This is a genomic window from Janthinobacterium sp. GW460-12-1-14-LB5 (assembly GCF_059423585.1).
In genome coordinates this window covers 169605-224886 of the sequence record NZ_JBWKYD010000001.1, presented here as the reverse complement: position 1 = coordinate 224886, position 55282 = coordinate 169605, and the positions used below count along the sequence as shown (strand labels likewise).

The 55282-nt window shown below is 63.0% G+C and carries 57 protein-coding genes (1 of these 57 running past the window's edge); 21 read left to right on the top strand and 36 right to left on the bottom strand.

Annotation, left to right across the window (positions count from 1 at the left end; all coding sequences use genetic code 11):
• The 13 genes from AC07X6_RS01090 to paaA all read right to left on the bottom strand — a co-directional run.
• A protein-coding gene (locus tag AC07X6_RS01090; RefSeq protein WP_494789792.1) for a branched-chain amino acid ABC transporter permease crosses the window boundary here: on the bottom strand, positions 1-456 show its beginning. It extends 528 nt beyond the left edge of the window; 456 of the gene's 984 nt are visible here — the first part of the coding sequence; it begins with the start codon at positions 454-456; its stop codon lies off the left edge, out of view.
• The gene (locus AC07X6_RS01085; RefSeq protein ID WP_494789791.1) at positions 453-1331 is read right to left on the bottom strand and encodes a branched-chain amino acid ABC transporter permease; all 879 of its coding nucleotides are present in this window, start codon (positions 1329-1331) and stop codon (positions 453-455) included. The genes AC07X6_RS01090 and AC07X6_RS01085 overlap by 4 nt, the downstream gene beginning before the upstream one ends.
• A 72-nt stretch (positions 1332-1403) precedes the next feature.
• A complete protein-coding gene (locus AC07X6_RS01080) occupies positions 1404-2555 on the bottom strand; it encodes an ABC transporter substrate-binding protein (protein ID WP_494789790.1) in 1152 nt (383 codons plus the stop codon).
• Positions 2556-2639: 84 nt separating this feature from the next.
• Positions 2640-3845, bottom strand: coding sequence for a 3-oxoadipyl-CoA thiolase (gene pcaF / locus AC07X6_RS01075; RefSeq protein WP_494789789.1), 1206 nt, complete (start codon positions 3843-3845; stop codon positions 2640-2642).
• 22 nt (positions 3846-3867) lie between these two features.
• Entirely contained in the window at positions 3868-5196 is a 1329-nt protein-coding gene (gene paaK, locus AC07X6_RS01070) for a phenylacetate--CoA ligase PaaK (RefSeq protein ID WP_494789886.1), read from the bottom strand.
• 47 nt (positions 5197-5243) lie between these two features.
• Positions 5244-5696 (bottom strand): hydroxyphenylacetyl-CoA thioesterase PaaI, encoded by a 453-nt coding sequence (gene paaI / locus AC07X6_RS01065; RefSeq protein ID WP_494789788.1) that lies wholly within the window; start codon positions 5694-5696, stop codon positions 5244-5246.
• A complete protein-coding gene (gene paaH, locus AC07X6_RS01060; protein ID WP_494789787.1) occupies positions 5689-7254 on the bottom strand; it encodes a 3-hydroxyacyl-CoA dehydrogenase PaaH in 1566 nt (521 codons plus the stop codon). Before paaH ends, paaI begins: the two co-directional genes overlap by 8 nt.
• 1 nt (position 7255) lies before the next feature.
• Entirely contained in the window at positions 7256-8047 is a 792-nt protein-coding gene (gene paaG / locus AC07X6_RS01055; protein ID WP_494789786.1) for a 2-(1,2-epoxy-1,2-dihydrophenyl)acetyl-CoA isomerase PaaG, read from the bottom strand.
• A 51-nt stretch (positions 8048-8098) separates the two neighbouring features.
• Positions 8099-9178: a 1,2-phenylacetyl-CoA epoxidase subunit PaaE gene (gene paaE / locus AC07X6_RS01050; protein ID WP_474292903.1), complete on the bottom strand. Its 1080-nt coding sequence runs from the start codon at positions 9176-9178 to the stop codon at positions 8099-8101.
• Between the two features lie 40 nt (positions 9179-9218).
• The gene (gene paaD / locus AC07X6_RS01045; protein ID WP_494789785.1) at positions 9219-9752 is read right to left on the bottom strand and encodes a 1,2-phenylacetyl-CoA epoxidase subunit PaaD; all 534 of its coding nucleotides are present in this window, start codon (positions 9750-9752) and stop codon (positions 9219-9221) included.
• On the bottom strand, positions 9752-10504 hold the full coding sequence (paaC, locus tag AC07X6_RS01040) for a 1,2-phenylacetyl-CoA epoxidase subunit PaaC (protein WP_494789885.1): 753 nt from the start codon (positions 10502-10504) through the stop codon (positions 9752-9754). Before paaC ends, paaD begins: the two co-directional genes overlap by 1 nt.
• Positions 10505-10518: 14 nt before the next feature.
• Positions 10519-10803 carry a 1,2-phenylacetyl-CoA epoxidase subunit PaaB gene (paaB, locus tag AC07X6_RS01035; RefSeq protein WP_070224239.1) on the bottom strand — a complete coding sequence of 95 codons (285 nt, stop codon included), beginning with the start codon at positions 10801-10803 and terminating at the stop codon, positions 10519-10521.
• Positions 10804-10828: 25 nt separating this feature from the next.
• Positions 10829-11818, bottom strand: a complete 990-nt coding sequence (gene paaA / locus AC07X6_RS01030) for a 1,2-phenylacetyl-CoA epoxidase subunit PaaA (RefSeq protein ID WP_474292907.1) — start codon at positions 11816-11818, stop codon at positions 10829-10831.
• Positions 11819-12085: 267 nt separating this feature from the next.
• Here paaA and paaX point away from each other — a divergent pair, with 267 nt between their 5' ends.
• A complete protein-coding gene (gene paaX, locus AC07X6_RS01025) occupies positions 12086-13015 on the top strand; it encodes a phenylacetic acid degradation operon negative regulatory protein PaaX (protein WP_494789784.1) in 930 nt (309 codons plus the stop codon).
• 235 nt (positions 13016-13250) lie between these two features.
• Here paaX and AC07X6_RS01020 read toward each other — a convergent pair whose 3' ends face one another.
• Entirely contained in the window at positions 13251-13505 is a 255-nt protein-coding gene (locus AC07X6_RS01020; protein ID WP_230538985.1) for a hypothetical protein, read from the bottom strand.
• A gap of 141 nt (positions 13506-13646) precedes the next feature.
• Between AC07X6_RS01020 and AC07X6_RS01015 the strand changes: the two genes are divergently transcribed.
• From AC07X6_RS01015 to AC07X6_RS01005, 3 genes are all read left to right on the top strand, one after another.
• Entirely contained in the window at positions 13647-14771 is a 1125-nt protein-coding gene (locus AC07X6_RS01015; protein WP_494789783.1) for a M14 family metallopeptidase, read from the top strand.
• Between the two features lie 366 nt (positions 14772-15137).
• Positions 15138-16847, top strand: a complete 1710-nt coding sequence (locus AC07X6_RS01010; protein WP_494789782.1) for a methyl-accepting chemotaxis protein — start codon at positions 15138-15140, stop codon at positions 16845-16847.
• A 216-nt stretch (positions 16848-17063) separates the two neighbouring features.
• Positions 17064-18206 carry a cytochrome-c peroxidase gene (locus AC07X6_RS01005; RefSeq protein WP_494789781.1) on the top strand — a complete coding sequence of 381 codons (1143 nt, stop codon included), beginning with the start codon at positions 17064-17066 and terminating at the stop codon, positions 18204-18206.
• Positions 18207-18252: 46 nt separating this feature from the next.
• Here AC07X6_RS01005 and pmbA read toward each other — a convergent pair whose 3' ends face one another.
• Entirely contained in the window at positions 18253-19605 is a 1353-nt protein-coding gene (pmbA, locus tag AC07X6_RS01000; RefSeq protein WP_494789780.1) for a metalloprotease PmbA, read from the bottom strand.
• Between the two features lie 92 nt (positions 19606-19697).
• Between pmbA and yjgA the strand changes: the two genes are divergently transcribed.
• The 3 genes from yjgA to AC07X6_RS00985 all read left to right on the top strand — a co-directional run bounded on the left by yjgA (position 19698) and on the right by AC07X6_RS00985 (position 21680).
• A complete protein-coding gene (gene yjgA, locus AC07X6_RS00995) occupies positions 19698-20297 on the top strand; it encodes a ribosome biogenesis factor YjgA (protein WP_131373528.1) in 600 nt (199 codons plus the stop codon).
• A gap of 88 nt (positions 20298-20385) precedes the next feature.
• On the top strand, positions 20386-21015 hold the full coding sequence (gene mog, locus AC07X6_RS00990) for a molybdopterin adenylyltransferase (protein ID WP_494789779.1): 630 nt from the start codon (positions 20386-20388) through the stop codon (positions 21013-21015).
• Positions 21012-21680, top strand: a complete 669-nt coding sequence (locus AC07X6_RS00985; RefSeq protein ID WP_230538991.1) for an alpha/beta hydrolase — start codon at positions 21012-21014, stop codon at positions 21678-21680. The genes mog and AC07X6_RS00985 overlap by 4 nt, the downstream gene beginning before the upstream one ends.
• A 56-nt stretch (positions 21681-21736) precedes the next feature.
• Here the strand turns inward: AC07X6_RS00985 and AC07X6_RS00980 are convergent, their stop codons facing one another.
• The 5 genes from AC07X6_RS00980 to AC07X6_RS00960 form a co-directional block, all read right to left on the bottom strand.
• The gene (locus AC07X6_RS00980) at positions 21737-23296 is read right to left on the bottom strand and encodes a S1C family serine protease (protein WP_230538992.1); all 1560 of its coding nucleotides are present in this window, start codon (positions 23294-23296) and stop codon (positions 21737-21739) included.
• A gap of 91 nt (positions 23297-23387) precedes the next feature.
• Entirely contained in the window at positions 23388-23954 is a 567-nt protein-coding gene (locus tag AC07X6_RS00975; protein ID WP_494789778.1) for a carboxymuconolactone decarboxylase family protein, read from the bottom strand.
• Entirely contained in the window at positions 23954-24802 is an 849-nt protein-coding gene (locus AC07X6_RS00970) for a fumarylacetoacetate hydrolase family protein (protein WP_494789777.1), read from the bottom strand. Before AC07X6_RS00970 ends, AC07X6_RS00975 begins: the two co-directional genes overlap by 1 nt.
• The gene (locus tag AC07X6_RS00965) at positions 24747-26096 is read right to left on the bottom strand and encodes an MFS transporter (protein WP_494789776.1); all 1350 of its coding nucleotides are present in this window, start codon (positions 26094-26096) and stop codon (positions 24747-24749) included. The genes AC07X6_RS00970 and AC07X6_RS00965 overlap by 56 nt, the downstream gene beginning before the upstream one ends.
• 2 nt (positions 26097-26098) lie before the next feature.
• On the bottom strand, positions 26099-27463 hold the full coding sequence (locus AC07X6_RS00960) for a KamA family radical SAM protein (RefSeq protein WP_494789775.1): 1365 nt from the start codon (positions 27461-27463) through the stop codon (positions 26099-26101).
• 281 nt (positions 27464-27744) lie between these two features.
• Here AC07X6_RS00960 and AC07X6_RS00955 point away from each other — a divergent pair, with 281 nt between their 5' ends.
• Both AC07X6_RS00955 and AC07X6_RS00950 read left to right on the top strand, forming a co-directional pair.
• Positions 27745-28203 carry a cache domain-containing protein gene (locus AC07X6_RS00955; protein ID WP_230538997.1) on the top strand — a complete coding sequence of 153 codons (459 nt, stop codon included), beginning with the start codon at positions 27745-27747 and terminating at the stop codon, positions 28201-28203.
• A gap of 68 nt (positions 28204-28271) precedes the next feature.
• Positions 28272-29969 carry a methyl-accepting chemotaxis protein gene (locus AC07X6_RS00950; RefSeq protein WP_494789774.1) on the top strand — a complete coding sequence of 566 codons (1698 nt, stop codon included), beginning with the start codon at positions 28272-28274 and terminating at the stop codon, positions 29967-29969.
• Here the strand turns inward: AC07X6_RS00950 and AC07X6_RS00945 are convergent.
• The gene (locus AC07X6_RS00945; RefSeq protein WP_494789773.1) at positions 29966-30556 is read right to left on the bottom strand and encodes a DNA-3-methyladenine glycosylase; all 591 of its coding nucleotides are present in this window, start codon (positions 30554-30556) and stop codon (positions 29966-29968) included. The genes AC07X6_RS00950 and AC07X6_RS00945 overlap by 4 nt on opposite strands.
• 275 nt (positions 30557-30831) lie before the next feature.
• Between AC07X6_RS00945 and AC07X6_RS00940 the strand changes: the two genes are divergently transcribed.
• Both AC07X6_RS00940 and AC07X6_RS00935 read left to right on the top strand, forming a co-directional pair.
• Positions 30832-31698 carry an HDOD domain-containing protein gene (locus AC07X6_RS00940; protein WP_230539265.1) on the top strand — a complete coding sequence of 289 codons (867 nt, stop codon included), beginning with the start codon at positions 30832-30834 and terminating at the stop codon, positions 31696-31698.
• Positions 31699-31803: 105 nt separating this feature from the next.
• On the top strand, positions 31804-33012 hold the full coding sequence (locus AC07X6_RS00935) for a hypothetical protein (protein WP_494789772.1): 1209 nt from the start codon (positions 31804-31806) through the stop codon (positions 33010-33012).
• Between the two features lie 14 nt (positions 33013-33026).
• Here the strand turns inward: AC07X6_RS00935 and AC07X6_RS00930 are convergent, their stop codons facing one another.
• Positions 33027-33569, bottom strand: coding sequence for a DNA-deoxyinosine glycosylase (locus AC07X6_RS00930; protein ID WP_474292940.1), 543 nt, complete (start codon positions 33567-33569; stop codon positions 33027-33029).
• Between the two features lie 95 nt (positions 33570-33664).
• On the opposite strand from AC07X6_RS00930, the gene AC07X6_RS00925 reads away from it, so the two are divergent.
• The gene (locus AC07X6_RS00925) at positions 33665-34093 is read left to right on the top strand and encodes an Mpo1 family 2-hydroxy fatty acid dioxygenase (protein WP_046684331.1); all 429 of its coding nucleotides are present in this window, start codon (positions 33665-33667) and stop codon (positions 34091-34093) included.
• Positions 34094-34230: 137 nt separating this feature from the next.
• Entirely contained in the window at positions 34231-34680 is a 450-nt protein-coding gene (locus AC07X6_RS00920) for an outer membrane lipoprotein (protein WP_034780449.1), read from the top strand.
• Positions 34681-34702: 22 nt separating this feature from the next.
• Here AC07X6_RS00920 and AC07X6_RS00915 read toward each other — a convergent pair whose 3' ends face one another.
• Complete coding sequence (locus AC07X6_RS00915) at positions 34703-34834, bottom strand: hypothetical protein (RefSeq protein WP_268993776.1); 132 nt, start codon at positions 34832-34834, stop codon at positions 34703-34705.
• A 181-nt stretch (positions 34835-35015) separates the two neighbouring features.
• Between AC07X6_RS00915 and AC07X6_RS00910 the strand changes: the two genes are divergently transcribed.
• Positions 35016-35960 carry a DMT family transporter gene (locus AC07X6_RS00910; protein ID WP_494789771.1) on the top strand — a complete coding sequence of 315 codons (945 nt, stop codon included), beginning with the start codon at positions 35016-35018 and terminating at the stop codon, positions 35958-35960.
• Entirely contained in the window at positions 35957-36481 is a 525-nt protein-coding gene (locus tag AC07X6_RS00905; RefSeq protein WP_494789770.1) for a GNAT family N-acetyltransferase, read from the top strand. The genes AC07X6_RS00910 and AC07X6_RS00905 overlap by 4 nt, the downstream gene beginning before the upstream one ends.
• Positions 36482-36674: 193 nt before the next feature.
• Here AC07X6_RS00905 and AC07X6_RS00900 read toward each other — a convergent pair whose 3' ends face one another.
• On the bottom strand, positions 36675-36812 hold the full coding sequence (locus tag AC07X6_RS00900; RefSeq protein ID WP_157751284.1) for a hypothetical protein: 138 nt from the start codon (positions 36810-36812) through the stop codon (positions 36675-36677).
• A gap of 215 nt (positions 36813-37027) precedes the next feature.
• On the opposite strand from AC07X6_RS00900, the gene AC07X6_RS00895 reads away from it, so the two are divergent.
• Positions 37028-37207 (top strand): hypothetical protein, encoded by a 180-nt coding sequence (locus AC07X6_RS00895; RefSeq protein ID WP_034746290.1) that lies wholly within the window; start codon positions 37028-37030, stop codon positions 37205-37207.
• A gap of 11 nt (positions 37208-37218) precedes the next feature.
• Here AC07X6_RS00895 and AC07X6_RS00890 read toward each other — a convergent pair whose 3' ends face one another.
• From AC07X6_RS00890 to AC07X6_RS00850, 9 genes are all read right to left on the bottom strand, one after another.
• Positions 37219-38709, bottom strand: a complete 1491-nt coding sequence (locus AC07X6_RS00890; RefSeq protein WP_494789769.1) for a glycine betaine ABC transporter substrate-binding protein — start codon at positions 38707-38709, stop codon at positions 37219-37221.
• Positions 38710-38730: 21 nt separating this feature from the next.
• Complete coding sequence (gene hutI / locus AC07X6_RS00885; RefSeq protein WP_494789768.1) at positions 38731-39957, bottom strand: imidazolonepropionase; 1227 nt, start codon at positions 39955-39957, stop codon at positions 38731-38733.
• A gap of 12 nt (positions 39958-39969) precedes the next feature.
• Complete coding sequence (locus AC07X6_RS00880; protein ID WP_230539005.1) at positions 39970-40545, bottom strand: HutD/Ves family protein; 576 nt, start codon at positions 40543-40545, stop codon at positions 39970-39972.
• Positions 40545-41933 (bottom strand): formimidoylglutamate deiminase, encoded by a 1389-nt coding sequence (locus AC07X6_RS00875; protein ID WP_494789767.1) that lies wholly within the window; start codon positions 41931-41933, stop codon positions 40545-40547. The genes AC07X6_RS00880 and AC07X6_RS00875 overlap by 1 nt, the downstream gene beginning before the upstream one ends.
• On the bottom strand, positions 41918-42721 hold the full coding sequence (gene hutG, locus AC07X6_RS00870; RefSeq protein WP_474292956.1) for an N-formylglutamate deformylase: 804 nt from the start codon (positions 42719-42721) through the stop codon (positions 41918-41920). The genes AC07X6_RS00875 and hutG overlap by 16 nt, the downstream gene beginning before the upstream one ends.
• Before the next feature lie 20 nt (positions 42722-42741).
• On the bottom strand, positions 42742-44301 hold the full coding sequence (gene hutH / locus AC07X6_RS00865) for a histidine ammonia-lyase (protein WP_230539008.1): 1560 nt from the start codon (positions 44299-44301) through the stop codon (positions 42742-42744).
• 19 nt (positions 44302-44320) lie between these two features.
• Positions 44321-46024, bottom strand: a complete 1704-nt coding sequence (hutU, locus tag AC07X6_RS00860; RefSeq protein ID WP_494789766.1) for a urocanate hydratase — start codon at positions 46022-46024, stop codon at positions 44321-44323.
• A 106-nt stretch (positions 46025-46130) separates the two neighbouring features.
• Positions 46131-47804, bottom strand: coding sequence for an amidohydrolase (locus tag AC07X6_RS00855; RefSeq protein WP_494789765.1), 1674 nt, complete (start codon positions 47802-47804; stop codon positions 46131-46133).
• Positions 47805-47870: 66 nt separating this feature from the next.
• On the bottom strand, positions 47871-48485 hold the full coding sequence (locus AC07X6_RS00850; protein WP_494789764.1) for a GNAT family N-acetyltransferase: 615 nt from the start codon (positions 48483-48485) through the stop codon (positions 47871-47873).
• Positions 48486-48612: 127 nt separating this feature from the next.
• On the opposite strand from AC07X6_RS00850, the gene AC07X6_RS00845 reads away from it, so the two are divergent.
• The 5 genes from AC07X6_RS00845 to AC07X6_RS00825 are packed head-to-tail and all read left to right on the top strand — an operon-like array spanning position 48613 to position 51661.
• Entirely contained in the window at positions 48613-49680 is a 1068-nt protein-coding gene (locus AC07X6_RS00845) for a hypothetical protein (RefSeq protein WP_494789763.1), read from the top strand.
• Positions 49562-50134, top strand: coding sequence for a hypothetical protein (locus AC07X6_RS00840; RefSeq protein ID WP_494789762.1), 573 nt, complete (start codon positions 49562-49564; stop codon positions 50132-50134). Before AC07X6_RS00845 ends, AC07X6_RS00840 begins: the two co-directional genes overlap by 119 nt.
• 13 nt (positions 50135-50147) lie before the next feature.
• On the top strand, positions 50148-50645 hold the full coding sequence (locus AC07X6_RS00835; RefSeq protein ID WP_494789761.1) for a hypothetical protein: 498 nt from the start codon (positions 50148-50150) through the stop codon (positions 50643-50645).
• Entirely contained in the window at positions 50620-51144 is a 525-nt protein-coding gene (locus AC07X6_RS00830; RefSeq protein WP_494789760.1) for a hypothetical protein, read from the top strand. Before AC07X6_RS00835 ends, AC07X6_RS00830 begins: the two co-directional genes overlap by 26 nt.
• 13 nt (positions 51145-51157) lie before the next feature.
• Positions 51158-51661 carry a hypothetical protein gene (locus AC07X6_RS00825; protein ID WP_494789759.1) on the top strand — a complete coding sequence of 168 codons (504 nt, stop codon included), beginning with the start codon at positions 51158-51160 and terminating at the stop codon, positions 51659-51661.
• A 40-nt stretch (positions 51662-51701) separates the two neighbouring features.
• Here the strand turns inward: AC07X6_RS00825 and AC07X6_RS00820 are convergent, their stop codons facing one another.
• The 3 genes from AC07X6_RS00820 to ada all read right to left on the bottom strand — a co-directional run bounded on the left by AC07X6_RS00820 (position 51702) and on the right by ada (position 55195).
• Complete coding sequence (locus AC07X6_RS00820; RefSeq protein WP_494789758.1) at positions 51702-53378, bottom strand: mechanosensitive ion channel family protein; 1677 nt, start codon at positions 53376-53378, stop codon at positions 51702-51704.
• A gap of 75 nt (positions 53379-53453) precedes the next feature.
• The gene (locus AC07X6_RS00815; protein ID WP_494789884.1) at positions 53454-54191 is read right to left on the bottom strand and encodes a 2OG-Fe(II) oxygenase; all 738 of its coding nucleotides are present in this window, start codon (positions 54189-54191) and stop codon (positions 53454-53456) included.
• Positions 54140-55195, bottom strand: a complete 1056-nt coding sequence (gene ada, locus AC07X6_RS00810; protein WP_494789757.1) for a bifunctional DNA-binding transcriptional regulator/O6-methylguanine-DNA methyltransferase Ada — start codon at positions 55193-55195, stop codon at positions 54140-54142. The genes AC07X6_RS00815 and ada overlap by 52 nt, the downstream gene beginning before the upstream one ends.
• Between the last annotated feature and the right edge of the window lie 87 nt (positions 55196-55282).

Below are 55282 nucleotides of genomic sequence, written 5' to 3'. Positions count from 1 at the left end.
GCCGGCGACACTGAAGGCGGCGACGCCGATGCCGTCCGGGCCACCGGTCCATTGCGTCTCATTGTTGATGACGATGGAAATGATGATGCCCAGGCCCAGGGTCGCCATGGCCAGGGTATGGCCCTTGAGCTTCAAGACGGGACGCGCCAGCAGCAGCGCCAGCAAGCCCGTGGCGACGGCGCCGGCGGCCAGGGCAGCCAGCGGCGGCCAGCCATAGTGCGTGGTCAGCACGGCCGACGCATACGCGCCCAGGCCATAGAAACCCGCGTGACCGAGGCTGATCTGGCCCGTATAGCCCATCAAGAGGTTCAGGCCGATGACGACGATGGCGTTGAGGGCGATGCGGATCGCCACGTCATAGTAAAACGCGTTGCTGAGGAACAGGGGCAGGATGGCCAGCACCAGGGCCAGCAACAACAGGCCACCGTGACGCGAGCGGGTAAGGAAATTCTTCATACACGCTCCGAATTTTTAGCGCCAAACAAGCCTTGCGGCAGGAAGAACAGGATCAATAAAATCAGCACGAAAGGCACGGCATCCTTGTAGGCCGACGAGATGTAGCCGGCCGTCATGGCTTCGGCGATGCCGAGGATCAGGCCACCGGCAATCGCGCCCGCGCCGCCGCCCAGGCCACCCAATACGGCGGCGACAAAGCCTTTCAGGCCCAGCATGATGCCCGCGTCATGGGACGTGTACGTGATCGGTGCGACGAGGATGCCGCCCGCCGCGCCCAGCAGAGCCGACAGGCCGAACGAGAACAGCAGCACCTTGCGCGTGTTGATGCCCACCAGTTGCGCGGCCAGCTTGTTGTGCGAGGTGGCCAGCATGGCCTTGCCCATCAGCGTGCGGCCGAAGAACCAGCCCAGCACCAGCACGATGACGACCGTCACGCCCAGCACCCACAGGCTTTGCGGCAGCAGGCTGGCGCCCAAAAATTCGATCGGCGCGTCGCCGGAAAAGGCCGGCAGCGAGTGCGTATCCTTGCCCAGCCAGATTTGCACGAGGCCGCGCAGCACCAGCGAGGCGCCGATGGTGATGATCAAGAGGGTGATGACCTGCGCGTTCTGCGCCGGTTCGATCACGGTTTTTTCCATCAGCAGGCCAACGATGCCGGTGGCGACGACGGCCAGGATGATGGCCAGCGGCAGCGGCACGCCGGCGGCCGACATCACGGCGGCCAGCATCCCGCCCAGCATGATGAATTCGCCCTGGGCGAAATTGATCACGCCGCTGGTGTTGTAGATGATGGTAAAGCCCAGCGCCGCCAGCGCGTAGGCGGAACCGACCGTCATCCCGGAATACAGAAATTGTAGAAATTGAGCGACTTCCATGGTGTCTCCATTATGTTCGGCTATGCGCGGGCCGTCTTCAAGGGCGGCCTCGCGCAGGTACTCTGGCTTACATCACTTCGACAATTGCCATTCGCCGTTCTTCACTTGCACCATGCGGAAAGCCGACAGATCCAGGCCCATGTGGTCCTTGGCCGACATGTTGAAGACACCCGTGGTGCCGACAAAACCCTTGGTCTGCTCCAGCGCCGTGCGCACTTTTTCGCGATCCGTGCCGCCGGCGCGCTTGATGGCGTCCACCGACAGGTTCAGGGCGTCGAGCGCATAGCCGCCGAAGGTCGACGGGTCGATCTTGTAGCGCTCTTTATACGTCTTGTCGTAGCCGACGACGACGGCCTTTTGCGCGTCGCTGTCGGGCAGCATGGCGCCGATCAAGAGGGCCGGCGTCGGCAGGCGCACGCCTTCGGCAGCCTTGCCCGACAGCTTCAGGTATTCGTCCGACGCCACGCCATGCGACTGGTACAGCGGCAGCGCGGCCATGCCCAGCTGGCCGTAGTTCTTGGTCACCACGGCCGGGCCCTGGCCCAGGCCGAAGACGAAGACGGCCTGCACGCCAGCCGTATTCTTGATGCGCGTGAGCTGCGCCGTGATATCCGTGTCTTTCGGACCGTAGGTTTCATCGGCCACCAGCGTGATGCCGTATTTCGAGGCGACGATCTGCGATTCCTTGCGGCCCGAGGCGCCGAAGCCGCTCGTTTCCGACAGCAGGCCCACCTTGCTGATGCCGCGCTTCTTCATGTCCTCGAACACCTTCTCGGCCGCCATGCGGTCCGTATGCGGCGTCTTGAAGACCCACTTCTTGACCGGATCGATGATGACCACGGCACCGGCCAGCGAAATGAACGGCATGCTGGCGCGCTCCACCAGCGGCGCCATCGCCATCGTCGCGCCCGTGGTGGTGCCGCCGATCAGCACGTCGACCTTGTCCGACTCGATCAGGCGCTTGGTAAAACCGTTGGCCTTGGCCGCATCGCTGCCATCGTCGTAGTGCACCAGTTCCAGCTTGCGTCCCAGGACGCCGCCGGCCGCATTGATTTTCTCGATGTACAGCTGCAGGGTTTTCAGTTCCGGGTCGCCCAGGAAGGCGGCCGGACCCGTGACGGACAGCACGGAACCGATCTTGATGTTGTCGGCCGCGTACGCACCCGCGGCAGTCATGGCCAGCACGCCGGCGATCAGGGTTTTCTTGAAGATATTGGCAATCATTGTGGTCTCCACCAGGTTGGCACTACGGTCAATTATGGTTGGCGCTTTTTTGCAAGCCAGCGCCTTTTTTGTTGTTTTACTTTTTTATACGCGTTCAATGACGACAGCAATACCCTGTCCCACGCCGATGCACATGGTGCACAGCGCATAGCGCCCGCCCGTGCGTTCCAGCTGGTTCAGCGCGGCCATCACCAGGCGCGCGCCCGATGCGCCCAGCGGATGGCCGATGGCAATCGCGCCGCCATTCGGGTTCACGTGGGCCGCATCGTCGGTCAGGCCCAGGTCGCGCGTGACGGCCAGCGCCTGCGCCGCAAACGCTTCATTGAGTTCGATAACGTCCATCTGCCCGATGGTGAGTCCCGTCTGCGCCAGCACCTTGCGCGACGCCGGAGACGGACCGAAGCCCATGATGCGCGGCGCCAGGCCGGCCGTGGCCATGCCCAGCACCTTTGCGCGGGGCGTCAATTTGTATTTATCGACGGCGGCGGCGGACGCCAGCAGGATGGCGCAGGCGCCGTCGTTCAAGCCCGAGGCATTACCGGCCGTGACGCTGCCGTCCGGCTTGACTACGCCCTTGAGCTTTGCCAGCATCTCGATCGAGGTATCCGGACGCGGATGTTCATCCATCGTCACCATCTTCGGCTCGCCCTTTTTTTGCGGCACGGCGACGGGCACGATTTCGCGATCGAACACGCCAGCCGCGTTGGCGGCGGCCCAGCGCTGCTGGCTGCGCAAGGCCAGCGCGTCCTGGTCGGCGCGGCTGATGCCAAATTCCACGGCCACGTTTTCCGCCGTTTCCGGCATGGTGTCGATGCCGTACTGCGTTTTCATCTTGCCGTTGACGAAACGCCAGCCCAGGGTCGTGTCTTCGATTTTTGCCGCGCGCGAAAACGCGCTGTCGGCCTTGCCCATCACGAACGGTGCGCGCGTCATGCTTTCCACGCCGCCGGCGATGATCAGCTCCGCCTCGCCCGCCTTGATGGAGCGGGCAGCGAGACCCACGGCGTCCAGGCTGGAGCCGCACAGGCGGTTGATGGTGTTGGCCGGCACGGCGGCAGGCAAGCCGGCCAGCAGCGCGGCCATGCGGCCCACGTTGCGGTTGTCCTCGCCCGCCTGGTTGGCGCAACCGTAGAACACGTCGTCGATGGCGGACCAGTCGACGGACGGGTTACGGGCGATCAGCGCGGCAATCGGCAGCGCACCCAGATCGTCGGCGCGCACGCTGGATAGTGCACCGCCGTAGCGGCCGAAAGGTGTGCGCACGGCGTCACAGATAAAGGCTTCGTTCATGTTTGCTTCCTTGTTCGGGCTATCAGGAGAAAATCTTCGGGCGCTGGTCGACCACGCGGCGGGCCTTGCCCGTCAGCGTGCGTTCGATGCCGGCAGCGGCCACCAGGCGCACGCGCGTGCTCACGCCCACGTGCGTCTTGATGCGGTGTTCCAGCTCGCGCGCCAGCGCGTCCGTTTCGCTGGCCGAGATGGTGGCCGTCAGGTCGATGCGCAGCTCGGCGATCACTTCGAGCTTGTCGAGGTGGCCGTCGCGCGTGACCACCAGCTGGTATTGCGGCGCCAGCTTCGGCATTTTGAGGATCAGCTCTTCGATCTGGGTGGGGAAGACGTTTACGCCGCGGATGATCAGCATGTCGTCCGAGCGGCCCGTGATCTTGCCGATGCGGCGCATGGAGCGCGAGGTGGGCGGCAGCAAGCGGGTCAGGTCGCGCGTGCGGTAGCGGATGACAGGCAGCGCTTCCTTCGACAGCGAGGTGAAGACCAGTTCGCCCTCCTCGCCATCCGGCAGCACTTCGCCCGTTTCGGGATCGATGATCTCGGGATAAAAATGGTCTTCCCAGATGACGGGACCATCCTTGCTTTCGATGCATTCTGACGCCACGCCAGGCCCCATCACTTCGGACAGGCCATAGATGTCGACGGCGTCGATGCCGGCGCGCGCCTCGATTTCCGAACGCATGGCGTCCGTCCACGGTTCCGCGCCGAAGATGCCCACCTTCAGCGACGATTCGGCCGGGTCCAGGCCCTGGCGCGTGAACTCCTCGATGATGTTGAGCATGTAGGACGGCGTGACCATGATGATCGATGGCTTGAAATCCTGGATCAACTGCACTTGCTTTTCCGTCTGCCCGCCGGACATCGGGATAACCGTGCAGCCCAGGCGCTCGGCGCCGTAGTGCGCGCCCAGGCCGCCCGTGAACAGGCCGTAGCCGTAGGAGATATGCACCATGTCGCCCGCGCGGCCGCCGCCGGCGCGGATCGAGCGCGCCACCACGTTGGCCCAGGTATCGATGTCGTTCTGCGTGTAGCCAACCACCGTGGCCTTGCCCGTGGTGCCGCTGGACGCGTGGATGCGCACCACTTGCTCGCGCGGCACGGCGAACAGGCCAAACGGGTAATTGTCGCGCAAGACTTTTTTATCGGTGAACGGGAATTTCGACAGGTCGGCCAGGGACTTCAGGTCGTCCGGATGCACACCCGCTTCGTCAAAAGCGGCGCGGTAATGGGGCACGTTGTCATACGCGTGCTTGAGCGTCCATTTCATGCGTTCGAGCTGCAGCGCCTGCAGTTCATCCTTGCTGGCGCGTTCGATCGGCTCGAGGTCATTCGGGGCGGGAATTCGTTGGACCATCATTGTCTCCTGTTTAATTCTTTAACTGTTCAATCGGTACTGGCAGTTCAAGCCTGCTCTTGTATGACTTCGCCCGCCACGCGGATCGACTTGCCGCGGAAGAGCGCGATGGCGCGGCCTTCCTGGTTGCTGACCTTGACGTCATAGACGCCGCTCTTGCCGGCCAGCGCCTGCTCGACGGCGTGCGCCGTCAGCACGTCGCCTTCACGGCCCGGTGCCAGGTAGTCGATGGTGCAGCCGGCGCCCACGGTGTTCATGTTGTAGCTGTTGCAGGCGAAGGCGAAGGCGCTGTCGGCCAGGGCGAAGATAAAGCCGCCATGGCAGGTCTGGTGGCCATTGAGCATGTCTGCGCGCACCGTCATCGTCATGCGCGCATGGCCGGGGCCCACGTCGGCCAGGGCGATGCCCATGGCAGCGGTGGCGTTATCGCGCGACAGCATGGAGGCGGCGGCCGTTTCGGCCAAGGCCTGGGCAGCGTGGATAGGGTGTTCCTTATGCATGAAACTGGGCTCCATTGGCGAGTTTGCGGCGCAGCAGCGGCGAGACCCGGTAGCGGTCTTCGCCATAGCCTTGCGCCAGGTGGTGCAGCACGGTCACGATCTGTTGAACGCCGACCGCATCGGCCCAGGCCAGCGGTCCACGCGGGTAATTGACGCCCTTCTGCATGGCGATATCGACGGCATCCGCCGTGCACACGCCCTGGTTGACGGCGTCGGCCGCCTCGTTGGCCAGCATGGCGACCGTGCGCATGACGGCCAGGCCAGGCACGTCGTCCAGGCGCGTGACGGTGAAACCGGCCGCCTGGAACAGGCCGACGACGGCCGCATAGGCCTCGTCGCTGCACTGGTCGGCACGGGCCACGGCGATGCGCTTTGCACCGGCGTAATCGAGCGCCAGGTCGAACAGCACCGTGTCCGGATGCTGGTTGTCGTGCGCGCGCTGGGTGGCGCTGCGGCCATCGGTCAGATAAATCGCGGCGCCATGGCAATGCAGGGCCGGCGCTTCGTCGTGTGTCTGGCCTTCCTGCGTCACGCGGCGGCTGACCGTGATGCCAGCCTGCTCCAGCCGCTGCACCAGGCTGCGAATGACGCCGCTGTGGCCACGTCCATCGCCGCCGACGGCCGCCGACAGGGCGACGAATTCCGGCTTCGGCTGCGGGGCTTCCGCCTGCGCGACAGGGGCAGCCGCGCCTTCGCCATACTGATAAAAACCACGGCCCGATTTGCGACCCAGGAAACCGGCGTTGACCATTTCCTGCTGCAGCACGGATGGCGTGAAGCGCGGGTCGTTGAAGTAGGCGCCGAACACGGATTGCGTGACGGAGAAATTCACGTCATGGCCGATCAGGTCCATCAATTCGAAGGGGCCCATGCGGAAACCGCCCGCTTCGCGCAGCACGGCATCGATAGTGGCGGGGTCGCCTGCCTGTTCATTGAGCAAACGCCAGCCTTCCGCATAAAACGGACGGGCGACACGGTTGACGATGAAGCCGGGCGTCGATTTCGCATGCACGGGATTTTTTCCCCAGGCGATAGACGTGTCGTAGACGGTGGCGGCAACCTGCTCGCTGGTGGCCAGGCCACTGATCACTTCCACCAGCGCCATCAGGGGCACGGGATTAAAGAAATGCATGCCGACCAGGCGTTCCGGGCGGCGCAGCTTGGCGGCGATGGCCGTGACGGAAATCGACGAGGTATTCGTCGCCAGGATGCAGTCGTCGCTGACCAGCGCTTCCAGTTCCGCGAACAGGCCGCGCTTGACGTCGAGATTTTCCACGATGGCCTCCACCACCAGGGATGCATCGCTCACATCGGCCAGGCTGCCGGCCGCCTGCAGGCGCGCCGTGGCGGCTGCCGCATCGTCAGCCGTCATGCGGCCCTTTTCGGCCAGCTTCGCATACATCTTGCCAATATCGAGCAAGGCCTTGCTGACGGCTTCTGCGCGCGTGTCGTACAGTTTGACGCGGTAACCGGCGGCGGCGGCCACCTGCGCGATGCCGGCGCCCATGGCGCCGCTGCCGATGACGGCGACGATACTGTTGTTGTCCAAAGCTGCCATATCAATGTCCCTTGAATTGCGGTGCGCGCTTTTCCATGAAGGCGGCCACGCCTTCGCGGTAATCGTCGCTGTTACCGAGATCGCTCATCATGCGCGCTTCCAGCGCCAGCTGCTGCGGCAGGGTATTGGAGCCACTGAGAGCCAGTGCCTGCTTGGTGAACGCCAGGCCCTTGGTCGGCGCCGTGGAAAAGTGCACGGCCAGCTTGCGCGTTTCTTCCGCCAGTTGGGCATCCTCGACGCATTTCCAGATCAAGCCCCAGTCCTCGGCCTTTTCCGCCGTCAGTTTTTCACCGAGCATGGCCAAGCCCATGGCGCGCGCCGAACCGATCAGCCGTGGCAGGAAGAAGGTGCCGCCCGTGTCCGGGATCAGACCCAGCTTGCAGAACACTTCCACGAAACTGGCCGACTTGCCGGCGATGACGATGTCGCAGGCCAGCGCCAGGTTGGCGCCCGCACCCGCGGCCACGCCGTTGACGGCGCAGATCACTGGCATAGGCAAGGCTTTCAAGGCCAGCACCAGCGGCGCGTAGTTCTTTTCCACCGACTCGCCCAGGTCCACGCCCTTCGAACCGGGTTCCACGGCGCGGTCGGACAAATCCTGGCCCGCGCAAAAGCCGCGGCCCGCGCCCGTCAGCACGAAGACGCGCACGGTGCTGTCGGCGTTCACTTGCGCAATCGCGTCGCGCACTTCCTCGTGCATGGCTTGCGTAAAGCTATTGAGCTTGTCGGGACGGTTCAGGGTCAGAGTGGCGATACCCTGCTCGATGGTGAAGAGGATGTTTTGGTAGGTCATGGCGTCTCGCTTTTGTAATGGATACGGCAGGGCGTCAGCCCTGCGCCGGCTTTATTCAGCCTGGTCGAAGTCCACCACGACCTTGTCGGTCAATGGAAAACTCTGGCAACTGAGGACGAAGCCGCGCGCCACTTCGTAGTCTTCCAGCGCGTAGTTGACGTCCATCTCGACCTTGCCGTCGAGGATCTTGCAGCGGCAGGTCGAGCACACGCCGCCCTTGCACGAGTAGCGCATGTCCAGCCCATGGCGCAGGCCCGCGTCGAGGATGGATTCCTTGTCCTTGTCCATCGTGAAGGTGGTGTGGTTGCCATCCATGATGACGGTCACTTCCGTTTCCTGCACCGCATCCGCAGCCAGCTGGGCGCGTGGCTTGTGGGCGTTTTTCGGGATGCTGGCGGCGAACAGTTCAATCTTGATGTTCTGCTTGGGCATGCCGGCCGCCTGCAGGGCAGCGGAGACACCGAGCATCATGTCTTCCGGGCCGCAAATAAACGCGTTGTCGTAGTCTTCGACTTTGATCCAGTGCTGCAGGAACTGTTCGCATTTTTCCTGCGTGATGCGGCCATTGAACAATTCGATGTCCTGCTGCTCGCGGCTCATCACGTAGACGAGGTTCAAACGCTCCAGGTACACATCCTTCAAATCCGTCAATTCTTCCTTGAAGATGACGGACGACGAGGCGCGGTTGCCGTAGAACAGGGTGAAACGGCTCAGGGGTTCCGTCAGCAGAGTCGTCTTGATGATGGAGAGGATGGGCGTGATGCCGCTGCCGGCCGCAAACGCCAGGTAGTGCTTGCGGTTGACGCAATCGAGCGGCACGTTGAAGTGGCCCATGGGCGGCATCACCTCGATAGTGGCGCCGGCTTTCAGGGTATCGTTCGCCCAGGTGGAAAAGGCGCCGCCCGGCGTGCGCTTGATGGCCACGCGCAGGGTGCCGTCCTGCACCGCCGAACAGATGGAATACGAACGGCGCACGTCTTCCGCATTGATATTGGCGCGCAGGGTCAGGTGCTGGCCCTGCTGGAAGCGGAACTGCTGCTGCAGTTCCGCTGGCACGTCGAACGTGACGGCGATGGTGTCGCGCGTTTCATTGCGCACGTTGGCCACGGACAGCGGATAAAATTTACTCATGCTTCATCTCCAGTTTCTTCGGAACGTGTGCCTGATTTTTTTAGTGGCACTTGAAGTAGTCAAACGGTTCGCGGCAAGCCAGGCATTTGTACAGTGCCTTGCACGGCGTGGAGCCGAACTGGCTGGTCAGCTGCGTATGCGTCGAGCCGCAGTTCGGGCAGATCACGTCCAGCTTGGGCATGGCCTGGCGCTTGACTCCACCACGCAAACCGCTGATGTCGATCACCTGCTGCTGCGGCGGGGCGATGCCATAGCCTTTCAGCTTGGCCTTGCCCGCCTCGCTCATCCAGTCCGTCGTCCAGGCGGGCGCCAGCTGGTTTACCAGCGTCACCTTGACCACGCCATGGCTGCGCAAGGCATCGGTGACGGCGTCGGCGATCACCTGCATCGCCGGGCAGCCCGAATACGTGGGCGTGATCGTCACGACGCACTCTTCGCTGCTGACGACATCAACGGCGCGCACGATACCCAGGTCCACCACCGAGATGACGGGGATTTCCGGGTCGGGCACCTCGCCCAGCCAGGTCCAGACCTGTGCCGCGTCCAGCGCCGCGGCGCCACCGGCCGTGTTCATTACCACTCCGCCCCGGGATAGGCGCGCTGCAGGAACTGCATCTCGGCCAGGATAAAACCCAGGTGCTCCGTGTGCGTGCCCTGCTTGCCGCCCTTTTGCATCCAGGCGTCGGGCGCCGGCATGACCAGCGTCGCTTCGGCGAATATCTCGGCCACGTGTTCGAGGAAGGCCCGGCGCAGCACGTCCGATGGCGGCGCGATGCCGGCGGCGACCATGGCCTGGTCGACGGCGTCGTACGTGAACATCTCGCCCGTGTACATCCACAGCTTGTCGGCCGCGGCCTGCGTTTTCGCATGGCTGTCCGCCGTGCCGTCGCCGAGACGCACGATCAGGTCGCCGCTGCGGCGCAAGTGATAGGTCACTTCCTTGATCGACTTTTGCGCCACGTCGACGATGCGGGCATCCGCCGATTTTGTCAGTTCCAGCAGCTGGAAGTAGTGCCAGCTGTCGAAGAAGAACTGGCGCATCATGGTGTCGGCGTAATTGCCGTTCGGCTGTTCGACCAGCAGGCAGTTCTTGAAATCGTGGGCATCGCGCAAGAAGGCGATGTCGTCCTCGTCGCGGCCGGCGTTTTCCAGTTCGGCCGCATAGCTGAACCACAAGCGCGTCTGGCCCAGCAAGTCGAGCGCCACGTTGGTCAGCGCCATGTCTTCTTCCAGCGCCGGGCCCTTGCCGCACAGCTGCGACAGCTGCTGGCTGAGGATCAGGGCATTGTCGCCCAAACGCAGGAGGTAGTTGACCTTGTCATCCATTGCAGGCGCTCCCATCACAGATTCTTGACTTCTTCCGGCATCGGGAAGAAGGTGGGATGGCGGTACACCTTGCTGTTCGACGGTTCGAACAGGGCGCCCTTGTCACCGGGGCTGCTGGCGACGATATCGGCCGCGCGCACCACCCAGATGCTCACGCCTTCATTGCGGCGCGTGTAAACGTCGCGCGCATGGTTGACCGCCATGGCGGCGTCGGAAGCGTGCAGGCTGCCCACATGCTTGTGCGCCAGGCCGTGCTGGCTGCGGATGAACACTTCCCACAATGGCCATTCTTTGCTCATGTTGCTATCCCCTTTTATAGATATTTCAGGCTGCCGCTTTGCTAGCGGCTTGCTTGTCTGCATACGCGACCAAGGCATCGCGGAACCATGCACCGTCTTCATACGCTTTCACGCGCGTTTGCAAACGCTCGCGGTTGCACGGGCCGTTGCCCTTCAGGACATTGTTGAACTCGGACCAGTCGATCTCGCCGAATTCATAGTGGCCCGTTTCCGCATTGAACTTCAGGTCGGGATCGGGCACGGTCAAGCCCAGGTATTCGATTTGCGGCACGGTCTGGTCGACCATGCGCTGGCGCAATTCATCGTTCGAAAACAGCTTGATGCGCCATTGCGCCGATTGGGCGCTGTTGACGGAGGCGGCGTCGGACGGGCCGAACATCATCAACGATGGCCACCACCAGCGGTTCAAGGCATCCTGCGCCATGGCTTTCTGCTCGGGAGTGCCCTTGCACAGCGACATCATGATGTCGTAGCCCTGGCGCGCATGGAACGATTCTTCCTTGCAGACGCGGATCATGGCGCGCGCATACGGACCGTAGGAGCAGCGGCACAGGGGAATCTGGTTGATGATGGCGGAGCCGTCGACCAGCCAGCCGATGGCGCCCATGTCGGCCCACGACAGGGTGGGATAGTTAAAGATGCTGGAATACTTGGCTTTGCCCGAGTGCAAGGCGGCCAGCAAGTCGTCGCGCGAAACGCCCAGGGTTTCCGCGGCGCTGTACAGGTACAGGCCGTGGCCCGCTTCGTCCTGGATCTTCGCCAGCAGGATCGACTTGCGTTTCAGGGTCGGCGCGCGCGTGACCCAGTTACCTTCAGGCAATTGGCCGACGATTTCCGAGTGCGCGTGCTGCGAAATCTGGCGGATCAGGGTCTTGCGGTAGGCGTCCGGCATCCAGTCCTTGGCCTCGATCTTGATGCCTTCGTCGATGCGCGCCTGGAAAGCGCGCTCTTCCTGGCCCATGTCGTCGATGGAGCGGACGTTCTTGAGGCCGGTTTCAACCATTTGTGCGTACATGATCTGTCTCCCATGTCTTTGATTTTGCGCAGTAACGCGGTGCGATGAACAGATAATACGATACAAAAAACGATTTGCATACACTTGATGTGAGTCATTTTAAAAAATCGTATCTTGTGCAGCTTTTTTGTGCGTATGATATTGCTTATCAGAAAACACTACGGAGCGCCCCCAGCGCTTCCGGCAAATTATTGCCGCGCTACCCGCGCAGCCAAGTAAACTGCTGCTTTTATTGAACCGACCGCAACACGGCCAGACCGGAACCACATGAAGAACACCCGCTGCACGGCATGGATAGCCGATTTCCTGGAAAGCGACCCACCGCGCTCGAAGTCCCTGGTGATGACCATCTTTGGCGACGCCATCGTGCCGCGCGGCGGCGCCATCTGGCTGGGCAGCCTGATCGAACTGCTGGCGCCATTTGGCGTCAATGACCGGCTATTGCGTACCAGCGTGTTCCGCCTGGCACAGGAAGGCTGGCTCAGCTCACAGCGCGACGGCCGCCGCAGCGCCTATACGATACGCCCGGAGGCGCTGGCCCGCTTCGAACGCGCCTACCGCCGCATCTATGCGCCGCTGGTCGTGCACTGGGATGGCAGCTGGACCCTGGTGATCGGCCCGGCCGGCAGCATCGGCGCGGCCGAACGGGGGGCGCTGCGCAAGGAATTGTTATGGGCCGGCTATGGCTTGATCTCCCCGGGCATCTTTGGCCACCCGGCCAGCAATACGGAAGCGCTGGAAGATATCCTCGTGCGCAACGAGGTGCAAGGCAAGCTGTATGTCTGCCACACAACAGAGTTGCCGGGTGTCAGCACACGCCCCCTGCGCGACATGGTGGGCGAATGCTGGGACTTGTCGGAAGTGATGGCCGGCTACGAAAAATTCATCGCCAGCTTCCAACCCCTGCTGACCCTGCTACAGGAAGCGCCCGTCTTCGATGCGGAGCAAGCCTTCGTCATCCGCTCGCTGCTGACGCACGCCTACCGTCGCGTGCAATTGCACGACCCGCAACTGCCCGTCGAACTGCTGCCCGAGCCGTGGCCCGGCACGCAAGCCTATGCGCTGGCGCGCGACCTGTACCGCATCACCCATGCGGCCGCCGAGGAACATATCCTGGCCACCCTGCGGCGCGAGGATGAGCATGCGCCGTCTGTCGAGCCGTGGTTTTTTGAACGTTTCGGCGGACTGAACACCTGATAAAACGTCCATGGCGGCGTTGCAGGGCCTGGGCGTACGTTCGTACTGCCTGCGGCCCTGCGCCTTGCCCTGGCCATTTTTCAGGCGTTCAGGAATAAGAACACCTATCAAAACCTACTGCGCGTCGGTATTTGCGGCCTGCGATGCTCACTGTACCTTCGTACAGTTGCGCTTCTCAACCACAACTCCCTTCCGCTCGCTACGGTTTTACTAGGTGTTGTAAGTCACCGCCTGCTCACTGTTTTGCCACCACCTGCTTGGCCCCTGCCAGCAAATCCTGCCCTAGCTTTTCCAACGCATTGGCCTGCACCAGCATGGTGTCAAGGATGGCGGCGTTGAAGGTGAACTCGGCAGGCGTGGTATAGCCGGGGAAACGTATGATGCGCAGCAATTCCTGCAAGGTCGTGCCCTTGCCCAGGTGCGCCAGGGCGTCGCTGAGGGCGCTGATTTTCTTTTCCAGTTCGCGTATGTGGTTGCTATGGTCGTCCATAATGATCTCCCCATGTCGGAGCTTCCACGTTAGCAAAGGACGTCCGTCGTCGTTTGCGCCAGCACAAAGGCGTGGCTAAAACGGGTATCATCGCGCCATTGCACACGATGCAAAACCCATATGTTTTTATCAGGAACACTCATGACCATTAAAATCAGCCAGCAATTCGACGCCGGCGCGATCGAGGTGCTGCGCGCCGACGATGCCCAATCCATCGAGCTGAACATCCGCAAGGATTCCCACGCCGACATCACGCAGTGGTTTTATTTCCGCCTGCAAGGCGCGCAAGGCGAGGCGTGCACGATCCGCTTCATGAATGCCGGCAAGTCCGCCTACCCGGACGGCTGGAAAGATTATCAGGCCGTGGCCAGCTACGACCGCGAAACCTGGTTCCGCGTGCCGACCAGCTTTGACGGCACAGTGATGACCATCGAACACACCCCCGAGGAAGAAAGCGTCTACTACGCCTATTTCGAACCGTACCCATGGGACCGCCACCTGGCCCTGATCGACAGCGCGCAAGCGTCGCCGCTGGTGCGCCTGATCGACCTGGGCAGCACGGTGGAAGGCCGCGACATGAATCTGCTGGTCGTCGGCGACGCCGATGCCGAGAAAAAAGTCTGGGTCATCGCGCGCCAGCATCCGGGCGAGACAATGGCCGAATGGTTTGTCGAAGGCATGCTCGAAGCCTTGCTGGACCAGGCCAATCCGTTTGCCCGCCAATGCCTGCAAGACGCCGTCTTCTACGTGGTGCCGAACATGAACCCGGACGGTTCCGTGCACGGTAACCTGCGCACCAACGCGGCCGGCGCCAACCTGAACCGCGAATGGATGACGCCGACCATGGAGCGCAGCCCGGAAGTGTTCCTGGTGAAACAGAAAATGCATGAAATCGGTTGCGACCTGTTCCTCGACGTGCATGGCGACGAAGGCTTGCCCTACGTCTTCGTGGCCGGCAGCGATGCGCTGGAAAATTTCACGCCAGCACAAAAAGCCGAGCAAGACCGCTTCATTGCCGACTTCAAGGTGGCCAGCCCCGACTTCCAGGATGAGCACGGCTACGAAGACGGCCCGTTCACGCCGGAAGTGCTGACCATGGGCTCGCCCCACATCACCCATGCCTTCGGTTGCCTGTCGCTGACCCTGGAACTGCCGTTCAAGGACAACGCCAACGATCCCGATGCCCAAACGGGCTGGAGCGGTGCCCGCAGCGCCGCCCTGGGCGCGGCCGTGCTGCAGCCTATCCTGTCCACCTTGCGCGCCTGAGCGCCAGGGCCGATACGGCCCGCTTGATCCCATGCCCCGCTCGCCGGGGCTTTTTTTTGACCGCACGACAAGCGTTGCTGGCCGAGCAGATTTTTTTCTTAACATCTTGCTTGCCAGAAATTATCGTCCTACACTAAGCAACAGAATCGGGCCGTGCCACGCTGCGCGGCCCCGCAAGAATATCTCGCCGGGCGGGTCGCCATGACTTCCCGGCCACCGGCAATACGCATCCACGGCCTTGTCCCTGCCGAATTAGCTTTCTGTAACGCAAACTGACCGCATCAGCATCGTCTTGAATGGACACCGCCTGTCCGCGGGACGATTCCCTGCGCACGCTTTCCGCTTTTCGCCGAGGATGAATGACCTATGTCTAAGCTTAAAATCAGCACCCGCCTGGCCTGCAGTTTCGGCCTGATCATTGTCCTGCTTGCCATGGTGGCATTTGTTTCCGTCAGCCGCATTCGCAACATCAACACCTCGACGGAAAAAATTCTCAACGACCGCTACGTCAAGGTCATGCTGTCGAATACGATACAGTCCGAGGTCAATATCCAGGCCCGACTGCTGAGCATCGCCATCATCGGCGCCAACGATGCTGACGAAGTCAGCAGTTCCGTGACCAAGATTCAGGCCTCGGTCAAAAAGAACCTGGAACTGCTGGCGCGCCTGAAAACCATGGTCAATACGCCCAAGGGCCAGGAACTGTTACAGGCCGTGATGACCAGCCGCGAAAGCTATGCCAGAACGCGCGATGCGAATATCAAGCTGTTACAAGAAGGCAAGTCGGAAACGGCGGGCATCTTCCTGTTGACTCAGCTGCGCTATCCGCAAGAAAAATTCTTGACTGCTCTGGCGGCCATGGCCAGCTTCCAGGAATCGCTGATGGAAAGCGAAGGCAAGCAAGCCGCCGCCGATGGGCGCATGGCCATCATCCTGACCTTGTCCCTGTCCATCGCGGCGACGGCCATTGCCATCGCGCTGGCCGTCCTGATCAGCCGCTCCATCAGCCGGCCCATCGCCGAAGCCGTCAAGGTGGCGCAACGGGTGGCGGCCGGTGACTTGTCGGTCAGCATCGACGCGCGCGGCAACGATGAGACGGGCCTGCTGCTGCGCGCCCTGAAAGACATGAACGACAATCTCCAAGGCATCGTGGCCCGCGTGCGCCATGGCACGGATGCCATCGCCCATGGCTCGCGTGAAATCGCCTCCGGCAATATGGACCTGTCCTCGCGCACGGAACAGCAAGCCAGCTCGCTGGAAGAAACGGCCTCGTCGATGGAAGAACTGACGTCGACCGTCAAACAGAATGGCGAAAACGCGCGCCAGGCCAACCAGATGGCGCAATCGGCCTCCAGCGTGGCCAGCAAGGGCGGCCAGGTGGTGGCGGAAGTGATCACGACCATGGACTCCATCAATGCCTCGTCGAAGAAAATCGTCGACATCATCAGCGTCATCGACGGCATTGCCTTCCAGACCAATATCCTGGCCCTGAATGCGGCCGTGGAAGCGGCCAGGGCGGGCGAACAGGGACGGGGCTTTGCCGTGGTAGCCACGGAAGTGCGCAACCTGGCCCACCGCTCCGCCTCCGCCGCCAAGGAAATCAAGATCCTCATCGATGATTCCGTGCACCAGGTCAGTCTCGGCAGCACCCTCGTGAACCAGGCGGGCAGCACCATGGAAGAGATCGTCAATAGCGTGCGGCGCGTCACGGACATCATGGCCGAGATCACGTCCGCCAGCAACGAGCAGGAAGCGGGGATTGAACAGATCAACCAGGCCATCACGGAAATGGATGCCGTGACCCAGCAAAATGCCGCCCTCGTGGAAGAAGCGGCTGCCGCCTCCGAAGCGCTGCAGGATCAGGCAGGCATCCTGGCCGAAGCCGTCAGCGTGTTCAAGCTCGACGGCACGCAGGCGCTGCCAGCCACCGCGCCAGCACCGCGGCCAGCGCCACAGCCGGCGCCACAGCCCGCAGCCACCAAGGCGGTCCAGCCCCGTCTCGTCGCTCAGGCGCCCGCCAGCCGCAAGAGCGCCGCACCCGCCATGGCGGAGGAAGGCGAGTGGGAACAATACTGACCGAGCCGCAGCCAGCCGCCCGTGCCGCCCTCTGGCACGACGGGCGGCACCGCCATGGCGCAGCGCAGCATCGCAAATCGTTGCCACACCGGCCATTGCTGCCTATACTGGGCGCAGCATTGCCTGTCCCTCCCCTTGCCGATAGCGACCCCACCTATGACCAGCAAAGACCAGCCACGCGCTGAGGCGCGATTTTCACCGACCCGAATTGCACACGTGTGCATATTCTTGTTTCTTGGCGTGTACGGCATGCGGGGCACGGCGGCCGAACTCAGCCCTGCCGCACAGCTGGGGCGGCGCATCTTCCACGATGCCGGCCTGTCCGCCTCGGGCAAGCAGTCGTGCGCCAGCTGCCATGACCCGGCCCACGCTTACGCGCCAGCCAACAAGCTGGCCGTGCAACTGGGAGGGGCCGATGGCCAGACGCACGGCTACCGCGCCACGCCATCGCTGCGCTACCTGGAGCACAATCCGCCCTTCCGTTTTGACGAGGAGGGCGCGCCCAACGGCGGCATCAACCGCGACGGCCGCGCCGCCAGCCTGGCGGAACAGGCGGAACGGCCTTTCCTGGCAGCGCACGAAATGGCCAATGCCAGCACGGATGAAGTGGTGCAACGGCTGCGCAATGGCAGTTACGCGGAAGCATTCCGGCGCGTCTTTGGCGACGCCATCTTTGCGCAACCGCAACAGGCATTCAAGCGCATCACCTATGCCTTGCAACAATTCCAGCAGGAAGAGCCGGACTTCCACCGCTACGATTCCAAATATGACCTCTACCTGGCCAACAAGGTTCCGCTGGAGCTCGCGGAATTGCGGGGCCTGGCCCTGTTCAACGATGAACGCAAGGGCAATTGCGCCGCTTGCCACCCCAGCGTGCGGGGCGAACATGGCGCACCGCCCTTGTTTACGGACTTCAGTTTCGACAATCTGGGCGTGCCGCGCAATACGCGCATTCCCGCCACCGCCGATTCCGCCTACTTCGACCTGGGCTTGTGCGGCCCCGACCGCACGGACCTGGCAACAAAAACAGCGTTATGCGGCGCCTTCAAGGTGCCCAGCCTGCGCAATGTGGCCACGCGCCAGGTGTTTTTTCATAATGGCGTGTTTGACAACCTGACGGATGCCCTGCGTTTTTACGTGCGGCGCGATACGCATCCACAAGAATGGTATCCGCGCGACAAGCGGGGAAAAGTGCGGAAATTCAATGACCTACCCGCCAGATACCGCGCCAACGTGAACGTCAGCGAAGCGCCGTTCGACCGCAAGCGCGGCATGGCGCCCGCGCTGACGGCGGGCGAGATCGAGGATATGGTGAAGTTCCTGGCCACGCTGACGGATGGCTATCAAGTCCAGCAGTAAAGCGTGGGGCGCCTGCCCGGCGTTGCCGCGGCGGGCAGGCAAGCGCTCAGCCGCCGGCCACCACCATGCTCTCGATGAGGATGGAACCCGTCTCTTTGGTGCCGCGGCGCAAGACGTCGGCGCCCACGGCAACGATGTTGCGCAGCATGTCCTTCATGTTGCCGGCGATGGTGATTTCTTCCACAGGGTATTGAATCACGCCATTTTCCACCCAAAAACCGGAGGCGCCGCGCGAATAGTCGCCCGTCACGTAATTGGTTCCCTGCCCCATCAATTCCGTCACCAGCAAGCCCGTGCCCAGCTTTTTCAGCATGGCACTGAAATCGTCGCTGGCAGCCGTCTGGGAAGACGTCAGGTACAGATTGTGCGAGCCGCCCGCATTGCCCGTCGTCTGCATGCCCAGCTTGCGGGCCGTATAGGTCGACAGAAAATAGCCTTGCACCACGCCATCCTTGACGACGTCGCGGCTGACGGTTTTCACGCCTTCCTCGTCGAACGGCGCGGAACCGACGCCGCCGATCACATGCGGGTCTTCGAAGATCTGCACGTGCGACGGCAGCACTTGCGTGCCCAGGGAATCGATCAGGAACGTGGATTTGCGGTACAGGGCGCCGCCCGAGGTCGCTTGCACATAGGTACCCAGCAAACCAGCCGCCAGCGGCGCCTCGAACAGCACGGGGCAAGTGCGCGTGCCCAGCTTGCGCGCATTCAGGCGCGACAGGGCGCGCTCGGCGGCGTAGCGGCCGATGGCTTCCGGGCTCGACATTTTGGCGGGGTCGCGCACGGACGAATACCAGTCATCGCGCTGCATCTTCGCCCCCTTGCCGGCGATGGGTGCCACGGACAGCGTATGGCGCGAAAACGGGTAGCCGCCGATGAAGCCGCGCGAATTGGCGGATACAAAGTGCGATTGCTGTACGTGCACGCTGGCGCCCTCGCTGTTCGTGATGCGCGGGTCGACGGCAAAGGCGGCCGCTTCGGCCCGCTGGGCCAGGGCGACGGCTTCCTCGGTCGAAATGAGCCAGGGATAGAACAGTTGCAAATCGCGGGGAGACATTTCCAGCATGTCCGCGTCCGCCAGCCCCGCGCAATCGTCCTCGGCCGTGAAGCGGGCGATATTGTAGGCGGCGTCCACCGTGGCACGCAGGGCGGACGGCGAAAAGTCGGAGGTGCTGGCATTGCCGCGTTTCTTGCCGACAAACACGGTCACGCCCATGCCCTTGTCCTTGTTTTGCTCGATCGTTTCGATCTTGCCTTTTCGTACAGAAACGGACAGGCCGCCGCCTTCGCTGACTTCGACGGCAGCGTCGGTGCCGCCCGCTTCCCGCGCAAAAGACAACACATCACGGGCCAGTTGCTGCAATTGCTCTTGACTATGGGTAAATACGGAGTCGTTCATGCGCTGTTTTCTTCGGAAAGCCGCTAAAAAGGTTATCATAGCAGTCGTTTACAGTTTACAGGTGCGGCCTACGCGGCCAATCCCGCCTTATCATGCCAAATCCAAACCGGGGAGCTTGCGGCTTCCAATCCACCGAATTCGAACAGGAATATGAACGTCCGTCGAAGTCGGAACTCAAGCGCCAGATGACCGTCCTGCAAAAGCTGGGCGAAGAACTCGTCAATGAGGCACGTGACCGCGTCAAGCGCGTCCCGATGCCGGAAGACGTGCGCGACGCCATTCTCGAATGCCAGCAAATCAAGGATCACGAAGGCCGCCGCCGCCAGCTGCAATACGTGGGCAAGAAAATGCGCACCCTGGATGAAGAAGAAGTTGCCGCCATCCAACGCACCATCGATAGCTGGAAAGGCTTGTCGAAAGCCGACACGGCCAATATGCACGCGATGGAGCGCCGCCGCGACAAACTCTTGACGGATGACAAGGCCCTGACCGTCTTGCTGTCGGAAAACCCGGAACTGGACGTGCAGCATCTGCGCACCCTGATCCGCAATGCCCGCAAGGAGCAAGCCGAGAACAAGCCGCCGAAAGCCTACCGCGAAATCTTCCAGATCTTGAAAGAGATCGCCAAGAAGAACAACAGCGGCAAGAAAGATGCCGATGAAGATGGCGTCGAGCCGGAAGAAGACGAATAAGCAACTGGGTCAGACCCGCGGGTCAGACCCCGAAAGTAGCTAAAAACCGGGATCAGCCCGGTTTTTTTACGACATAGACAGGTGCCCCATGACCACGATAGAAGACGAATTGATTATCGGCCTCGTGTCGATCTCCGACCGCGCCAGCGGCGGCGTGTATGAAGACCAAGGCATCCCGGCCCTGGAAAGCTGGCTGTCCGCCGCCATCCGCACGCCTTTCCGCCTGGAAAAACGCCTGATTCCGGACGAGCGCTCGCAGATTGAAAACACCCTGATCGACATGGTCGACCTGAATCACTGCCATCTGATCCTGACGACGGGCGGCACGGGCCCGGCGCGGCGCGACGTGACCCCGGATGCGACCTTGACCGTCGGAACCAAGGAAATGCCCGGTTTCGGCGAACAGATGCGCCAGATCAGCCTGCAATTCGTGCCGACGGCGATCCTGTCGCGCCAGGTGGCCGTGATCCGCGAGACGCCCGAGCGCGCTTGCCTGATCATGAACTTGCCGGGCCAGCCGAAAGCCATCAAGGAAACCCTGGAAGGCTTGAAGGATGTTGATGGAAATCAATTGGTGAACGGCATCTTTGCCGCCGTGCCGTATTGCATCGACCTCATCGGAGGTCCCTACATGGAAACCGACCCGGCCATCTGCAAGGCCTTCCGTCCCAAATCGGCGCTGCGTCCGGCGCAACCATTACCTGAGGAAAATACATGAGCACCTTGCTGGAAACCATAGAACTCGACAGCGCACCGAATCCCACCGTTTCCATCATCTGGATGCATGGCCTGGGCGCCGACGGCAACGATTTCGTGCCCTTGGTAAAAGAACTCGATTTGCGCGGCTGCCCCGCCATCCGCTTCATTTTCCCCAGCGCCGGCACCATGCCCGTCACCATCAACAATGGCTACGTGATGCGCGCCTGGTACGACATCCTCGTGAACGACCTCGTGCGCCGCGAAGACGAGGCTGGCCTGCGCGCCTCGCAGGGACAAATCGAAGCGCTGATCGCGCGCGAAAAGGCGCGCGGCATTCCCGCCAGCCGCATCATCCTGGCCGGCTTCTCGCAAGGCTGCGCCATGACCCTGCAAACGGGCTTGCGCCACGCGGAACCGCTGGCCGGCCTGATGTGCCTGTCCGGCTACCTGCCGCTGGCCGACAAGACGGCTCTTGAGCGCACGCCAGCCAGCCTGCAGACGCCCATCTTCATGGCGCATGGCACGGCCGACCCCGTGGTGCCGATTACCCGCGCGCAGCAATCGCGCGACTTGCTCACCGGCATGGGTTACAAGGTGGAATGGCACGAATACATGATGCAGCACTCGCTGTGCCAGGAAGAAATCGACGCCATCGGCGCCTGGCTGAAAAAAGTATTGGTTTAAAGTAAAACAGGCGCGGTGTGCGCCGCGTCTGTTGTCATTCGGAACGCCGGGAACGATCAGTTCGCCGGCGTTTTTTCATTCCAGACTTTCAACATGTCGGGCGACGCTTCCGAACGGATACCGTTGTCCGTCAACACCGATTCCGTCGCTGCCAGCATGTCCTTGCGGGGCACGACGAGCATTTCCGCATCGCGCTGCTGGAAGCGGAACGTCAGCAATTCGTCCGTCTGGTCGCGCAGCAAGGCCACCAGGTGCGCCAGGCTGCGCACGCGCACGCCATTGACGGAATCGACGACCGAGAAGAAACGGGTGCTGTAGCCGTTCATCAGCTTGTGCGGGAAGAACGGCGCGGCGATCACCACCAGCTCTTCGCGCTCGCTGTCGGGCGCATCGCCGCGCCGCGTGGCCAGTGGATTGCCGGCAAACGCCATGCCGCCCAACATTGCCGGGTTGCCATTCGGCGCGGCCATGAATTCCGTGGTGGCGCGCGAAAACACCATCGGGCCGAAGATGAAATAGGACGGATAGTTGCCCTGCAGACCGCTAATGAGCATCGGGTGCGCCGCCGAGACGGGCACCTTGATTTTCAGGGGCGCGCCCTGGCGCACCACCGTCAACGGCAATTGCCCGTCTTTCGCCAGCTGCTGCACGCGGTACTGGAAGCGCACGCGGCTGTTGGCATTCAGCTTGACCATGCCCTGGTTGTCGATAGGAAATTCACCGATATGCGTGATGACATCCCACTCCTTGAGCGGATAGGCGGCATCCTTGCTGGCCGGCGTCATCACGACGGCGCCCTCGACACCCTTGGCCAGCTTCAGATACGTGCGCAGCGCGGGATTTTCCAGCGTTTGCGTCACGTCGCGCATGGCCGGCTTGCCCTTGGGCGCGCCACTTTCCTGGTCGCGCAGGAACAGCTCGATTTCCTCGTTGGGAATAATGTAGCCGATGTTTTGCGCATTGAGCATGCCCGCAAAGGCCAGGCCGATCATCTTGTCGCCCGCAATCACGGGGCCGCCGCTGTTGCCGGGGTTGATGGCCGCATCGATCTGGATGCGCAAGCCGGAGACGGGAAAGTTGTAGCGCACGAATTCGATGCGCGACACGATGCCCTTGGTGATCGACAGCGAGGTGCCGCCCGTCGGATAGCCATACGCCAGCACGGCATCGCGCACGTCGGGCAAGACGTTGGCGCGCGGCACGGCTTTATGGCTGGCGAAAAAACTGTCATCGTCGATTTTCAGCAAGGCCAGGTCCATGCCGCGCGAAATGGCCAGCACGGTCGCCGGTATCTTGTCGCCCGCGCCATTCGCCTGGATCTGCACCTGGCTGGCATAGCCGACCACGTGCGCATTGGTGAGGATGCGGCGGCCCTCGATGACGACGCCGGAGCCCGTCACCTCTTGCGGCGCGGCCTTGCTCCAGGGTTTATAGGGGTCCGGCCCGCGCAGGGTGGAAAACACCTTGACGACGGAATTTTCCAGCGCCGAAGCGCTGGGGTTAGCCGTAGCGGCGGGCTCGGCGGCCAGCGCCCGCACCGTCATCAAGGGGCAAAAAGAAAGGGCCAGCGCCAGGAAGGCGCGGCCCATCAGGGTGATGCACGGACGAGTTTTCATTGAGCTAGTGGGCAATAGAAGGGAAGTAAAATTATATATTGAATAATTTCAACTTCATTACACTTTGTCCATCTTTGCCCGAAGAACTCTTCTAATCGGGCAAAGGCGTGACGCCCAAGGCGGGCACCGCCGTCTGCGCCCCATTCATCACCATGGCCAGGAAAGTATAGTAGCCATTGATGCCCATCAAGTCGACCACGCCATGCTCGCCGAACAGGGCCAGCGCCCGTGCATACGTGACGTCGCTGACGCGCTTGTTTTGCTGCAACTCGATACAAAAGTCATGCACGGCTTGCTCATCTTCCTTCAGGGCAAGCGGCACACGCCGCGCCGCGATGGCGTCCACGGCCGCTTGCGCGATGCCGTTCTGCACTGCCAGCGGCGCGTGGATGGCCCACTCGACTTGCTGATCCCACTGGCGCGCCGTCACCAGGATCGCCAATTCCGACAGGCGCGTGCCGATGGCGCTGCGGTAGCGCAAATATTCGCCCATGCGCTGCGCCGTTTCCATCAGCTCGGGGCTGCGGATCAGCGGCACGAAGGGGCCATACAGCGCCCCGCGCGGACCGTCGATGATGGCTTGCGCGGCCGCGCGCTGCTGCGGGTCCAGCTGCGCCAAAGGCAACGCGGGCAAACGGTCGATAGCGCTACCGGCCATCAGGCAGTCCAGGCAACGACGTCCTGCTGCTGTTCGCCCAGGCCGGCGATACCCAGGCGCATGCTATCGCCTTTTTTGAGGAAACGCTGCGGCTTGCGGCCCTGGCCCACGCCCGGCGGCGTGCCCGTGGCGATGACGTCGCCCGGTTCCAGGGTCATGAATTGCGACAGGTAGCTGACGATCTGCGCGACAGTAAAAATCATGGTTTGCGTATTGCCCGTCTGCATGCGCTTGCCGTTGACTTCCAGGTACAGGTCCAGGTCCTGCTCGTCGATGACTTCATCGCGCGTCACCAGCCACGGGCCGACGGGGCCGAAGGTGTCGCAGCCTTTACCCTTATCCCACTGGCCGCCCCGCTCCAGCTGGAACGAGCGCTCGGAAATGTCGTTGACGACGCAATAGCCGGCCACGTGCTTCAAGGCGTCTGCTTCGCTCACGTACTGTGCGCGCGTGCCAATGACGACGCCCAGCTCGACTTCCCAGTCCGTCTTTTTCGAACCTTTCGGCAGCACGACATTGTCGTCCGGGCCGTTCAGGCAAGTGATTGCTTTCATGAAGACGATGGGTTCGGCCGGGATTGGCATGCCGGACTCGGCCGCGTGATCCGCGTAGTTCAGGCCGATGCCGATGAACTTGCCGACTTTCGCCAGCGGCACGCCGAAGCGCGGATTGCCGCGCACCAGGGGCAGCGTCTTTTCGTCGATCTTGGCCAGCTTGCGCAGGGCCTTGTCGGACAGTTGCGCGCCGTCAATATCCTGGATCACGCCGGACAGGTCGCGCAGTTTGCCTTCTTCATCGATCAGGCCCGGTTTTTCCTTGCCTGGACGTCCATAACGAACGAGTTTCATAGTCTTCCTTGGAGTTGATCATTGCCGCTGTGCAGGCTGCCATTTTACCGGATGGCCCGGCACGCCTGTAGCGGTTGATGAAAAACATCGCAAGTCCCGGCAGTTGCAAGGCAGCCAGCACGCCAAACGCCACCTGGTACGCCTGCGGCGGATACTGCTGCAGGCTGTTCAGGGGCCAGCAGCCGAGGATCAGGCCAAAGCCCGCCTGCACCAGGAAGGCGCCCGTAAAAATGAGCAAATTCAAACAGGTGGCCGCCCTGCCCGTCAAGCTGGCCGGCATGCTTTGCGCGACGATCGCGTATTCGAGGCCCGTTACCGTGCCCAGCAAGGTAAACAGCACGGACAGCAAAGGCAGGCCGGGCACTACATTGCACGCCATCGCCACTTGCACGGCGACAAACAGGACGATGCCGGCGGCCGCAACTTGCATGGGTGCAATGCCACGCCGGCCCGCCCATTCCGTCAGCATGCCCATGCCGATGGCGCCGAAGATGACGGCCGCCATGCCCAGGTACAACAAATACGCCACGCTGTCATCGGACAAGCCGCCCACGTCGGCCAGCCAGCGCCCCACCCACAAGCCCTGCACGCCAAAAAACACCGTGTGCGGCAGCAGGATCAGCGCGATGGTACGGCGAAAGCCGGGATCGCGGTACACGCTCCAGACGCTGACCTTGCTCGCCTGGTTCATGCCTGCGGCAGCGGCGGGCATTGCCGGCGACAGCAGGCGGATCAGCAGGCCGATGGCCAGCGCCGCCAGCGCCAGCCCCAGGAACACGCCGCGCCAGTCCGTGTAATGCAGGGCCAGCTTGACGGGCATGGTGGCCGTGGCCGCGCCCAGGCCGCCCACGGCGATCAGATAGCCATGCACGGAAGGCAGGCGCGCCGGCGCGATGGCGCACGAAATCGCTTTCACGGCGGCCATGAAACAGCCGCCCAGCCCGGCGCCCATGATGGCGCGAGCCCACATCAGCTCGGCAAAGCTGTGGCCCCGGCTGAACAGCCACACGCCCAGGGCCGCCAGCGCCAGCAGCCACAGTTGCACCGTGCGGGGGCCGTAACGGTCGAGGGCCATGCCAACCGGCAATTGCACCAGCGCAAAGGCGAGAAAAAAGGCGCTGGTCAGCAGGCCCAGCTGCGCTGGCGTCAGGGCGATGGCGCCCAGCAACTCCGCCGTCAGCACGGCATTCACGCCGCGCAGCAGGCACGACAGGTAATGCCCGAGCGCAAACGGCAGAAATACCAGGCAGAACACGGCCACGCCGGAGCGGGCAGGCGCACCGGCGGCAGGCATGCTCAGGCAGCCTGCGCCAGGCGGATGATTTTGTGCGGCATGTGCGGTAGAGGTTCATCCGTTTCAAAGAAAAACTTCTCGTGGCCAAAGGCCGGCTTCAAATCGTCCATCCACGTCGCTTCCGCGTCGAACTTCGCATAAAACGGCCGGCGTACCCAGTCCGGGTTGCGCGCCTGCAAAAATTGCAGGGCAAACAGTTTCTCGCCATTGATGCTGACGATGCCATCGATGACAATCTTGCCGGGAAACGCGCTCATGGATGGCCCACGCACCGTGCGCGACAGGCCGGACACCATCTGGTAGGCGGCCTGGAAGACTTCGTACGCCTTCGCCAGCGGCAACTCGAAATAGCCGCGCGGCCCCGTGTCGCGTTCGACAAACATGTAATACGGAATGGCTCCCAGGCGCGTGCCCGTCTGCCACAGCTCGGCCCAGCATGCCGGATCTTCATTGATGTGGCGAATCAGCGGCCCCTGCGTGCGCAGGGTGGCGCCCGTGGAAACGATACGTTTCACGGCTTGCTGTGCGATGTCCTGGCGCAACTCGACGGCGTGGCTGTAATGGCCCATCACGGCCAGGTTCTTGCCCGCCTTGACGATGCGCTCGAACAGGCGCATCAAGTCATCCGCATCGCGGTCCGAGACGAAGCGCTGCGGCCAATACGCCACCGCCTTGGTGCCGATGCGAATGTTCTGGATATGTTCCAGGCCCGGCGCCAGCAGCGGTTCCAGGTAGGCCGCCAGTTGCCGCGTGTTCATGATCATCGGGTCGCCGCCCGTGATCAGCACGTCCGTCACTTCCGGATGCAGTTTCAGGTAGGCGGCCAGCTCATGCGATTCGCGCGCATCGAATTTCATGTCATCCATGCCGACGAACTGGGGCCAGCGGAAGCAAAAGGTGCAATACGCGTGGCAAGTCTGGCCCGCGCTGGGGAAAAACAGCACCGTTTGCGCATATTTATGCTGCAAGCCGCGCACGGGCGCATCATTGACCCTGGGCACGTTATGCGTCATCTGCCCGGCCGGATGGGGATTCATGCCCAGGCGAATACCGTGTACATAGGCGTCAATGGCAGCCTTGTCCCGCTGCACCAGCACCAGGTCGCGCAAATGCGCATATTGCTCCGGCGGCAGCATGTCGCGGTGGGGAAAGACGAGACGGTAGATAGGATCGTCAGGGATGTTGTTCCAGTCGATCAGCTGATCGAGCACATATTCATTGGTGCGAAATGGCAAGACGTGCGAAACCACTTGCACGGCTTCACGCTGCTCTTCCGGCAGCCATTCCCACTGCCGCGCCTGTTGAATGGTTTGCCGCGTGTACGGCTTGAACTTGGGTGAAAACGGCTCGGTAGTGAATGCGGACACGGTCGGCTCCTTGCCATAAATAGCGACAACTTCCATGAAATCAGCCGTATATCAGCCAATTTCACCCTTTATACCCCCATGCCAACCCAGCGCGGCATGCTGTGAAAGTCATCATAATTCTTGCTGCATGGAACCTAATTGCTACATATCAACAAGCCCGTCGATCCGTTGCACGCTGCCTACAAGCAACACCTTAGTTTGTTCCACCGCAATTTGATGCCGCCGACGGCGACGTAAATTACGACTTGGCAACACATCCCTCGATACCACAAGGAGCTTTCATGAAACGCTTATTCACGGGTAGCCTGCTGTGCCTGGCATTTGCCGGCGGCAGCGTCAGTGCCGCGGTCGAACCAACGGAAAAAGACGCCATCGCCATGGCCGAACGGGGCGCCGCCTTCATGAAGGCGCATGGCAAGGAAGAAATGATGAAGAAAATCACGGCGAAAGACCCGGACTTCGTCCAAGGCTCGCTGTATGTGGACATGCGCGACATCAAGACGGGCATCGTGCTGGCCCACCCCATCAATCCTTCCATCGTGGGCAAGGATTTGACGGATGTGCCCGATGCGAATGGCAAGAAATATCGCCGTGAAATCATTGAGCTGGCGCAAAAACAGGGCAAGGGCTGGGTCGATTATCAGTACAAGAATCCCACCACCGGCAAGATCGAGCCGAAGACCACGTACATCCTGCGCGTCAACGATGTGGTGCTGGAAGCGGGTATCTACAAAAAATAAGGCAACGGCGGCGTACACGAACGCTGTGCGCCGCCAGTGCCTGAAACAGCCATAGCCAGGAGTCAAGCATGCTCAATCAATTACGCATCGGACCAAAATTATTGCTGGCGCCCGCCCTGGTCTTGCTGCTGCTGATACTCAGCTCGAGCGGCGCCTGGTATGGCATGGTGCGGCAAAATGCCTCGCTGGAAAACATGGTGCGGGTGCGCATCGCGCATTTGAAAGCTGCCGCCGACGTACTAGGGGAGGCCAAGCATGTGCATGGCAATATGTACCAGTTGCTGTCGTGGACGAATGGCAGCTTCGCCAAGGCCCGCCTCGATACGCTGGAGCAGCAGATCAAGGCGCGTCACGCGGCCATCGGCACCCAGCTGGCCACCTTGCGCGCCACGGCCACGGGCGCCGAGCGCAGCCTGGTCGATGCGGCCATCGCGGCCCTGGCCGGCTACCGCAAGGCCGTGCTGGAAACCATGGAAATGGCGCAGATGGACCAGTCGATCGCCACCAATTCCATGCTCAAGGCGGAAACGCAATTCGGCCAGTTCAATACGCAGCTGGCGCAGCTGTCGGCGCTGGAAACGACGCTCAGCAGCCAGGCCCATGCGACGGCCAGCGCCGAGTTTCGCCGCCTGGGCTGGAGCTTGCTGCTGACGGTGCTGCTGTCCATTCTCGTCTCCATCGTGGTGACCATGCTGGTGCGGCGCGCCATGCTGGTGGAAATCCGCGGCATTGCCGACGCCGTGCAAGACCTGGCGGCAGGCAAGCTGATGGCCGGCGCCCCCAAGCAGGGCAATGACGAAATCGCCGCCACCTCGCGCGTGCTGGACCAGACCATCGCTCACCTGAACCAGACCTTGCGCACCATCATGGGCGCCGTGCAATCGATCGACACGGCCTCGCGCGAAATTGCCACCGGTAATCTGGACTTGTCGGCGCGCACGGAAATGCAAGCCAGTTCGCTGGAAGAAACGTCGAGCGCCATGGAAACGCTGACGCAAGCCGTCAATGACAACGCCGACAACGCCCAGCTGGCCTGCGAGCTGGCGGGGCAAGCGTCCACCCTGGCCGTGCAAGGGGGAGAGTCGATGCAGCAAGCCGTGACGACGATGGCGACAATTCGCGCCAATTCGCGCCAGATCGTGGATATTATCGGCGTGATCGACGGAATTTCCTTCCAGACCAATATCCTCGCGCTGAATGCGGCGGTGGAAGCGGCGCGCGCGGGCGAGCAGGGCCGCGGCTTTGCCGTGGTGGCGTCGGAAGTGCGCACCCTGGCGCAGCGCTCGGCGCAGGCGGCCAAAGAGATCAAGACACTGATCGCCACGTCCGTCACCACCATCGACGGCGGCAGCGTGGCCGTGCAGCTGGCGGGCGACAGCATGGGCGCCATCGTCGCCTCGGTGCAGCAGGTCAACGAGATCATCCAGCGCGTGAAAGAGGCCAGCGCCGAGCAGGCGTCCGGCATCACGGAAGTGAACCAGGCGGTGGCGCAAATGGATGACGTCACGCAGCAAAACGCGGCCCTGGTGGAGCAGGCGGCAGCGGCGGCGGCCAGCTTGCAGAGCCAGGCCGTCAAACTGTCGGCGGCGGTCAGCGTCTTTACCCTGGATCCAGCCACACCGGCGGCGCCCGCCAGCGCGGACGGCGACGCCTTTCAAGACCCCGCCAGGACGCCCGGCCAGGAACGACGCGCGCTGCACAGCCCGCTACGCGGCATGTCCGGCAAGCGTGGCGCAAAGGATGCGCCGCAGCGCCGGCGCGGCTAGCGAGGTGACTCAATGACAGGCGTGCGCATCGGTTTGCTCAGATAGCGCGAACCGGCCAGCACGAAACGCCACGGCGTGTCCATCGCCCTGGAAATCCCGATGCGCGGCCCCGCCTGCACCGTCACCTCATCTTCACGGGCCAGCAGCATGAAGGGCGGCGCATCGAGCGCCAGGCGGTTGTGGCGATGCGTGACACCGAGCGCCTGGCACACCTTGCCCGGCCCCGAGCACAGCAGTCGGGCATCCTCGACGCCGCGCCGCTGGCGCATGGCATCGAGTCCCGCCACGGGTTCGATGGCGCGTATCAGCACGCCCGCCCCATGCCCCGCTTCGCGGCAGACAAAGTTCAAACACCAGTGGATGCCGTACGAGCGGTACACATAGGCGTGCGCGGGCGGGCCGAACATGGCCGCATTGCGCGGCGTCAAGCCCCCATACGTGTGCGAAGCGGGGTCCAGCCGGTCATACGCTTCCGTTTCCACGATGCGCCCGCCCACGCCATCGACCAGCACGGTCACGCCGATCAACTGGCGCGCCACGCTGCTGGAATCGTCCGAAAAATCGATACCGGCGAGGATTTTTTTCATCCGGCAATTGTACTGCCGCACTGTCCGCCGCACGCCTGGCCCCACCTTGAAAACAAATAAAACTTGATTTTTTCATCATGAGTGCCGGGATAGGGAGCGTCGTAAAATGACGAAAACAGGGGATGGAGCAGGCCAAAACGGGGATTTTTTCCAGAATAATTTGCAGAGACGAACTATTGCTATGCATAAACAGCGATAATCGTCGGGCACTGCGCCAGACGCCCACGAGGCCGGCAGCGGCAGTGCGCAACAGAATAACCACAGGCAAGGCAATGATGATGAGAGCGGCAGCGCAAAAGCAGGTAGTGCAGGAAGATCCGGTTGACGCCCTGATGCGTTCCATCCGTATCCCGCCGCGTCCCAGCCTGCTGGTCGACTTGCAGCGCGAATTGGCAGAAGAAGACCCGTCGCCGCGGAAAATTGCACGCATTATCGCCGACGATGTCGGCATGTCCGGCGCCCTGCTGAAGCTCGCCAATTCGCCATTCTATGGCGCCGCGCGCAAGGCCAAATCCGTCGAGCAAGGCATCAATTTTCTCGGCATCAACCAGTGCAGCGCCATGATGACGGGGCTGCTGGCGCGCCAGGCGCTGGAAGCGGAAGGCGTGGAACTGACCAATTTCTGGGATGTGTCGGCCAAGCGCGCGCGCGCCCTGGTATTTACCTCGCGCAAGCTGCGCATCGCCCCGCCCGACATCGCGCATACCTTCGGCCTGTTCTGCGATATCGGCGTGCCCCTGCTGATGAACCGCTTCCCCGACTACGTCAAGACGTACGCGGCGGCCGCCAACGATGCGCACAACTGCTTTACCAGCCTGGAAGACGCGCGCCACCAGACCAACCATGCGGCCATCGGCTGCTTGCTGGCGCGCAACTGGGGCCTGTCCTCCGACGTCTCCTGGGCGATTTTGCACCACCACGACTACACGGTGCTGGCCGACCCGTCCACGGACGACGCCATCCGCTCGCTCGTCGCCCTGTCGCTGCTGGCCGAAAAGGGCATTCAGCGCTACCATGGCAACAGTACCTCGCTCGAATGGGACAAGGGCGGCGAACTTGCTTGCCAGCATCTTGGCCTGTCGCAGGAAGAAGCCGCCGACCTGCTCGACGAGCTGCACGAGATGTTCGATACCGACCATTGAGGTATCAGGCGGCCGCGTCCGCCTGTATGATCCGTCCCGGCGCCTGGCAGAGTCCTGGCGCCCGTTTCCGTTTGCCTGACCGTATTTCTTAACCTGTTGATCGCCATGCCCAAAAATAAGCGCCCTGTCCCCCGTAAATCCGCCAACACGCCAGAAGACAAGGATGAGTCCGTCACGCGCATGCTGTGCACGATGGCCCTGAACCTGGCGGAGCAGGAAGACAGCGAATCGCAGGGTACGGTGCTGGCCGAGCAAGCCGTCGAGTTCGGCCGCCTGATCCGCAAGGCCTTGAATCAAAAGAAGGATGAAATCCTGTACGACGCCATCGAGCGTTCCAAGTACGAAGACGTGGGCGCCTACCAATACCTGCGCAGCCATATCGAGGAAGCGGCCTCCATTTCCGTGATCCGCCGCGAAAACGCCCCGGCCATGGAAATCAACGCCTTCGTCGTGCCCCTGCTGGTGCAAAGCACGGGCGGCCTGAAGGAAGCGGACAGTTTCCAGGACCAGGATGCGTTCGAAGCGCTGGTAAAAAGTTTCCAGCAAGCAGAATTGGAAAGCGCCAAGGCCAAGGTGGTCCTGATGAGCCATGCCTACGACCTCGATGAAATCGACCGCATCACCTACAGCCACCTGCATGACATGGTGCGCGATGCGTATTCGTCGATGACGGACAAGAAAATCGTCGCCACGCCGGGCCTGGAAAGCAGCATCGTCGGCTGGAGCGAAACGGCCTTCGGCCCGCAGGACACGGCCGTCGAACTGCGCTTCCTGCTGGGCTTTGCCCTGAAGCGCGTGGACGACCCGTTCTATGCGGAACCGAAGGATGAAGCGGCGCTCGACGCCTGGTTCGACGCGCGCATGGCCCGCTACCAGCAGTGGACGACGGAAGTGGGCGACCTGGTGAAACGCTGCCTGGCGCCGGCCGGCAGCGCCCTGGAAGTCAGCTTCCTCTACCAGGACCTGTTCCACGGCGGCAAGGAACAAGGCATGAGCGAGTATGCGATGCTGCAAATGATGTCCGGCATCAACCATGCATTGGCGGAAAACAACGTCGATGCGGGCGACGTCGCGGTGGTCGTCGGCCCGGCCGATGAACACGGCGAAATGTTGTTGCGCGTCAACGTCAGCACGGCGGGCGGCGCATTGCTGCACAGCGCCGACAAGCCGCTGGACCTGGCCGCCGACCTGCAGGACGAAGTCGACGACATCTGCGATGCGCTGGCCACCATCGGCGTGACGCAACTGTCCGTGGCGCTGAGATTCGATGCCAAGGGACAGCCGCTGGAAGTGCAAGCCTACGCGCCAGCGTAAAGCCGGCAACACGATCAACGCGCGGCCGGCTCCCGTTGGCCGCGCAGCGACAGCCACGCCTGCAATTTCTGTGCATACGCCAAGGTATAAGCCGGGCTGCTCGACGGCAAGCTGACGATGCGGTAGCGCTGCGCGTGCTCGCCCAGCACCTTCACGCCCAGCTTCGCGGCCGTGCCGCCGTTGAAGGCGATCGTGTGCAATTGCGGCAAGCTGGCGGCCAATGCCACCAGGTCATTGTCGTCGCGGGCGCGGATATTGCTGTCCAGGCTGCCCGTGCGCTGCGCCTGCGCCACCACGTCCCACAGGCCCACGCCGTGCGCCAGCAAGCTTGCCAGACGCGCCTCATAGGGCAAGCTCTTCAAATCCACGTCCAGCACTTCGCCCAGCAGCATCCAGAACTTGTTTTGCGGATGCGCATAGTACTGGCTGTGCGCCAGCGATTTTTCGCCGGGCAGGCTGCCCAATATCAATAAGCGCGTGCCGGCATCGACGACGGGATCGAAACAGCGTTTAAGCGGGTCGGCGCTTTCGTCTGGCAAGAAGGCTGGGCTATTCAAATCAGATATCCGGAAGGAAAGACGAAGGACCATTTTACCCGGCCACGCGACGGTGTAGAATTCCCGCACACCCCTCCCTCTACAAGAGACCGCCCATGCGCACCATCGACACCCTGCTGGCCCAGTATGGCGAAAGCCACCGCAACCACGTCAATGAATGGGTGCACATCGTGTGCGTGCCGCTGATTGTTTTCAGCCTGCTGGGGCTGCTGTGGAGCGTGCATCCCAGCGTGGCGCTGCTCGGCAGTATTCTTGCCTTATACTATTATTACAAGCTGTCGCGCCCGTTTGCGGCGGGTATGCTGGCGATGCTGGCCGCCATGCTGGGCCTGCTGCTGCTCATGCCGGCGCTGACCATTCTGCCCGTGTCGCTGGCGCTGTTCGTGCTGGCCTGGATAGGCCAGTTCATCGGCCACCAGATCGAAGGCAAGAAACCGTCGTTCCTCGACGACTTGCGCTTTTTACTCGTGGGCCCGCTGTTCGTGCTGGGATTTTTGTACCGGCGCCTGCGGCTGGCGTACTGAGCGGCAAGACGTCACGCGTAACCGGTAACAGATTTTTACTATTCGCAACTAGTTATATGAGGCAAGTGTCCTTATGATAAGTCATCATCTGCCGGTCAATGTAATCGGCAACTAACTTTTGTCCAAGGGAGTTCCACATGAAAGCACCAATTATTGCAGTGGCATTGCTGGCCACCCTGGCCGGCTGCGCCGTACAACCGAACTCGGCGAATGTGTACAACGCGCGCCAGGCGCAGAATGAACAATCGGTTCGCATGGGCACGGTTGAATCCGTGCGCCAGGTCACCATCGACAAGGGCGAAACGGGCACGGGCGTGCTGGCTGGCGCGGCGCTGGGCGGCGTGGCCGGCTCGACCGTCGGCGGCGGCAAGGGCGCCATCGCGGCCAGCATCCTCGGCGCGGTTGCCGGCGGCATGGCCGGCAAGAGCATCGAAGCGAATGCCTCGAACAAGCCTGGCCTGGAAATCACCGTACGCCTGGACAATGGCGACATGCGCGCCATCGTGCAAGACGCGGACGAACTGTTCCGCCCGGGCGAACGCGTGCGCCTGCTGTCGGATGGCCGCAAGACCCGCGTCACGCATTGATCTGCATGCCGGCGCATGGGCTTTAACCGAAGGCGCCGGCAGCCATCAGCAAGGCCGAGGGCGACATGCCCTCGTGCAGCCAGATGGCCATCAAGGTTGCCACGACAACATACACAAGCACGCTCCATACTTTGATCTGCAGTGAGGCTGGCATGGCGGTCTCCGTTCAAAGATGCAATTCAGAAAATATTTACTTGATATTAATGTAAATATTTTCATAAATTCAACATTCTCCAGAAGCACTGCGCTGGCTCAATACCGGAGTGTCTCCTGACGGCCCCGAGCAAGCTCGGCCAAGACTCGCCATCCCCGCGCGATGCCCGTATACTTGCGCGATGTCCTCTCCTCTCCTGTTCATCATTGCCTGCCTGATCTGGGGCTCCACCTTCTGGGCCATCACCTTGCAGCTGGGCGACGTCGCCCCCGCCGTGTCCGTCGTCTACCGCTTCGGCCTGGCGTCCGCCACCCTGTTCGCCTGGTGCGCGCTGCGCGGCGACCGCCTGCGCCTGCCCTGGCGCGCGCAAAAATGGATGCTGCTGCAGGGATTGGCCTCGTTTGCCCTCAGCTATGTGTGCACCTACAGCTCGGAGCAATACCTGGTCTCGGCCCTCGTCAGCGTGCTGTTCGCGCTGATGGTGTTCTGGACGCCCTTGCTCAACCGCATCGCCTTCGGCACGCCGATCACCTGGAGCACCTGTTGCGCGGCGTTCGTCGCCATCTGCGGCATCGTGCTGCTGTTTTACCAGTCCATCGGCGCGGCGCTGCACGATATCCTCGGCGGCGGCAACGGGCATTTCCTGCTCGGTTTCATGCTGGCCCTGGTGGCCACCGTCTCCAGCACGGCAGGCAACGCCCTCGTCATGAAAGTGCGCGAACATTCCGGCAACGTGATGCTGACCATGGCCTGGACCATGCTGTGGGGCACCCTCATGGTGGCTGCCTGGGCCATCGCCACGGGCCAGTCCTGGCAGCTGCCCGCGCGCGCCAGTTACTGGATGGGATTGCTGTATCTGGCCCTCTTCGGCTCGGTGATCGCCTTCAGCGCGTATTTCACGTTAATCGCGCGCATCGGCACGCAAAAAACCGTGTATATCGGCGTCGTCACGCCCGTCATTTCCGTGCTGCTGTCGGTACAGTTCGAACACTACCGGCCCGCCCCCATCGAATGGGTGGGCATGGTGCTATGCCTGTCCAGCGTGGCATGGGCACTGACGTCGGGCGCGCGCAAGACGGCTGTCGCATCCTCTCTTTCCACCACTCCATCCGCAAAGGCAACATGAGCACCTCTTCCTCCCTCGCCATCCGTCCCGCGACCGCATCCGACGTAGCCGCCATCTTCGGCATGATCCATGAACTGGCCGTGTTTGAAAAACTCGAACACATGATGATCGCCAAGGAATCCATGCTGCACGACAGCCTGTTCGGCCCGCACCCCGCGTGCGAAGCGCTGGTCGGCGAGGAAAACGGCGAGGTGGTGACGTTCGCCTTGTTCTTCCACAACTTTTCCACCTTCCTGTGCCGCAAGGGTCTGTACCTGGAAGACCTGTATGTAAAGCAATCGGTGCGCGGCAAGGGCTATGGCAAGCAGATGCTGGTGGCGCTGGCGCAACTGGCCGTCGAACGCGATTGCGGCCGTTTCGAATGGTCGGTGCTGGACTGGAATGAAAACGCGATCAACTTCTACAAGGGCATGGGCGCGGACGTGATGCCGGACTGGCGCATCTGCCGGGTCGCGGGTGATGCCTTGACGCAATTGTCGGCAGGCACGCCAAAAACCATCGCATTGGAACCGTCAGAGTAAGTTCCCCAAAAAAAATCCCCGCGGGCTAGCGGCACCGCGGGGTGAACCCATTGTCAAGTGGGAGGGGGAGAATGCAATCAACGGTTATCAATATAAACGCTACGACTGGTCACCGCGCCGACCTTTACATTTGCTTACCGGGCCTTACATTTTCCTTAAAGCTGACACGTAACTGTCCACCATTTGCGACAGTTTATTTCCGTGGTTCAATCAATGTGCCATGCAAGCCGATATGTTGTTGCGCAACCCCACTGCCACCCTGCGCATTTTTATAGATTTGGTACACTGTCAGGCAGGCAATGCAGCCAGCAACCACGGCAAAAATGACCATGCAACGCTCCTTGAGTATGCTTGATGGGATCAGGGCTCGCGGCTGATGACGTCCAGGCGAGCAGGGAAGATTCAGTGTGGCATCTTCGACGTTGGGGGCATTGCGCAATGTCAAACGCGCCAATGTGACGGGGTCAAGGCGTTTGATATGACGCAACGTGGCGGCATTCCGCTCACACAAAATGAACGCATCATTCCGCACCTGGGAGCCACATCATGAATGTCTCTGCCAAACCGCTCGTCATGAAAATCTACCGCGCCTATCTGCGTTCCCGCCTGGAACGCTACACGCGCGACTTGCAAGCCATCGCGGAACAGCGCGAAAACGACTTCCAGGCCGAACGCATCCTGCACCAGGCCGTCGTCTCGGTGCGTTCCAAACTGCACTCGCTGTAACCGTGATGCCGTCAGTGCTGCCGGCCGGCCACGGCCCAGCGCTCCACCAGCTCGAACAGGCCCTGCGTCAGCAGGGCCAGCACGGCTGCGGGGATCGCGCCGGCCAGCAGCATGTCGTTGTCGTTCAGGGCCAGGCCGATGGTGATGCGTTCGCCATAGCCGCCCGCGCCGATGAAGGCGGCGATGGTGGCAGTGCCCACGCTCATCACGGCCGCCGTTTTCACGCCCGCCAGCATGACGGGCAAGGCCAGCGGCAAGTCCACGTGCAGCAGCCGGTCGCGCCGGCTCAGGCCCAGCGCCAGCGCCGCCATGCGCAAGCCTTGCGGCACCTGCAGGATGCCCGTGCACGTGTTGCGCACGATGGGCAGCAAGGCGTACACGAATAGGGCCGCCAGCGCCGGCACGGTGCCGATCATGCCCAGCACGGGAATCAATATCGCCAGCAGAGCCAGCGACGGCACCGTCTGCAGCACGCCGACCAGCGCCAGCACCGTTTGCCGCAGCGGCGCCGAAAACGCCGCCAGCACGCCCAGCGGAACGCCGACCAGGCAAGCCAGCGCCACCGACAGCAGCACCAGCGTCACATGCTGGCGCGTCAGGGTCCACAGATCGTCGCCGAGGATTTTATCGAGCAGGCCGCTGCGCGCGACCGCCGGCTTATTCGCCCGCGTGCCGGACGCCAGCCACTGCCGCGCCACGCCGGCAAAGCTCTTGCCGTCGATTTCCACGGCCGCATTCATGGCGATCATGTCGCCCTCGCTGATGCGCCCCTGCAGCGCCTGCAAGGCTTGCCAGGCGGCGGGAAAGCGCCGCGGCACGTCGAGCCGGTACAGCAGCATGGCGTCATAGCGGGGAAAGTACTGCTGCGTGTCGGCCAGCACGCGCAAGCCATACTGGCGGATCTTCGCATCCGTCGAATAGATGTCGATCACGTCCACCTGGCGCTGCGCCAGCGCTTCATACGCGATGCCGTGATCGAGCCCGCGCGGGCGCTGCGGCAAGCCATAACGCGCGGCCAGGCCCGGCCAGCCATCGATCCTGCCGATGAATTCATGCGACAGGCCGAATTTCAGGGATGGGTGCCGGGCCAGCTGCGCCAGGTTCGTGATGGATTTTTCATCGCCGCGCACGGCCAGCGCATAGGTATTATTAAAACCCAGCGGCACGGCCACGCCCAGGCCCAGCGGCGCCAGCTCGCGCCGCATCTGATCCAGATCAATGGCTTTGTCGTGCTTGAGGATTTCGCTGGCGATGGTGCCCATGTATTCGGCATACACATCGATGCTGCCCGCCTGCAGCGCGGCCAGCACGATGGCCGTATTGCCCAGGCCCTGGCGGTGCTGCGCCGCCACGTGCGGCGCGGCGCTCTGCTTGACGATTTCGCCGAGGATGTACGATTCCGTAAAGCGCTTCGAGCCCACCTTCAGGGTGCCGCCTTCGACGGCATGCGCGGGCGCGGCGACGCTGAAAACAAGCAGCAACAACAGGTAAACGCAACGCACGCGGCGCTCCAGGACGGATGATCAATCCGGCAAGCTTACCACCGGCGCGCGCCAGACACCGCCGTACACCACGCCCGCGCACGGGTTCAAGCCCAGCGCATATGCCAGGTCGGCCGGGCGCGCGATGCGCCACAGGGCGAAATCGGCGCGCTTGCCCACTGCCAGGCTGCCCGTGTCGTGCTGCTGGCCCAGCGCGCGCGCCGCATGGATCGTGCATCCAGCCAGCGCTTCCTGCGGCGTCAGCCGCCACAGCGTGCACGCCATGTTCATCGCCAGCAGCAAGGACGTCATGGGCGAGGTGCCCGGATTACAATCGGTGGACACGGCCATCGGCACGCCGGCCGCGCGCAGCGCCGCCACGGGCGGCGGCTGCGTCTCGCGCAAGAAGTAATATGCGCCCGGCAGCAGCACGGCCACCGTGCCGTGTTCCGCCATGGCGGCGATGCCCCCGTCCGACAAAAATTCCAGGTGGTCGGCCGACAGGCCGCCGTAGCGGGCCACCAGCGCCGCGCCGCCCAGGTCCGACAGCTGCTCCGCATGCAGCTTGACGGGCAAACCCAAACCTTGCGCCGCGTCAAACATGCGCTGCGTTTGCGCCGGCGTAAAGCCGATGCGCTCGCAAAACGCGTCGACGGCGTCGACCAGGCCATCGCCGGCCAGCTTGGGCAGCATCTGCGCGCACAGCAGGTCGATATAAGAGTCGGCCTGGCCCGCGTATTCGGGCGGCAGCGCATGCGCGCCGAGAAAGGTCGTGCGCACGGATACAGGTAGCTGTTCGCCTATCCTGCGCGCCACGCGCAGCATCTTCGCCTCGCTGTCCACAGCCAGACCGTAGCCGGACTTGATTTCCAGCGTCGTCACGCCTTCGGCCAGCAGCGCCAGCACGCGGGGCAGGCTTTGCCGCAGCAATTCGTCGTCGCTGGCCGCGCGCGTGGCGCGCACGGTGGACATGATGCCGCCGCCGGCACGGCTGATGTCTTCATAGCTGGCGCCATTCAGGCGCGCCTCGAATTCGTCGCTGCGGTTGCCCGCGTGGACGATGTGCGTATGGCAGTCGATCAGGCCCGGCGTCAGCCAGCAGCCCTGCCCGTCCTGCAGCACCGCGGCGCTGGCCGGCAGCTCGTCGCCGGGGCCGATCCAGGCGATGCGGCCATCCTTGACGGCGATGGCCGCGTCGAGCAGCTCGCCATAGCCGTGCTCCATGGTGGCCAGGTGGACGTTGTGGATGACCAGATCCCAGTCTTGCATCGTTTTTACTCCCTAAGTAAACAGGTCGACGCACAACACGGCCGAACGCTGCAAGGCATCGAGCCGCCATTCCTGCGCATCGTCGGCGTCCAGCAGCAGCGCATCATGGCGGGCCAGCGCGAACTGCTGGTCGCTTGAGCGCGCCAGCACGGCACCATCGCCGGCGACAAACAGCAAGGTCATCTCGCTGCGCCGCACCAGCCGGCCCGGGGCCGTGATTTTTTCCAGCTGGTGGCGGCAGCGGTCGCGCCGCGTCATCACGTTGAAATCCGTCGTCGTCCCCTTGACTTGCGCCTCCACGGCGGCCTCGCCGGGAAACCACAGCATCGGTTGCGCCGCGCTCAAGGTCACCTTGCGCGTGCCGTCGAGCGTCAGCTGCACGCTGTCGCCATCGACCAGCATCAGGCTGCGGTCGATGCCGGGAAAGCTGGAAAACGGCCCGCTGGCCGTGATCGTCGCCAGGCTGATACGCCAGTCAAAATCGTCGAAACCGGCGTCCGGCGGAGAAATGGCGATTTCCGTCGTGCTGCCGCCGCCGTTTTTCCACGGCGCGGCGCGCAGGTATTCCTGTGGGATGAAGGTCGCCATCAGAGCGCCCTCAGTTGCGCCAGCGTACGCCGGTAGGCGGTGGCGATGGCGTCCTGCGCCACGTGGCGCCCGCCGCGCACCTGCCACTGGCCGCCGCACAGCACGTCGCGCACCAGGTTGTCGTTGCCGCAGAAGAGTACGCTGCCCAGCACATCGGCGATGGCCACGCCGCACAGGTTCACGTGCGCGTCGTCGAGCACCAGCAAGTCGGCGCGGCAGCCCGGCGCCAGCGCGCCCAGCTTGCGCCCGGCCGCCTGCGCCCCGCCCCGCAAGGCCGCTTGCCACAGGTAGTCGCCCACATGGCGTTCATCCGGCGTGGCGGCGACATTGCGCTGCTGGCGCTGCAAGCGCTGGCCGTATTCGAGCCAGCGCAATTCTTCCACCGGCGACTGCGATACGTGGCTGTCGCTGCCGACGCCGAAACGCCCGCCGGCGGCGATGAATTCGGCCAGCGGGAACAGGCCGTCACCCAGGTTCGCCTCCGTCGTCGGGCACAAGCCCGCCACGGCGCCGCTGGCCGCCATCCGCGCCACCTCGTCGGGCTGCACGTGCGTGGCGTGCACCAGGCACCAGCGCGCATCGACGTCGAGCTGATCGTACAAATACTGCACCGGGCGCCGGCCGCTGTAGTCCAGGCATTGGCGCACCTCGCCCTGCTGCTCTGCGATGTGGATGTGGATCGGGCGATCCACGGGCAGCGCTGACGCCACTTCACGGATCTGCGCCACACCGGCCGCGCGCAGCGAATGGGGCGCAAAGCCCACTTCCACCTGCCCGCCGCGCTGCGGCGCCAGCGCCTCGATGATGCGCAAGACATCGTCCGCCCCCGTGCGGAAGCGCGCCTGCTCGGGTTTGAGGGGCTGTGCGCCGAAGCCCGCATGGCTGTACAGCACGGGCAGCATGGTCATGCCGATGCCGCTGAGGCGCGCCGCGCCCAGCACCCGTTCGGCCGTTTCGGCGGGACGCGCATACAGGGCGCCTGCCGTATCGCGCTGCAGGTAGTGAAATTCGCAGACGGACGTGTAGCCATGGCGCAGGCATTCGGCAAACAGCTGCGCGGCGATGGCCTCCATCTGCTCCGGCGTGATGTGGCGCGCGAAGCGGTACATCAAGTCGCGCCAGGTCCAGAAGCTGTCCACTACATGATTAACCTCGTCGCCTGCAACCTCCGTCATGCCGCCCAGCGCCCGCTGGAAGGCATGCGAATGCAGGTTGACCATGCCAGGCAAGACATATTCGGCCACTTCCGCACCGGCGGGCGGCATGGCGCCCTCCTTGACGTGGGTCAAGTCGCCGGCCGCATCCCATTCCAGCAGCACGTCGCGGCGCCAGCCCTGCGGCAGCAGCGCGTGGCGCGCGAACAGACAGGTACTCAATGCGCCACCCATGCCACGGCCGCTTCCATCATCTGGCGCAGCAGCGGCTGCACCCGGGCCGCCAGGTCGGGCCGGTAGCCGAATGGCGCCGCTTCGTCCATGCCAGGTTCATTCATGTACAGGCACTGGCACATCTCGAGCTGGATCGCATGCACGCGCTTGTCCGGCTGGCCGTAATGGCGCGTGATGTGGCCGCCCTTGAAGCGGCCGTTGAGCGCCACGGTAAATTGTTCCTGCGCGCGCGCGATGCCGACCACGACGGACGTCAGGCCCGCATCGCAGCTGGCGCCATCGGCCGTGCCGAAGTTCAGGTCGGGCAGCTTGCCGTCAAAGAAGCGCGGCACGCGCGAGGCGATGGAATGGGCATCCCACAGCACCACGGCGCCATGCACGCGCAACAGCCGGTCCAGTTCCGCGCGCAGCTGCGCATGATACGGCGCCCAGTAGCGCTGCAATCGGCGCTGCACGTCGGCCGCATCAGGCTCCTTGCCGGCCAGGTATAGCGGCTCGCGGTGGAAGGTATCGTTGGGCAGCAAGCCCGTCGTATCCTGGCCCGGATACAGATTCGTGTCTTCCCGCGGGCGGTTCAGGTCGATGGTGTAGCGCGACCAGCGCGCCGACAGCACGGACGCATCCATCTCCTGCAAAAAACCATACAGCTCGCGCAAATGCCAGTCCGTGTCGGCCTTGATCAAGGCTTGCGGCGTCATGCGCGCGGCGATATCGTCCGGTATGTCGGTGCCCACGTGGGGCATCGATACGAGCAGTGGGATGCTGCCCTCATTAAAGCGGAAATCCATGCTTGTCTCCTTGCGCCCGCTCAAGCGTACAGCGGGGCGAACAAATTCTTGCAGGTGCTGCTCAACTCACCCTGCAGCACCATCTGCTTGGCCGCTTCGATATCGGGCGCAAAAAAACGGTCGGCGTCGAAGAACGGCACCTTCTGGCGCAGCTGGTGGTGCACGTGCTCCAGGTGCGGCGAGGTTTTCAGGGGACGGTGGAAATCGATGCCCTGCGCGGCGGCCAACAGCTCGATGCCGACGATGACGGCCGTGTTGTGCGCCATGTCGTCCAGGCGGCGCCCGGCGAACGTGGCCATGCTCACGTGGTCTTCCTGGTTGGCGGACGTGGGCAGGCTGTCGACGCTGGCCGGATGGGCCAGCGACTTGTTTTCCGACGCCAGCGCGGCCGCCGTCACGTGGGCGATCATGAAGCCGGAATTGACGCCCGGGTCGCGCACCAGGAACGGTGGCAGGCCCGAGAGCGTGGCGTCGATCAGCAGCGCGATGCGGCGCTCGGCCAGGGCGCCGATTTCGGCGATCGCCAGCGCCAGCGTGTCGGCGGCAAACGCCACCGGCTCGGCATGGAAGTTACCGCCCGAGACGATTTCCGCCTGCCCGTTGGGGCCATCCTGGAAGATCAGCGGGTTGTCCGTGACGGCATTGGCTTCGATCAGCAGGGTACGGCCCACGTTGCCGATCAAATCCAGGCAGGCGCCCATGACTTGCGGCTGGCAGCGCAGGCTGTACGGGTCTTGCACGCGCTCGTCGCCCTCCAGGTGCGAAGCGCGAATGGCGCTGTTGGCCACCAACTGGCGGTACATCTGCGCGGCCAGGATTTGCCCCGGCTGCCCCCGCACGGCGTGCACGCGCGCGTCGAACGGCGAGTCGCTGCCCTTGGCCGCGTCCAGCGACAGCGCGCCCGTGACCATGGCCGCTTCCAGCAGGCGCTCGGCCATGAACAGGCCATGCAGCGCCAGCGCGTTCGACACCTGCGTGCCGTTGATCAGCGCCAGCCCCTCTTTTGCCGCCAGCACGACGGGCGCGATGCCCGCCTGCGCCAGCGCTTCGGGCGCCGCCATCAATTCACCGTTGACGCGCACCTCGCCCACGCCCAGCATGGCCAGGGTCATGTGCGACAGGGGCGCCAGGTCGCCCGAGGCGCCGACGGAGCCCTTGGCGGGAATGGCCGGCATGATGCCCGCGTTGTACAGGGCGATCAGGGTGTCGACGATCAGCGGGCGCACGCCGGAAAAGCCGCGCGCCAGGCTGCCGATCTTCATCAGCATGATCAGGCGCACGACGGCGTCCGACAGCAGCTCTCCCGTGCCGACGGAATGCGACAGGATCAGGTTGCGCTGCAATTGCTCGAGCTTTTCATCGGGGATGCGCGTCTTGGCGAGCAGGCCGAAGCCAGTGTTGATGCCGTAGGCCGCATCGCCCTTGGCGACGATGGCTTGCACGGCGGCGGCCGACGCCTCGATGACGGGATAGGCCTCGGCGGCGAGGATCAGTTTCGCGGGTGCGGCCCAGACGGCGCGCAGGTCGCCCAGAGTCATCGCGCCCGGTTTCAGGGTCCAACTTTTGGCATGCTGTGTCATAGTCATTCGAATCTAGGTCTCAAGGAAGCATTGGAAGAATCAAGCCATTGCGCTTGGCGCAAGCGGCCGCTGTTTCGTAGCCGGCATCGGCATGGCGCATGACGCCCGAGCCGCTGTCGTTGACCAGCACGCGCGCCAGGCGTTTCGCCGCCGCTTCGCTGCCGTCGGCCACGATGACCATGCCCGCATGCTGAGAATACCCCATTCCCACGCCGCCGCCATGGTGCAGCGAGACCCAGGTGGCGCCGCCGGCCGTGTTCAGCATGGCGTTCAGCAGCGGCCAGTCGGAGACGGCGTCCGTGCCGTCCTTCATGCTTTCCGTCTCGCGGTTCGGGCTGGCGACGGAACCCGTGTCCAGGTGGTCGCGGCCGATGACGATGGGCGCCTTCAGCTCGCCCGTGCGCACCATCTCGTTGAAGGCCAGGCCGGCGATGTGGCGCTCGCCCAGTCCCAGCCAGCAGATGCGCGCCGGCAGGCCCTGGAAGGCGATGCGCTCGCGCGCCATGTCCAGCCAGTGGTGCACCTGCTTGTGGTGCGGGAACAGCTGCTTGATCTTCGCATCCGTTTTATAGATGTCTTCCGGGTCGCCGGACAAGGCCACCCAGCGGAACGGCCCCCGCCCCTCGCAGAACTGCGGGCGGATGTAGGCTGGCACGAAGCCGGGGAAGTCGAAGGCATTCTGCACGCCCTGGTCGAACGCCACCTGGCGGATGTTGTTGCCGTAATCGACGGTGTGCACGCCCATGGCGTGGAAATCGAGCATGGCTTGCACGTGGGCGGCGCAGGAATCGGCGGCAGCCACCGTCAGGCGCGCGTGGCGCTGCGGGTCTTGCTGCGCGGCCTTCCAGTCCGACACGCTCCAGCCGCGCGGCAGGTAGCCGTTGACCAGGTCGTGCGCGGACGTCTGGTCCGTCACCAGGTCCGGCACCAGGCCGCCCGCCTTGGCCCGGCGCACCAGTTCCGGCAGCACTTCGGCCGCGTTGCCCAAGAGGCCAATGGAAATGGCTTCCTTGCGCTCGGTATGGTATTTCACCAGTTCCAGGGCTTCATCCAGGCTGGCCGCCTGCTTGTCCAGGTAGCGCGTGCGCAGGCGGAAATCGATGCTGCTTTGCTGGCATTCGATATTGAGCGAAACGGCACCGGCCATGGTGGCGGCCAGCGGCTGCGCGCCGCCCATGCCGCCCAGGCCCGCCGTCAGGATCCAGCGCCCGCCCCAGTCGCCGCCGAAATGCTGGCGGCCCGCCTCGGCGAAGGTTTCATACGTGCCCTGCACGATGCCCTGCGTGCCGATGTAGATCCAGCTGCCGGCCGTCATCTGGCCGTACATGAACAGGCCCTGGCGATCGAGTTCGTTGAAGTGTTCCCAGTTCGCCCATTTCGGCACCAGGTTGGAGTTCGCGATCAGCACGCGCGGCGCGTCCGGATGCGTCTGGAACACGCCCACCGGCTTGCCGGACTGGATCAGCAAGGTCTGGTCGTCTTCCAGTTCGCGCAGCGAGGCGAGGATCTGGTCGAAGCAGGCCCAGTTGCGGGCGGCGCGGCCGATGCCGCCGTAGACGACCAGGTGCTGCGGATTTTCCGCCACTTCCGGGTCCAGGTTGTTTTGCAACATGCGGTAGGCCGCCTCGGCCTGCCAACTCTTGCAAGCCATGACCGTGCCGCGCGGGGCGCGGATGGTACGGCTGGCATCAAAGCGTGGATCGGTGTCCATTGTGCTGTTCATGCTGTCTCCTCGTAGGGTGCGAGCGGGCGTATTTAGCCCGCTCTTGTGCTCCCAGCATAGGTTGTCTATACAACCAAGTCAACAGGTTTTTGCAGCCGTCCAGCGCCTATTTTTTCTGGAACACGCGCTTGCCCGCCACCCACGTCTGCAGCACCTGCGTCTTGCCGATGGCCCTGGGGTCGACCTTGAACAGATCCTGGTCGATGACGACGAAATCCGCCCATTTTCCCGCTTCCAGGGTGCCGATGACCTTTTCCTGGTGCGCCGCCCAGGCCGCGTCCAGCGTGAAGCAGCGCAGCGCTTGCGTCACCGTCATCGCCTGCTGCGGATACCAGCCGCCGGCCGGGAACCCCTCGCTATTTTGCCGCGTGACGGCCGCGTGGATGCCCTCGAACGGGTTCGGCGACTCGATGGGGAAGTCGGAGCCGCAGGCGATGCGCGAACCTTGCTTGAGGAAGGTGCGCCACGCATACGCGCCCTTGATGCGCTCATGGCCCACGCGCTGCTCCGCCATGTTCTGGTCGGACGTGGCGTGCGTGGGCTGCATCGACGGCACGATGCCCAGCGCCTTGAAACGGGGGATGTCGGATAATTGCACCACTTGCGCATGCTCCATGCGGTGGCGCAGGCCCACGCTATGGTATTGCGCGGTCAAGGCCTGGTAGCCGTCGAGGATTTGATGGTTGCCCGCGTCGCCGATGGCGTGCACGTTCACCTGGTAGCCGGCGCGCATGGCTTTTTCCATCTTCGCGCGCATGGCGTCATCTTTGAAGAACAGCAGGCCGCTGGTGGTCGGATCGTCGCTGTACGGCGCCAGCAGCGCTGCGCCGCGGCTGCCCAGGGCGCCGTCGGACAGCAGTTTGACGGCGCGCAAGGCGTACATGTCGCGTGCGTAGCTGGTCAAAGGGCCGTTTTTCGACAGCGCGTCGAAGTCTTCCGTCGTGTCCGCAATCATGCCGTAGACGCGCACCGTCAGCTTGCCGTGGTCCGCGTAGTCGCGGAACAGCCGGTCCTGCATCTGGCCGATGCCCGCATCGTGCACGCTGGTCAGGCCCGCCTGCGACAGCTGCGCCAGCGCGCCATCGAGGGCGGCGCGGTTTTCCACGTCGCCCGGCTTGGGCAGCACGGCATCCACCAAGTCCATGGCATTGTCGACCAGCACACCGGTGGCGTTGCCGTCCGCGTCGCGTTCTATCTTGCCGCCGGCCGGATCCGGCGTGGCGCGCGTGATGCCGGCCAGCGCCAGCGCGCGGCTGTTGGCCCAGCCCGCGTGGCCGTCGACCCGGCGCAGCCACACGGGCCGCGCGCTTTCCGCCGCATCGAGCTCAAGCGCCGTGGGAAAGCGCCCCAGCCTCCAGATTTCCTGGTTCCAGCCATTGCCGACGACCCAGCTGCGGTCGGGATGCGCGCGGGCGAATTCGCCCACGGCTTGCACGGCGGCCTGCAGCGACGACGAACCGTACAGCATCACGCCGCTGGCGATCGTCCCCAGGCCGAACACGTGGCCGTGCGCGTCGATCAGCCCTGGCAGCACGGTCTTGCCCTGCATATTGACGTGGGTGGCGCCCTTGGCCGCCTTGCGTTTCACCTGCGCGGCGCTGCCGACGGCGAGCAGCTTGCCCGCGTCGTCAAATGCCAGCGCCGTAAAACGGACTACCTTGCCATTCGCGTCGAGCGTGTAGCCGTTGGCGTTGTCGATGATGGTATCGGCGTGGGCGTGGGCCAGCGTGCCAAGGCAGGCGAGCGTAAGCAGGGTACGGCGCAAGGGCAAAGTCGGCATTTCCATCTCCAGGTCTTTTAGTCGTTAGCAAAAAGACGAGTGTATAGAAATTGGCAAAATGGTCAATCAGGCAGCAGATGATTGCCGCAGCATCAGCCAGTAATCGCAGCCCGTGACGGCTTCCGCGTAGCGTCCCGCCACCGCGAAGCCCAGGCGGGCATAAAACGGCAGGCTGCGCTCGTTGTAGGTCTCCAGGAAGCACGCGGCACCCGCCGCATCGACGGCCGCCAAGCCAGGCGCCAGCACGGATGCGCCCAATCCCCGCCCCTGCGCATCCGGGGCGATGCCGGCGATCGACAGATACCATGCGTGCTGCAGACCGTGCGACGCCAGCGCATGCTCCATGTTTTCGACGATGGCCGAAAAGTGTGCAAAGCCGCGCTCACCCAGCAGAACGCGCAAGGCATCCTCGCGCTGCGCGTAGGCGGCCTGACGCCGGGCTATCGGCGTATCCGTCGTCCAGATGGCCGCGCCATTGCGCCCGTCATCAGCCAGGTCGACGCGACCCGCCTGCCAGCCTTCGGCCAGTGCCAGCGCGAAGTAGGCTTCCAGCATGGCCAGCCGCGCCGCCTCGTCGTCGCCGCAGGCCACCGTGACGGCGCGGTAGAACGGGTCGCCGATCAGGGCGGCGGCCAGGCTGCGGGCGGCTTGCGATGCTTGAGTATGGGGTGCGCTGGGCATGGATTCTCTTTCTTTTCATCGTAACGGGGAAACGCCGGGCATCTTAACGCAAGCGCCCAGGCCTTGCGCCCAGTCAATACCTCCCCGCCGCCGCTGGCTTAGGCTGAGGTTTTAAGACGGAGGTTCCATGGCCAGGCACCATGTCATCAGCACCACCGCGTGCGACGTGTTCTTCAAGCTCGTGGCCCACCAGAAGAAAAGCCTGGGCGCGCGCTTCGACAGCATGATCGTCACCTTCAGCGCCAACGGCCGACCCGTGCTGGGTGCCACCCTGCGCAACGCGACAAGCGGCTGCGAACTGCACCGCCTGGCCGGCCAGCCCGACGAATGCTGGTGCTGCGGCTATGACGAGCAGCTGGAATTCGTCTCGCAAAACAAGGTGCCGCTGGCGCACGCCGACTACCGGCTCACCTTGAGCAATGGCGAAACGTGGACGGGGACGACGGATGCGAAGGGACGCACGGGGCGCATCGCCAGCAAGCGGGAAGAGCAAATCACGACGGTGGAATTTTTCCCACAAGAAGACAGCCTTCCCTGCTGCTCTGCTGCACCAGACCCAGTGGCTTCGACGGCGATCATAGTGGAGCTACAAGACGTAAAAACGACCGACAAGGATCTCGATACATCAGTAAAACAGGTAAAAATCGATAGCATGGCTCGCCCGCTTACCCAGGGTGAAATAGACATGGCATGGATGATTTTCGAGGATGCCGTCGACTATAGCAAAGTCAAAATTCACAAGAGGCCTTATCTATGGCTGTTGCAACCAAAAAACACTGCCATGACGCCCAATGGGGAAATGTATTTTCATGAGTCGAGATTTCTGGACGATTTTTCCAGTGCAGATAACACCGAGCGTCATTGGTTCATTCATGAAATGGTCCATGTTTGGCAATATCAACTCAAATATCCGGTCGCAATGCGTGGAGCATTCAGAATAGGACTGGACTACAAGTACGTATTGTCATCCAAAAGAAAGTTGGCCGACTACAACATGGAGGCACAAGGAGACTTGGTAGCCGACTACTACGCGTTGAAATACTTAAAGGATTCCTCCGCAATGCGCCAGGAAAAATATGCCAATGACCAAGCACTTTATGAACAGGTACTCATTGATTTTTTCACCGACAGAAAAAGTGAAAAGAATTTACCTGGCAGCAACATCGAGCGCACTCCTCTCGTCGATATACCTTGATGCGGGTGCAACATCACGCATCGCCGATGCTGAAATCAGTTCAGTGAATGGCACCCCCTGCTTCACAATCTCGCAGACAGAAGAAAAACGTAACGGTCAGCCACTTCTGGGAGCACTCAGTATTTCAGACCTGTCAGTAAAACCCGCTACAAAAGTGTGGAGCTTTGTGATGAGCGGAGGAGGAAAAGTTCCACTTTCATCAAAAATCTGTCTTCTCTATGGCGACATTCCACAGGGCGCAAATGGTATGCCAGCCCCTGAACTGCAAACAGGACGGGTTTACAGCATCTTCTTGAATGGGCGTCCAGATGATCCTTCCGACCCGACTTATGGCTATAGAGGGAAATTCTGTATCGTTGCCACGTCCACTGGTGAACGAAAAATCATCGCCATTGGCAGCGACACGCCAGCATGGAAACAGGATAATTGCCCGGAGCATTCGCTCATCAGATAGTGCGGGGATCGCCATGCCATATCGTCACACACTGCTATTCCTGCTTGCCACGCTGACGACTATCAATGTCTCGGCGTGGTCGCGCATCGCTGATGCCCACATTCACTCTGTCAACGGCATGCCCTGCTTCTCCATTACAAAAAAGGAAGAGGCACGCAATGGCACACCAATGCTCGGGGCATTGATCGTTTCCGATCTATCCGTTCAACCCGTCAAGAAGGTATGGTTTTTCTCTGCACCTCCAGATTGGCCTATTCCAATCCATGCAGATTCGTGCATTCGTTATGGAGATTTGCCCCCTACTGCTACAGGAATCAAACCAAAAAGTCTTGTTCCAGGACATTTCTATAGCGTATTTCTGAATGGCCGTCCTAAAGATCCGTCCGATCCAACGTATGGCTATCAAGGAAAATTCTGCGTGAGAACTACGGCTGCTGGCGGCCAGCAAATCATTCCCATCAACAGCGACATGCAGGCCTGGATCGATGAAGTTTGCCCAACGCCCCGTTAGCATCAATCCAACGCTGTTCATACTGCTCGCGCTCTCAAGCATGAACAGCGACGCGCGCTCACGCATGGCCGATGCCGAAGTTACCTCGATCAATGGCGTGCCCTGCTTCAGCATTTCCAAAAAAGAAGAGAGGCGCAACGGCCAGCCCTTCCTCGGCGCCTTGAGCGTGTCCGACGTGACGGTCAAGCCAACGACGGAAATATGGGGGTTTCTCATGACGGACGATAAGAAAATTCCGCTGTCTTCAAAAAATTGCATTCCCTATGGGAATATTCCGGCTCATGCCGACGCTGCGCCCGCACCTGAATTGAAGACCGGCAGGGTGTACGAGGTATTTCTGAATGGCAGGCCAGCCGATCCTGCCGATCCCACCTATGGATATGTGGCAAAGTTCTGTCTCGTACAGCAGGTCTCTGCCGAACCACGCTTCGTCGTCATCAAAAGCGATACACAGGCCTGGATGGATGATACGTGCCCAGCCAGAAATTCTTCCCGATAACGCAAGGCATGCCATGAATCATCGCCACCTTATTCTTTGTCTGCTGGCGACCTTGACGAGCACGGATGCCTCGGCATGGTCGCGCATGGGCACTGCCGCCGTCATGACGGAGGCTGGCCTTCCCTGCTTTAAGATTGCCAGCGAAGAGGAACGCTCAAGGGGGCCTGTCAGCCTGAAGATGCTGACGATCAGCACACCTGGGCCGAATGGCTGGAAAGATGTATGGACGGTCATGTTTCCCAATGCCTCGTTTGGCGATCCCAGCTATCGTCTGCCAAACAAGGGATGCGTGCGCTATGGCAAGGCTCCCGAGGGGGCAGAAAGCAGCGATGCCGCGCCGCTGGTGGCGGGAAAAGTGTATGGCGTATCCTTCCTGGGAAGGCCGCCATCCGCGTCCGATCCCACTTCGCGCTACTCGGCAGACTTCTGCCTGCTCACGGCACCCGCCGGGGGTTTCCAGGTGATTCAACTGAAAAATAGCAAAAATACCTGCGCTCCCGAGGAAAAACCAAGATAGCGTTTCAATTTCCCCGTCACGAAAAAACCACTCCTGGCGCTCAAGACTTGGGCGGAACCACCTCAATCGATTCCTCCCCCCGCTTCGCAGGCGCCCTGAACCATTCACCGGGCGGCACCACGTGCGACTCTTTCGGGTCGTCGATGTAGTGCGGCGAAGTAATCTGCACGTCGAATTCGTTGAAGACGTCGATGATGTTCTGGTGCAAGCGGTTCAGCACTTCGGCGCGCTGGCGGGGGACTTCGGCGCTGGCGTAGGCGACGAGGCGGTATTGCACGTAGTAATCCTGCAAGGCCAGCTGCATCACGTACGGTTTCGGCGTGGTCGACAGTTCCATCGTGCGCGACGCAGCCAGTTCCAGCATGGCGTGCACTTGCCGCCATGGCGTGGCGTAGCCGATGGTGACGGTGGAGTCGAGCACGAAGCCGCCGCCGGGCTGGGCGCGCGAATAGTTTTTCGTCGTTTGCGACATCACCCACGCGTTCGGCAAGGCGACCTCTTCCCCCAGGCCCGTGCGCAGGCGCGTCTCGAACATGCCGACGTCGACCACGGTGCCCTCGCTGTCGCCCACGCGCACATATTCTCCCTTGCGCAGGGCGCGCGTGTACATCAGGATCAGGCCGCTGGCGCCCTGGCCCACGATGCTCGACGCGCCGATCGACACCATCAGGCCCACCAGCACGGAGAGGCCCTGGAAGGCGGCCGTGTGCGAACCGGGCAGGTACGGGTACGCCATGGCCAGCGCGAACAGCCAGATCACCACGCTGGCGATGCGGCGCGTCGGCAGGGCCGTGTCCTTGTCGAGCCAGCCGATCTGCAATTCGCCGCTTTCCACGCGCTTGAACAGCGAGGCGGCCGTGGCGGCGATCAGGCGCGCGATGGCGAAGATCACGCACACCAGCACCAGCCCCGGCAAGGCGCCGATGATGGCGTGGAAGACGTCGGCCGCCACGTCGAACAGGTAGCCGCTCAGGCTTTCGCCCCACGAGCGCGTGTAGGGCAGGCGGCCCAGCACGAAGGCGGCCCACAGATAGGTGGCCATCAGGCGCAAGCCCCACAGCACGGCGCTCAGCAGTTGATAGGCGAAGGCGATGTAGTGCTCGGCGTCGAGCACGCGCACGTTTTTCAGGCGCACGTCGCGCAGGCGAGAAGCCAGCAGGATGCCGCTGCGGCGCTTGGCCCAGCGGTACAGACGCGTCAAGCCCAGCCACACGAGCCAGAACACGAGGGTGGCGGCCGCGCACACGGCGGCGGCGATCGCCAGGTAGCGCCAGCTGCTCTGCTCGCGATAGTCAAAGACGGCCTTGCTCAGTTCCTCGGCCGCCGTTTTCGCCACGCTTTCCGTCGTGTCGCCGGCCAGCAGGTTGACGTCGCCAGGCACGACGACGAACAGCTGCACGCCGTCGAGCAGCACCTGCGTGCCTTCGGGAATCATGCGCGTGCTTGCCTGCAAGGGGCCGTTCTTGGCCAGCACGCCTTCCAGGCGGCGCTGCGCGCCGATGGCCCGTTCATCGGGCGGATAGCCGGCCAGCGCGGCGCGGAAGACAAACACCTTGCGGTTGGCGAACATCAGCGGCGCCGTCCTGGCCGCCGCGGCATGCGCCGGCGCGATGGCGGTCGCAGCCTCCGCAACGAGCGATGGCGCAGCGTCCTGCGCATGGGCCACGGGCAAGAGGAAGATCGTCAACAGGCACAACAGGCGGAGCAACGCGGACATGGCAGAAATGAAAGAGTGACAAGGAGTAGCCATCATGCCATGTAATTGCGGAAACTCAAGCGCCGCACCTACCGTTCAGCTCGCATCATGAAAAATGATGCCCAGGGTGTGGCGCATGCCCGAGCGCAGGCGCGACACGCCATGGCGCATGTTGACGCGGTAACTGCCCCGGGTGCCGTTGACGGGACGCTGCGCGACAGGAAAGATGACGGCGTCGCCCTGCGCCAGCGGCACGACCTCGGCGCGCGACTGCATGCGCGGGCGCTGCTCCGTCAGCACGAACTCGCCGCCCGTGAAATCGTCTTGCGGGCGCGACAGCAGCACGGCCAGCTGCAGCGGAAACACGTGCTCGCCATACAAGTCCTGGTGCAGGCAGTTGTAATCGTCCTTGCGGTAGCGCAAGAGCAAGGGCGTGGGCCGCGTCTGCCCGGCCGCATGGCAGCGCGCCAGAAAATCGGCGTGCGCCAAAGGAAAACGGCTATCGAGGCCCATGCTGGCGTGCCAGCGGTTGGCAATCGCCGCCAGCGGCCCGTACAGCTGTTCGCGCAAAGCGGCCACCACAGCGGGCAGCGGATACGCCCAGTACTGGTACTCGCCCTGGCCGAAACCGTGGCGCTGCATCACCACCCTGCTGCGAAAGCGCGACGCATCGTCGTACTGCGCCGCCAGCGCCGCGCAGGCATCCGCAGCCAGCAAGCCCGGCACGACGGCGCAGCCGTATTGATTCAGCTCATCCTCGATCTGCCGCCAGTCCAGCGCCCTCACCGTCCGCCCTCGCGTTCCAGCAACGCCTGCTTGCGCTCCACGCCCCAGCGGTAGCCGGACAGCGCGCCATCGTTGCGCACCACCCGGTGGCAGGGGATGGCGACGGCCAGGGCATTGGCGGCGCAGGCGCCCGCCACGGCCCGCGCGCCTTGCGGGGCGCCGATGCGCCGCGCCAGTTCGGCATAGCTGACCGTGCTGCCGGCAGGAATCTCGCGCAAGGCTTGCCACACGCGCTGCTGGAACACGGTGCCGCGCACGTCGAGCGGCAAGTCCAGGCCGATCGCCGGCGCCTCGACGAGGCCCACCACCTGCGCCACCGTCCGTTCATAGTCAGGCTCGGCGCCGCGCAGTTCGGCGCGGGGAAAACGGTCCTGCAAGTCGCGCAGCAGCACTTCCGGGTCGTCGTCGATCAAAATGGCGCAGATACCCTTGTCCGTGCTGGCCACGAGGATGGCGCCCAGCGAGCAGGCGCCGATGGCAAAGCGGATCACGGCGCCGCTGCCGCCGTCGCGGAATGCGCCCGGCGTCATGCCCAGCAAGCCCGGCGTAGCCGCGTACAGGCGGCCGCTGGAATTGAAACCGGCCGCATACAACGTTTCCGTGACGTTCGCCGCGCCCTGCAAGCCGGCCTTCAGGCGCTCGCCGCGCCGCGCCGCCGCATAGGCTTTCGGCGTGATGCCCGTGTGCGCCTTGAAGACGCGGTGAAAGTGAAAGCGGCTCATGCCGGCCGCATGCGCCAGGCTGTCCAGGTCGGGCAGCTCGTCGCTGGCGTCAATCAGGCGGCAGATATCGGCCACGATGGCCGCCTGGCGCTGGGCCAGGGGTGGCAAGTCCGGTTTGCAGCGCAGGCAGGGGCGGAAACCGGCCGCCTCCGCCTCTTCGCACGTGGCGTGGAAAGCCACGTTGCGGCGCAAGGCGGGGCGCGCCGCGCAGGAAGGGCGGCAATACACGCCCGTCGTGCGCACCGAGTAATAAAAAACGCCGTCGGCGTCGGGGTCGCGCCGCTGCAGGGCATCCCAGCGTTCATCGTCAGTCAGGTAAGCGTGTTCCATGGCGAACTCCGTGCAAGTCAAGGATAAGTCACCAGCATAGCCAGCGCCAAGGCGCGCCACACTCCGGCGCTTGCTTTTGAATTCAAA

Bases quoted from the DNA above. Each gene is read 5' to 3' on its own strand.
- AC07X6_RS01085 (WP_494789791.1), bottom strand. From the start codon at position 1,331: ATGGAAGTCGCTCAATTTCTACAATTTCTGTATTCCGGGATGACGGTC.
- AC07X6_RS01080 (WP_494789790.1), bottom strand. From the start codon at position 2,555: ATGATTGCCAATATCTTCAAGAAAACCCTGATCGCCGGCGTGCTGGCC.
- pcaF (WP_494789789.1), bottom strand. From the start codon at position 3,845: ATGAACGAAGCCTTTATCTGTGACGCCGTGCGCACACCTTTCGGCCGC.
- paaK (WP_494789886.1), bottom strand. From the start codon at position 5,196: ATGGTCCAACGAATTCCCGCCCCGAATGACCTCGAGCCGATCGAACGC.
- paaI (WP_494789788.1), bottom strand. From the start codon at position 5,696: ATGCATAAGGAACACCCTATCCACGCTGCCCAGGCCTTGGCCGAAACG.
- paaH (WP_494789787.1), bottom strand. From the start codon at position 7,254: ATGGCAGCTTTGGACAACAACAGTATCGTCGCCGTCATCGGCAGCGGC.
- paaG (WP_494789786.1), bottom strand. From the start codon at position 8,047: ATGACCTACCAAAACATCCTCTTCACCATCGAGCAGGGTATCGCCACT.
- paaE (WP_474292903.1), bottom strand. From the start codon at position 9,178: ATGAGTAAATTTTATCCGCTGTCCGTGGCCAACGTGCGCAATGAAACG.
- paaD (WP_494789785.1), bottom strand. From the start codon at position 9,752: ATGAACACGGCCGGTGGCGCCGCGGCGCTGGACGCGGCACAGGTCTGG.
- paaC (WP_494789885.1), bottom strand. From the start codon at position 10,504: ATGGATGACAAGGTCAACTACCTCCTGCGTTTGGGCGACAATGCCCTG.
- paaB (WP_070224239.1), bottom strand. From the start codon at position 10,803: ATGAGCAAAGAATGGCCATTGTGGGAAGTGTTCATCCGCAGCCAGCAC.
- paaA (WP_474292907.1), bottom strand. From the start codon at position 11,818: ATGTACGCACAAATGGTTGAAACCGGCCTCAAGAACGTCCGCTCCATC.
- paaX (WP_494789784.1), top strand. From the start codon at position 12,086: ATGAAGAACACCCGCTGCACGGCATGGATAGCCGATTTCCTGGAAAGC.
- AC07X6_RS01020 (WP_230538985.1), bottom strand. From the start codon at position 13,505: ATGGACGACCATAGCAACCACATACGCGAACTGGAAAAGAAAATCAGC.
- AC07X6_RS01015 (WP_494789783.1), top strand. From the start codon at position 13,647: ATGACCATTAAAATCAGCCAGCAATTCGACGCCGGCGCGATCGAGGTG.
- AC07X6_RS01010 (WP_494789782.1), top strand. From the start codon at position 15,138: ATGTCTAAGCTTAAAATCAGCACCCGCCTGGCCTGCAGTTTCGGCCTG.
- pmbA (WP_494789780.1), bottom strand. From the start codon at position 19,605: ATGAACGACTCCGTATTTACCCATAGTCAAGAGCAATTGCAGCAACTG.
- yjgA (WP_131373528.1), top strand. From the start codon at position 19,698: ATGCCAAATCCAAACCGGGGAGCTTGCGGCTTCCAATCCACCGAATTC.
- mog (WP_494789779.1), top strand. From the start codon at position 20,386: ATGACCACGATAGAAGACGAATTGATTATCGGCCTCGTGTCGATCTCC.
- AC07X6_RS00985 (WP_230538991.1), top strand. From the start codon at position 21,012: ATGAGCACCTTGCTGGAAACCATAGAACTCGACAGCGCACCGAATCCC.
- AC07X6_RS00980 (WP_230538992.1), bottom strand. From the start codon at position 23,296: ATGAAAACTCGTCCGTGCATCACCCTGATGGGCCGCGCCTTCCTGGCG.
- AC07X6_RS00975 (WP_494789778.1), bottom strand. From the start codon at position 23,954: ATGGCCGGTAGCGCTATCGACCGTTTGCCCGCGTTGCCTTTGGCGCAG.
- AC07X6_RS00970 (WP_494789777.1), bottom strand. From the start codon at position 24,802: ATGAAACTCGTTCGTTATGGACGTCCAGGCAAGGAAAAACCGGGCCTG.
- AC07X6_RS00965 (WP_494789776.1), bottom strand. From the start codon at position 26,096: ATGCCTGCCGCCGGTGCGCCTGCCCGCTCCGGCGTGGCCGTGTTCTGC.
- AC07X6_RS00955 (WP_230538997.1), top strand. From the start codon at position 27,745: ATGAAACGCTTATTCACGGGTAGCCTGCTGTGCCTGGCATTTGCCGGC.
- AC07X6_RS00950 (WP_494789774.1), top strand. From the start codon at position 28,272: ATGCTCAATCAATTACGCATCGGACCAAAATTATTGCTGGCGCCCGCC.
- AC07X6_RS00945 (WP_494789773.1), bottom strand. From the start codon at position 30,556: ATGAAAAAAATCCTCGCCGGTATCGATTTTTCGGACGATTCCAGCAGC.
- AC07X6_RS00940 (WP_230539265.1), top strand. From the start codon at position 30,832: ATGATGAGAGCGGCAGCGCAAAAGCAGGTAGTGCAGGAAGATCCGGTT.
- AC07X6_RS00935 (WP_494789772.1), top strand. From the start codon at position 31,804: ATGCCCAAAAATAAGCGCCCTGTCCCCCGTAAATCCGCCAACACGCCA.
- AC07X6_RS00925 (WP_046684331.1), top strand. From the start codon at position 33,665: ATGCGCACCATCGACACCCTGCTGGCCCAGTATGGCGAAAGCCACCGC.
- AC07X6_RS00920 (WP_034780449.1), top strand. From the start codon at position 34,231: ATGAAAGCACCAATTATTGCAGTGGCATTGCTGGCCACCCTGGCCGGC.
- AC07X6_RS00915 (WP_268993776.1), bottom strand. From the start codon at position 34,834: ATGCCAGCCTCACTGCAGATCAAAGTATGGAGCGTGCTTGTGTATGTT.
- AC07X6_RS00910 (WP_494789771.1), top strand. From the start codon at position 35,016: ATGTCCTCTCCTCTCCTGTTCATCATTGCCTGCCTGATCTGGGGCTCC.
- AC07X6_RS00905 (WP_494789770.1), top strand. From the start codon at position 35,957: ATGAGCACCTCTTCCTCCCTCGCCATCCGTCCCGCGACCGCATCCGAC.
- AC07X6_RS00900 (WP_157751284.1), bottom strand. From the start codon at position 36,812: ATGGTCATTTTTGCCGTGGTTGCTGGCTGCATTGCCTGCCTGACAGTG.
- AC07X6_RS00895 (WP_034746290.1), top strand. From the start codon at position 37,028: ATGAATGTCTCTGCCAAACCGCTCGTCATGAAAATCTACCGCGCCTAT.
- hutI (WP_494789768.1), bottom strand. From the start codon at position 39,957: ATGCAAGACTGGGATCTGGTCATCCACAACGTCCACCTGGCCACCATG.
- AC07X6_RS00880 (WP_230539005.1), bottom strand. From the start codon at position 40,545: ATGGCGACCTTCATCCCACAGGAATACCTGCGCGCCGCGCCGTGGAAA.
- AC07X6_RS00875 (WP_494789767.1), bottom strand. From the start codon at position 41,933: ATGGGTGGCGCATTGAGTACCTGTCTGTTCGCGCGCCACGCGCTGCTG.
- hutG (WP_474292956.1), bottom strand. From the start codon at position 42,721: ATGGATTTCCGCTTTAATGAGGGCAGCATCCCACTGCTCGTATCGATG.
- hutH (WP_230539008.1), bottom strand. From the start codon at position 44,301: ATGACACAGCATGCCAAAAGTTGGACCCTGAAACCGGGCGCGATGACT.
- hutU (WP_494789766.1), bottom strand. From the start codon at position 46,024: ATGAACAGCACAATGGACACCGATCCACGCTTTGATGCCAGCCGTACC.
- AC07X6_RS00855 (WP_494789765.1), bottom strand. From the start codon at position 47,804: ATGCCGACTTTGCCCTTGCGCCGTACCCTGCTTACGCTCGCCTGCCTT.
- AC07X6_RS00850 (WP_494789764.1), bottom strand. From the start codon at position 48,485: ATGCCCAGCGCACCCCATACTCAAGCATCGCAAGCCGCCCGCAGCCTG.
- AC07X6_RS00845 (WP_494789763.1), top strand. From the start codon at position 48,613: ATGGCCAGGCACCATGTCATCAGCACCACCGCGTGCGACGTGTTCTTC.
- AC07X6_RS00840 (WP_494789762.1), top strand. From the start codon at position 49,562: ATGCCAATGACCAAGCACTTTATGAACAGGTACTCATTGATTTTTTCA.
- AC07X6_RS00835 (WP_494789761.1), top strand. From the start codon at position 50,148: ATGCCATATCGTCACACACTGCTATTCCTGCTTGCCACGCTGACGACT.
- AC07X6_RS00830 (WP_494789760.1), top strand. From the start codon at position 50,620: ATGAAGTTTGCCCAACGCCCCGTTAGCATCAATCCAACGCTGTTCATA.
- AC07X6_RS00825 (WP_494789759.1), top strand. From the start codon at position 51,158: ATGAATCATCGCCACCTTATTCTTTGTCTGCTGGCGACCTTGACGAGC.
- AC07X6_RS00820 (WP_494789758.1), bottom strand. From the start codon at position 53,378: ATGTCCGCGTTGCTCCGCCTGTTGTGCCTGTTGACGATCTTCCTCTTG.
- ada (WP_494789757.1), bottom strand. From the start codon at position 55,195: ATGGAACACGCTTACCTGACTGACGATGAACGCTGGGATGCCCTGCAG.